Below are 56,105 nucleotides of genomic sequence, written 5' to 3' on the forward strand. Positions count from 1 at the left end.
ATGAGGACGTATATCAAGAACTGAAACTGGCGGCATAAAAATTTACTTTTAGGCGACAACTAGCTTGAAAAACTCCGCGTCCCATGCTGCGCGAAACCATTATGGATGAAGACGAGGTCGATCTGAGCAGCATCGTGCTCAGCCACTACCGCGTATCCAAAATCCGCCAGCAACACTTGATCATGCAAGAGTCAGATGAATACAAGCTGGAACCGGGCGACGCATTAGGTACGGCCAAGGCCAAAGACAAGAAAGTCGAATTTTTATCGCAGATCGTGTCTCGCCTTAACGAGCTGTTTATCACCGATCAACTGACCGAGAAAGACCTGGTCAATTACGCCTATACCATCAGCGACAAGGTACGCGAGAACGAACTGGTGATGCGCCAGTTACTGAGTAATAGTCGGGAACAAGCGATGCTGGGCGATTTTTCTAAGGCTGGGTACGACGCTATAATGGACAGTGGCGCAGCGCATCAGAATCAGATGATGCAGCTCTTGTCTGATCCTGTGAAAGGGAGCAAGTTCCTCAATGTGGTTTTTGATATTTTGACTGCCGGAGGCGCTGGTGGGCAGTGATTTTTTACTATCTGCACTGATGTTCGCGTCAGCGCGAAATTGACCCAGCCCGCCAGAAATCACTGACCTACTCGAATTCATCAAAAATACACACTAGACGCGTCCTCAAAATCGTTCAAAAACTGGCCTGTGCCGGAATTCTGCCGGAATGAATAAATCCAGACCAAGTAATCTTTTAATTTTCAGAGAACTTGAAACGACATACATCAAACAGCCAGGCGCATACTGGCCGGCAAAAGTTCGTCGTAAAGGCTATAAACCAAGCTGCCGCACCTTTGAGACGCAAAAGCAGGCGCAGCAATGGGCCAGCCACATTGAATCTGAAATGGACTCTGGTTTGAACATTGACCGTACGGAAGCAGAGCGTACGACCTTACGCCAGGGGCTGGAAGCTTATACGTGACGCTGCCAGATGCGCTGTAGCTCATGGTTTTCGCTGCCAGCGTGGTGCACTGTCAGGCTAAGCACACGGCGGAGATGATCACCGTGTTTTGTGATCTAGGTCAAGTTTCGCTATGTGTACAGGTATAGACTAGCTCCACGTTGGCAGTTGTGGGATGTCGTAGTGAGCGAGATTCCTTGGCTTTTGTTCGAACAACTTAATGCATTACCCCAGCCGGCCGTCACGTCGTTCCTGCGCGCTTTTGGCAGGAATCCAGCGACGTTTGTGGTTAACTGAAAATGCCAGAAATGATGGTGTTTTCAGTGTTAAAAACGACACTGGGTTCCCGCCAAAAGCATGCGGGAATGACGAGGCTGTGGCATGCGGGAATGACGAGGTATGCGGTGTTTCAGGTGTAAAAAAGCGTCCATCAGGCTTTTGCGACAGCCTCTCAAGGCCGGGGTTTCAAACCCCAGTCAGATTTTTGATGAAACAGCAATCCACATGCAGTGTGTGTGCAGTTGAATGGAAAAAGAAGCGATATGACATCTCTGACTTTGCTGTTGCTCATTACGCTGGCTATCGTATTGCAATTAACGATCTATCTCAGTTATAACTTCTGGCAGCATTGGCGCATTTTTCAGGTATTGCGCAGACAGGCAAATGAATCGGATCTTCCGATAGCGTACGATGCCGGTTTGGTGAGCGAACAGAAAAAAAGTCTTGCATGGAATGGTCTGCGTACCTTCCGGGTCAGCAGTAAAACGACGGAAGATGAGCTTGGCTTGATTTGTTCATTCTTTCTGGTTCCGGAGGACGGGCTAGCGTTGCCACCTTTCTATCCCGGACAATTTCTTACTTTTCAGATTGATCTGCTGGCTAGCGCCGGCGATGCGAATGGCGTTAGCGAAAGAATTATTCGTTGCTATTCCTTATCCGATGCGCCCGCTGCTGACGGCTACCGTATCTCGGTCAAACGTGCGCTGCCTCCTGCTCATTGTCAGGTGCCAGAGGGCCGGGGCGCCAGCTATTTCCATGATCAGGTAGAAGTCGGCAGACGCTTACAAGTAAGGGCACCCGCCGGACATTTTTATATTGATCGTAGTATGGCACCAGTGGTTCTCATCGCTGGCGGTATAGGCATTACTCCGATGATGAGTATGCTCAATTGTACGTTGCCGCAACAACCGGGGCGTGAAGTGTGGCTGTTTTATGGTGTTCGCCAACAGAATGAACTGGTCATGCGCGCGCACCTGGAACACTTGGCGGCTGACTATCCTCAGTTTCATTTACGTTTTTGTTTCAGCGACACCGAGGCGATTGCTGATGCGGCGGATCTGGGATGTCAGTATCGTGGACGCATAGACGTGACTTTATTGCGCAGGCAATTACCGCTCAAACCTTTTCACTACTATATTTGCGGACCAACCCCTATGCTAGAGAGTTTGGTGCCGGCACTGAAAGAGTGGGGAGTGCCGCAGAACCGCATTCATTTCGAGAGCTTCGGCCCAGCCTCCATCCCTAGAAATAACACCGCAGCATTAGCTGCAGAGCAAAGCGATACTGGTATCGTGGTGAGCTTTGCGCTCGCTGATAAACAGGTGCCGTGGCAGGCCGGTAGCGCCACGCTGCTCGATTTTGCCGAGGAAAACGGCATAGCTGTCAATTCTGGCTGCCGCACCGGTAGTTGCGGCAGCTGCCAAACCACCATACTCGCTGGTGAGGTGGCCTATCTTCAGTCACCGGATTATGACCCCGAGGTGGGTACTTGCCTGCTCTGTGTTTGTCGTCCAAAGACCAGTGTGAGTTTGGAGTTGTAAATGAAAATGTCACTGATGCGTGAACAAGTGCTGCCATTTAGCCTGTTGACAGGTGTGCTGGCAGTGATCACTTTAGCCGGCGACTATGTGTTACACAGACTGAACCTGGTTTGGGTCGGGCGTTATCTGGGAATTTTGGGAACCTTATTAATTATCGTTTCATTCGCCTATTCAATGCGAAAACGCAAATATATGCTGTCCGGAAATCCCGGATACCTGCTCAAGCTACATGAGTTCTCCGCATGGCTAGGCTCGGCGATGATATTGCTGCATGCGGGCATACATTTTAATGCGATCTTGCCATGGCTTGCCACCGTTGCTATGTCGATTAATGTCGTCAGTGGCATGATAGGCAAATTTTTACTGCTGCGTGCACGGCGACACGTACAGGGCGAACGCCAGCAATTTCAGTTACGTGGTATGTCGAAACCGGAAGTAGAGCAAGCGGTTTTCTGGGATGCGCTTACCGTTGGTGCCATGGCGCAGTGGCGCAAGGTGCACATTCCTATTTTCATCGTATTTCTGGTGCTTTCATTGGCTCACATCATGAGCATCTTCTTATTTTGGGGATGGGTATGAGCCGCAGCTTAAAAATCATCTTGCTTTGCAATTTAATCGCGGTGGCCATATTCGCCTTCGTTTATCCCCAACTGATCGTGGCGCCAGGTAAATTAATTCCTGGGCATCAGCAACTTGAAGGGGATTGTTTTGCCTGTCATGCGCCATTACGAGGTGCCAGCGCTGCACGCTGCATTAGTTGCCACAAGCCTGCCGAGATTGGTCGCCTCAATAGCAAAGGCCTGCCCATCGCTAAACCGACCAGCAGCACCGCATTTCATCAGGAGCTGAAAGACGTGAATTGCGTCGATTGCCATAGCGATCACGCGGGCGTAAAACGCTACCATCTGCAAGGTAATTTCAATCATGCACTGCTTAAAAAAGCGACGCTCGATCAATGTCAGACCTGTCATAAGTCGCCCAAAAATGCCTTGCATCAAAAAATTACCGCTAACTGCACTAGTTGCCACACTCCGGATAAATGGACACCGGCGAGTTTCGATCATGATAAATATTTTGTGCTTGATCGCGACCATAACGCCGGTTGTTCAAGCTGTCATGTCAACAATGATTACAGTCGATATAGTTGCTATGGTTGTCATGAGCACACACCGTCTAACATTCGCCGCAAGCACATCGAAGAAGGTATCCGTCAATTTGATCATTGCGTGGAATGCCATCGGAGCGCTGATGAAGATGACATCAGAGAGGGGAGTGGTGGCGGTGGGTAAGGGCTGCGCCACCTCGCCTTGTGTCTGAATTGAGATGAACCACTGGCCGCCAGATTGACGGACTGTGTCGCCGTCAAGTATTGGTCCTATCACCCATCTTCCCTAGGCACGTAAGGCACCAAGAAATTGTTTTAATTCCGGCGTCTTTGGATTGGCAAATAATTCTGCGGGTTCGCCAATCTAATGCACCAAACCCTGATGCATGAACACCACGCGGTCTGCCACTTTGCGGGCAAAATTCATTTCATGCGTCACCATGATCAGCGTCATCGCCTCATCGGCCAGACTTTCAACGACCCGCAATACTTCGCCCACCAATTCAGGATCGAGCGCACTGGTGATTTCATCGCACAATAACACGGCCGGTTCCATCGCCAGTGCGCGGGCAATAGCAACACGTTGCTGCTGCCCACCTGACAGTTGATCACTGTAAGCGTTGAATTTTTCACTCAGCCCGACGCGATCTAACAGCTTACGCGCGTGCGCTTCATTGGCGGCAGCATGTTTGTGTTTGACTAAGCCGGGCGCGAGCATGATATTTTTTCCTACACTCAAATGTGGGAATAAATTGAAGCTCTGAAAGACCATGCCTACATGTTGGCGCAATTCACGCATCGCGGCCACACTATCGTGTATCAAGGGCTTGCCGTCCACATGCAGGGTGCCGCTCTGGAATGCTTCGAGGCCATTGATACAGCGTAGCAGCGTACTTTTTCCCGAGCCGCTTTTACCGATGATCGCGATGACCTCGCCTTTGTTAACCTGCAAATCGATGCCCTTGAGGACTTCGTTCGTGCCAAAGGATTTGCGTAGACCGACAATTTCAACGATGGACATGCATCTTCCTTTCAAGGTGCTTGGCATACAAGCTGACGGGATAGCACAATAAAAAATATATCAGTGCTACACAACTAAAAACAAGAAATGGGTTAAATGTTGCATTGGCGATTGTCTTGCCGACTTTGGTCAGCTCCATGAACCCGATCACGGAAGCCAGTGCCGTTCCTTTGATCACTTGCACCAGAAAACCGACCGTCGGCGCCACGGCAATCTTCATCGCCTGAGGAAAAATAATGTAACGCATCTGTTCATAGAAGCTTAACGCTAAACTGGCAGAAGCTTCCCATTGCCCCTTAGGGATAGAAGCGATACATCCACGCCATATTTCACACAAAAAGGCACTGGTATAGAGTGTCAGCCCCATACTCGCAGCGACCCAAGGCGAGGCGTTAATACCGAACAAGCCTAATCCATAGTAGGCGAGAAATAATTGCACCAGCAATGGAATGCCTTGGAAAATCTGTACATATGTCGTCACCAAGAGGTTCGTGAGCGCCGATTTGCTTTGGCGTAGTAATACCAACAGCAAACCAACTACTCCGCCGCCAAGAAAGGCGATCATCGACAAAGCAATGGTCCAGCGCATCGCCATCAGGAGGTTGCGCACAATATCCCAGAATGAAAATTCCATCATGGCCTATCTCCTGCCAAATAAAAAAGTAGCACCGAGCCAATTGAGTGCATAGCGCATCATGACTGACAACAGCAAATACAGCGCACCAATCACAATAAACGCCTCAAAAGAGCGGAAGTTACGGCTTTGAATTAAGTCTGCGGCATAACTCAGTTCCTCGGTAGAAATCTGGCCACAGACGGAAGAACCGAGCATGACGATAATGATCTGACTCACCAAGCTCGGCCACATTTTTTGCAGCGCTGGTGGTAAGGCTACCCATATGAAAATTTGCCGCCTCGACAGCGCCAGACTTTGTGCTGCTTCGATCTGCCCCTTCGGTGTCGCTTCCAAGCCGGCCCGGATAATTTCAGTGGAATACGCACCGAGGTTTACCACCATGGCAATGAGCGACGCCATCTCTGCGGACAGTTTGAAGCCGGCCGCCGGCAGGCCGAAGAAGATAAAAAACAATTGCACGATGAAGGGCGTGTTGCGAATCAGTTCTACATAAGCCGTCACGATGGTCTGCAGCCAGGCAGCGGCCCTGTCCGCACCAAAACCGCGTGCTCGTACCCACGCGCCGCCTATGCCTAAGAGCATCCCTATACCAACCGACGCCATGGTGAGCCCCAGCGTCCACGCCACACCGGTCAGCAAGAGTGGCCATTCAGCGAGCACTGCTGCAAAATCAAGTTGTACATTCATTGCTGCTCTACCCTTTTGGAGGCCTTGAATCGGTATCAGAGAGGTAAGTCACCAGCCGGGCGTCCCAGCCACTTTTTCGATAAGGCATCGAGTTCACCGCTCTTCTTGGCTTCGTCGAGAACTTCATTTATTTTATTTTTCAGCTTGTCTTCGCCTTTGGCGACGCCGATGAAATTCGGACTCTCTTTAATTAACAGCTTGTACTCCGCGGCCAACTGCGGATTCTTCGTCATCATGCTGGCGGCCACCGAGGCGCCTAATGCGACGAACTGTACCTGACCAGCAGCGAAAGCAGCCACCGTTCCGTTATTGTCTTCAAAGCGTTTGATATCCGTGCCGACGGGGGCCAGTTTTGACAGTTCCTGATCCTCCATCGCCCCGCGCGTGACACCGACTTTCTTTCCAGTCAGGTCAGAAAAACTCTTGATACTCGCACTCTTAGGACCAAACACCGCCTGAAAAAAAGGTGAATACGCCGAGGTAAAATCAATGACCTTAGCGCGCTCTGGATTTTTACCCAAGGTAGCAATGACCAAATCGGCTTTTTTCGTCTGTAAGGCAGGAATCCGACTGGCGCTCACCACCGGCACTAATTCAACGGCCACCCCCAGTTTTTTAGCCAGATAGTTTGCCATATCGATGTCGAGCCCGATCGGCTTGAGATCGGTACCGACAAAACCGTACGGTGCGGAATCAGTCTGTACTGCCACTTTCAACACCTTAGATTTGAGAATATCGTCCAGCGCGGTTTGTGCGTGGACCGCAGTGCTTGCGAATAAGCAGCTGATTGCGAGTGCTGAAATCACACGGCGCTTGTTGAGTTGAAGCAGTTTCATAAGGATGCCCGGAAAGAGTTGAAAGAATCGGCGAAAGAGCTGAATACAGTTTTATTCAGCAAGGAGTGTGCCAAAGAATTTGTGGGCAGATTTGTGCCGGTTTTCGTTGAATCACGTCAGCGCAGCTGGGGTGCTGCTGTTGGATTCAGCATATGTCATAGTCAATTGCACCTAAGTGGGCATGTGGCACCTTGATGACGCGTTACTCCTCAATGTGGTGCAGTGCATAGTCAAATTTTAAGCGTCCCATAAACTTTTCTTTTCCCGATCAATGATGAGGAAAAGGCTAAATTGAAAGCAATTTTTCCCGTTGATGGATCTATGTCTAGTTTGGACGCGAAGCAGCGGCCTTTGATTAAACAGCTGATATTTTGGTATAGCTTGTTATCTCATCGGCGAGACCAGACATGGAAAGGTTTTTTGCAGCTCGAGCTCAATGGTAAGGATGACGCGAGCGTACTAAGCCTGCTAGGGAAGCGCAGATTTAATCCAAGCGGTTTGTCCGCCGCCACTGAGGCGCACTGCTGCGTTGCCTTTTGCTGTCAATAGCTCGCTATTGACAGCAAAAGACGCCTTGCATTGCATCCTCATTGGCAACGGACAATTCCACAGCGATTAAATCCGCGCTTCCCTAGACTTATTAGCGAAAAAAAATACGGAGATGGTAGATGAGGATTGAAGTATTTCAATCAATGTCATCGGAGATCGAAACACTTCAGGAACTTCTAGACGAGATTCCAGCAGAAGATGTGATTGATCGCCGAAGCATACTTGCTCGATTGGAGCAGGCTAAGGCGCGCCTGCCGACGTTGCCAGAAGTCGAGTCACGCGAGCGTGCGAAGGCGATTCTCAGCTTCAGAGGAAGGCCGGTGGTCGGTACTCACGGCATTCGTGCTGATTTTGGCACTAAGGCGACCAGTATGTTTGTTGATGCGGTAGCAGCGATCGCTGCGTCGTTCGATGCCCCACTTAAAGCAACAGGTCCAATCAGGGATCGTAATGAGAACCAATTGCTCATAACCGGCACGGCGATAGGGTCGTTCGGATTTGAGCTGGAGGCAAGTGCGCCTTCTAAACTCCTATTTGAAGATCGAACAAACGTTGAATTAGCTCTTGCGCGGACGATAACGCTGTTCGAAGCATGTGTGAACCATGATGATGAAGCTCTCGCAGACAATATTGATGACCTCGATAAGCGCGCTTTAGGAAAAGTGCGTGATTTTGTCATGACGCTTGTTGAGAATGAAGCAACTTGCGCACTTTCTTTTGAGAAGAATACATTTTTATTTCAAAATAATGAAGTTGTAAAACGTACTGCGAACCGCTTGAGCCACGACATTACAACGATGGAAAAAACGCTTGAGGGTGCAATGAGCGGCCTGATTTTGAGCAGACGGACGTTTGAATTCACCGGTTTTGACGGCGAGCTCATCGTCGGTAAAATTGGCTTGGAGATTAGCGAACCAGCCAGCTTAAAGGCCCTGATAGATCAACGTATTTCGGTCCAATTTACTGTAACTCAAGTGAGTGGAAGTAGGCCGCGTTATGTCCTCAAGCAAGTGTTTGAGCCAAGCTTGAGGCTTCTTGGCGGATCATAATACTTCCGACTCAAGTCCCTTCGCTCCGTGTTCGACGCACGGCAGGTCGAGCAGAATTTCAGTACTTGAATCAAGCCCTTACGAGAAATTGTCGGGGCTTTTTTCATGTGCGCCCAGCATGGGCAAACTCTTGCGGTTGACAGCATTGCAGTGCATCATTATTGGCAACGGCCAATTCCACTGCGATTAAATCTGCGCTTCTCCAGGGTTTTTGCCGGCGGCAAGGGCATGAGGTGTTGTCTGATGTCCTTTGGTGATGTTGAGTGGGAATGCGGATTTTTGTTGCAGATATACGAATAAATTCACATAAAAAAACTAAAAATCTGGCCGTGGTCTGGCTTGCTCACCATAGGAAAGTGCTTAAATCGACTGATCTGTTCAGGCCTAGGGTTAAATAATTATTTTTCATAATATGTTGTAGGATAACTGGTAACATAGATATTTCATGGTTTTCAACAAAATACGACCGACGCCAGGTTTTATCGGACGCGTCCCACATCGATCCTGCCAAGCGATTTGGTTTCAGAGCGGAGTCGTCGCTGCCTGTGCCTGGGTGGCGATATACAAACAGTCAAACACGAGGAGACAACATGCATTCGAATAAACCGCGGTTACAACCCATCATCCTGTTAGCCTTACTGGGCGCTGTCGCCGCCAGCGCAAGCGCCGCATCCGTTGTGTATGTATCGAATGCCGACAGTAAAGATATTTATGTCTTGTCGCTGAATGAAAAAAATGGCGATTTGACGCTGCTTGAAAAAGTCGATACCGGTGCAACGGTCATGCCGCTGGCGATCAGCCCGGATCACCGCCACTTGTATGCCTCACTGCGTTCCCAGCCGTATTCCGTGGTGACGTATGCGATCAACGCAGAAAACGGCAAACTCAGCCGTGTCTCAGTCGTAGCTTTGGCGGACAATATGGCCAATCTGGCGACAGATAAAAGCGGCCGCTATTTGTTTGCTGCGTCTTACGCTGGCCATAAAATTTCAGTCAACCGTATCAGCCCCGATGGCGAAGTCATGACACCGCCGGTCAGCGTTACCAACACCGGCAAGAATGCGCACGCCATCGCGACCGACCCGAGCAACGCCTATCTGTTCGCCTCCAATCTGGGCAGCGATGTGATCTTGCAATACAAGTTTGATGATGTGAGCGGCGCGATCACACCGAATACACCGGCAGCCGTTGCCACCAAACCCGGTGCCGGTCCGCGCCATTTTGTATTCCATCCGAGCAAGCGCTTTGTGTACTCGACCAATGAGCTCGACGGAACGGTGAATACCTATGCTTACAATGCAGAGCAGGGGGTGCTGACTTTGCAGTCGACTGACTCGGCGGTACCGCCGGCTTCAACGCTCGGTGTCAGCATGTCAGGAGCGGGTACGTTTGTGACACCGACAGGACCAAATCTCACCGCAGCGGCAGCGCCGGCAACCGCGGATATTCATCTGACGCCGGACGGACGTTTTTTGTACGCGTCCGAACGCAGCAGCAGCACTCTGGCGGCATATCGAGTCGATGCGAAGAGCGGGGCACTCACCGCCATTGGCAACTACGCGACAGAAACGCAGCCGCGTGGTTTCAATATCGATCCGCTGGGAAAATATTTGCTGGCGGTCGGTCAAAAATCGAATGGCCTGAGCAGTTACGCTATCAATCAAAAAACCGGCGTATTGAAACCCTTAGCACATGTCGACATGGGCAAAAACCCGAACTGGGTTGAAATCATTGCGCTGCCATCGAAATAATCGGTCTATGGAAGCGGTCTCTTGTGTCGCTGTTCCGGCCTGACAAATTTCAAGCTGCCTGTGCTTATCAATGGTAAGTGTGCACACGCTCTCAACTGCATTGACTTGCCCAAAAAAACGATTAGACTGCATGGTCATATTATTGTGGCCAACTGAGAAAAGGGCGCTGCATCATTCAAAACACTGAGTGAGAAACATTTTTTTCACATTGGCGAGGGGTGGTTGAGGTTTTACACTGAATCATTGATTGCGCAAAGGATGTGAATCATGTCACAAATCGATCTGCATCCACATGATCTGGCTGAGGTCGTTCGCATACTGCGATTGCATGTGCCTGAACTGGAAGTTTGGGCTTTTGGTTCACGTGCGAAACGGACCGCTAAAGCCTACTCAGATCTTGATCTTGCGCTGATCACTGAGGTTCCTCTTGCGCTGGATCGGTTTGCGGCACTTCAAGAAGCCTTTGATGAATCCCCATTGCCGATTCGAGTTGATCTCGTAGATACTGCTAAGACAAGTGGCTCATTTCGCGAAATAATTAAGCAGCACAAGATTGTCATTCAATTCGCGCTTCCCTAGGCTTTATGTTGCGTATAGCGTAACATCCTCCTCATCACTCAGTGGCATTGTTATTGGGTTTGCCTTTATATGGTGCAAATTTCTCGCTCAGGTGCGAATGACAAGGCGTGCTATGTTTAATGTGTAAAAAGAGGTCCGTCAAGCTTTTGTAACAGCCTTTGAAGGACGGGCAGGATTTCCATCGTTTGCCATTGCTCGGAAAATTATAACTGGGGTTTGCAGTGATCAATTTTTTTCAACAGCTGTTTACAAAGAAAACGCCAGCGCAAGCACCCACGGCATCCGTCATAGATGTCACAGTAGTAACAAATTCAGCTTTAACCAGTCTTTCAATAGTTGGCAGTGCCAAGGAAATCTGGCACACCAGTTCAGAATTTGATCAGCAATACCTGCGCTGGCTACTGGACTCGCAAGTTGGGGAGAGCAGCCCTTACGTAGAAAAAACGATCCTGCTGGCGCTCAATAAATTGCAGCAATCAGAATTGGGCGCATCCGAATTACTGCCACGCGTACCCACTGTTCTATTTGAGGTGTTGAAAAACCTGCGCGATAGCAAGGCCTCTTCAAGCAGCCTTGCAAAGGTGATTGCCAAAGACGCAGTGCTTGTCGCCGCACTGTTACAAGAAATAAATGCTTCGTATTACGACCTGAGCAGCCGAGTCAATAGTCTCGATAATGCAATACAGATACTCGGTATCAATGGTCTGCGTATGTTAATTGCCCGTACCGCCTTTCGACCAATGATGCAAACGCAGACAGGAAAGTTAACGAAAAAACTAGCACCACTGATATGGGAGCATTCAGAAAAAACTGCGCTGGCTTGTCAACTATTGGCGCAACAAAGAGGACTCGATCAGTTTGCTACTTTTCTGTCCGGTTTACTCCATAACATTGGCTTGATCGTCGCTTTCCGTCTGGTCGATCTGACCGGTGTCACGGATCACTTTCCGGTTTCAGCGGAATTTCAGATGGCTTTTTTTAAACAAGCGTCGCGGTTGTCTATTCAAGTCGGAAAACAATGGGAACTTCCAGCGCTAGTCTTACGTACCATGCAGGATAAAGACGATGATCCGAATCAACAGTCAGAGTTGGCCGCTTGCCTACGACAAGCCGAGCAACTTGCAAGACTGCAGCTTTTGCTGAAGTACGGAATAATTACGCTACCCGATGCCATCGCATTATTAGAGGGCAATGCCGGCTTGCAAGCCTGTTTTCAGAGACTGAACCGAGCCTAGGATCACTCGATACGCGTCCATATTTGTTCCCTGCCATTCGCCGGACTATCTTTGTAGGCGAGAATGCGCAGCTCGGTGGCGCTTGCCAGGCTGATCAGGCAATGATAGGTTTCACCGTTGGCGCGATTAAAGATGTGGCCTTTCCACTCTTGCGAAGAGACTTGGCTCAGGCCACTTAAGACCTGTAAGCCTAGGGCCGAGGTGGCGGTATTGTTGTTTTCATGTACCTTGACGACGGTGCCGCATAAATTCTGGCCGCAGGTGGCAAGCTCAATTTCCAATTGGCCGCTCTGGCTTAGCCAGTGGCCGAGTTGCGGTGCGTTTTGCAAGGCTAGCTGTTGCTTGGCCGCGCGGAACTTGCATTCCAGCTCGCGATCGCTGTCGTTGCAAAGATACGTGCCATCGGCTTGCGCCTGTTTCAATTCTTCTACTACCTGAGCGCGGCTCTTGCCTTCCACCGCCGGTGCGGCCGCCAGTGCGCTACCGATGACTGAGAACGAGGCGCAGAACAGCATTGCTGTTAACAAATTTTTTCCAGACATGACAAACTCCATACAATGAGAGGGGGATCGAAGTTCCGCACCAAGCTCAATGATGCAAAAGGTGGCGGGGTGGCGCTATTACAAACCGCGCGTGTATCTGCCATGTGTTTGGTAAGGGCAGATTTGCAAGCCCATGTATCTGGGCAGCGGGCAGATACATGGGGATACAAATACGCCGTCTTTGGCATGTTAAATCGGATATAAAGCAAGCTATGGAAGCACTGGATCACTTACTTATCGTCGATGACGATGCCGATATTCGCGAGCTGCTGTGTATTTACCTGCAAAAAAATGCGTATAAGGTGAGCACGGCGGCCAACGGCAAACAAATGCGCCAGGCCTTGATGCTGGGCGGCATAGACTTGATCGTACTCGACCTGATGCTGCCGCAAGAAGATGGTCTTAGCCTCTGTCGTGCGCTGCGCGCCAGTGAGCACCGGCATATCCCGATCTTGATGTTGACTGCCTTGGCGGAGGAAACCGATAGGATAGTCGGGCTGGAAATGGGTGCCGATGATTATCTCAGCAAACCTTTTGCCTCACGTGAGCTGTTGGCGCGCGTGCGTGCGGTACTGCGGCGCACGCGCATGCTGCCGCCGAATTTGCGTGCCAGCGCCGCGCCGCCCTTACTGGTCTTTGGCGATTGGCGGCTCGATACACAGGCGCGCCATCTCCTTGATAAAGACGGCACGCTGGTCAGCTTGAGCGGTGCCGAATACCGCTTGCTGCAAGTCTTGCTGGAACATCCGCATCGGGTATTGAGTCGCGATCAGTTACTCAATTTAACGCAAGGTCGGGATGCCGATATGTTTGAGCGCTCCATCGATTTATTGATCAGCCGCTTGCGTGTGCATTTGCAAGACGATGCGCGTGAGCCGCGTTACATCAAGACCATGCGCAGCGAAGGCTATGTGTTTGCCTGCACCGTCAGCGCCGCCAGCACTGGTGATACAGCATGCTGACCGGCATCAGGCACATCACCCGATATCTGTGGCCGCGCTCCTTGTTTGGCCGAATCAGTCTGATCTTATTATTTGGCTTATGCGTGGCGCATATACTGTCGTTTGGCATGATCGTGTACGAACGCGATCAGGCCAGCAAGGCTACCATGTCTTATTATCTCGGGCATGATGTGGCCGGCTCTATCGCCATGCTGGAACGCTTACCGGCAGAAGAAAGAGCCGTGTGGCTGCCGCGACTGGATCGTAACAATTACCGCTATTTTTTACGCGCAGGCGAACCCGCATCAGCACATGTAGCGGAGAAATCAGCCGATACCACCTTGGCAATCGAGGTGATGCAGTCCGTGCGTGCTGCCCTGGGGAGTGGCTATACGGTGATACCTGGTTTCTATCTGGATGCGCAAGCACGCAAACACATGAACCTCCATCTGAACTTGTATGACGGTACGCCAGTGAGTATCGACATGGTCTCGAGCGGCTTGACTTATTCAAGCTGGCTGCCGCTGATTCTGGTAGCACAATTATTGATATTAATCGCTTTCAGTTGGCTGGCAGTACGCCTGGCGACCCGCCCATTGGCGCAACTGGCCGCGGCAGCCGATCGTGTATCGCCCGACCGTAGCACGGATTTATTCCCTACCGATGGCCCACTGGAAGTGGCTAAAGCTGGCATTGCTTTTAATGCTATGCAGCAGCGTATCAGTACGTATTTGAGCGAGCGGATACAAATTTTAGCCGCGGTCACGCATGATTTACAAACACCGATCACGCGTATGCGCCTGCGGGTAGAAATGTCAGATGAGGAAGGGCATAAAGATAAACTCTTGCGCGATCTGCTCGCTATGCAGAGTTTGGTGGAGCAGGGCGTCGCGTATGCGCGCGCCCATCAACTCGGACAACAGCCCAAGGAAAAAACTTACAGCCTTGATCTCGACGCATTGCTGCGCAGTTTGGTCAACGATTATCAAGATGCTGGCCACAGCATCGCTTTGACTGCGCAATTGGGTCGACCGCTGCGCAGCGCACCGCATGCCTTGAAGCGGATACTCAGTAATCTTTTAGATAATGCTTTAAAGTTTGGCAGCGAGGTAGAGATCGTGGTGCAAAATTTGGCAGCAGATCACATTGCTATCGCGGTCTTGGATCGCGGCCCGGGCATTCCGGCAGCAGAGCTTGCCGCAGTATTGCAACCCTATTACCGGGTAGAAAATTCTCGCAACCGTGATACCGGTGGCAGCGGCTTAGGTCTGGCAATTGCACAGCAATTGAGCCTGGCATTGGGCGGCTCGCTACATCTAAGCAATCGTGAAGGTGGTGGCTTGCTTGCTGAGTTACGCTTGCCTGGCTGATTGCGAGCGAGTGACCGGTGGGTACTCCGCAGGATTGTATGTGGTTGCAGGGACCTTAGCTGTATCGGCGGTGCTTACCTTATTGTTGAGTAGGAAGGGAAGGCAAACGACGCTAGCTAGGCCAGTCACATCGCCTTAGCAATGACCAAGGCTTTACCAAGGCCCTGGTAGTTTTGTGAGATAGACTATCAACGACTGGCAGGGCCGACGTGATCCAAATTAATCTGCGAAGTGTTAGCCGTATCACGCATGAACCAGCAGACCAATAAAGTACAAGAAATCACTGCCGTCACATACCAATAAAAACCGCTTTCGAGTTCTACTTTTTTGAACCAGAGCGCGACGTATTCTGCCGTGCCACCAAAGATCGACACCGCGAAGGCATACGGGACGCCGACCCCGGTGGTGCGTATTTCTACTGGAAACATCTCGGCTTTGACCAGCGCATTAATCGAGGTGTAGCCAGAGACGATCATCCAGGCACAGGCAATGAGAAAGAACGCTTCCCACGGTCCTTGCGCATGACGAATCGCGCTCAGCAGTGGTACTGTCAGCAGCGTACCCAGTAGCGCAAAACCGAGTAGCAAAGGGCGTCGTCCGATCCGATCCGATAAGGCACCATAGAGCGGTTGCAAGCACATAGCAAAAATTAAGGAGGCAGCCGAGACCGCAGTGGTCTGGGCATCCGACAGACCGACCGACAGGCGTAAGAACTTTTGCATGTAAGTTGTGTACACATAGAAGGCCAGGGTGCCGCCCATAGTGAGACCAATCACGAGTAATACTTCGCGTGGGTATTGCGCTAATTGACGCAGGCCGCCCATTTTTTTGTTTCTATTGCGTGCCGCTTCAAACGATGGCGTTTCTGGTAAATCATGGCGCATTCTCAAGGCTAATAAGGCCAAGCCCGCTCCCACTACAAATGGAATCCGCCATCCCCAGGCACGCAATTGTTCGGTACTTAAAAAATAATGTTGCAGAACCAGAAGTAATAACAGGGCTAATAATTGTCCACCAATCAAGGTCACATATTGGAAGCTGGCATAGAATCCGCGATGCTTGGAATCTGCCATTTCAGACAAATACGTGGCACTGACACCGTATTCGCCCCCAAGACTTAAGCCCTGAATCATACGCGCAGCTAATAGCAGCAGTGGTGACCAGACCCCCACCATGGCATAGGTGGGGGCGCAAGCGATCAGTAAAGAACCAAAGCACATCAGCAGTACCGAAGCCATCAAGGCACTGCGCCGGCCAAAGCGGTCACCGACATAGCCGAACAGGACACCGCCAACAGGGCGAATGAAAAAGCCTAAAGCAAAAATGCCGGCCGTCGACATCATCTGCGCGGTGGCGTCTTGTGCCGGGAAAAACGAATTGGCAAAGTATAAAGAAAACGCTGCGTAGCAGTAAAAATCAAACCATTCGACTAAATTGCCGGCCGAGCCCACCAAGATAGCGCGTAGCCGGCTCATGCTGATCGCTTCTTTGTCGGTGTTACCCGGCCGTGGCATAGCCGGTTGATCTGGATGGGGCGTCTGCGCTTGGGCAGGCGCTGCGTCGATGTGGGTCGCGTTCATTGATGTCTCCGTTGCCGTGATAGGTATTTTATTTTTTTCTACCATCCTAGTATTCACAAAATTGTGCTCTGACGTATCCGCATGATGCACCCCTCAGGCCTCCGTAGTTTTACGGAGGGAGTAAATAAGTAAGCACTTTCAATGCAACAGCCGCTATGATCGCTGCACCTGTCCTTTTGCAACTCGCACGTATCATCATTCCAGCATGCGCTTTCATTTTCTCCTTTCTTGGCGTCGTCATTACCGGTGGTGCTTGTTTGCGCTGGCCAATGTGCTGCTCATTGTATTGGCCGGACAATGGATGGAGGCACGCGAGATCGCCAGCAAGACAGTATCGATTGAGCAATCGGCTAAAGCGCAGGTTTTAGGCTTGCGCGGCATCGTTGAAAAATACGACTACCTTCCGTTTGCTGCTGCACAACATCCGGATGTCATTCAGCTTTTGCATGAGCCGACTGATCCGGCCTTAACCGCGCAGGTCAATCAATACTTTTCTGCCCTGAAAGCGGAAGCTGGTGTTGCTGCACTCTATGTGATCAGTGTGTCAGGGGTTACGTTGGCGGCGAGTAACTGGAATACGCGTGAGAGTTTTGTTGGGCAGTCGTATCAGCAGCGTCCGTATTTTGAAGATGCGCTGTCCGGTCGCACCGGTCTGTTTTACGGGCTGGGGTTGACCACGGGGGCATCCGGCTTGTTTATTGCCAAGCCAGTGCGCTCCGGCTCGAAGGTCATTGGAATTATGGTAGCGAAGCTGAGTCTCGATGCCTTGGAACGGGTTTGGACAAAAAGTGTCGAACCCTTGGTGTTGCAGGATAGCCGAGGGATCGTTTTTCTCAGTTCTGTGCCGGCCTGGCTATATCAAAGCAGAAGCCCACTGGGCCAGACGGATCTGCGCTGGTTACAACTGCATAGTCAATATGGCAGCGCCCGACACGATGCGGTCTTGCCATGGCAAATAGAGAAGAATGCTCACACACCAGAGTTTGTATTGCGCGCCAGAGTTAACGGCCAGCGCCGTTCCTACCTCGCCTCCGAAACCTATCTGCCGGAACTAGGCTGGACCTTGATCGTTACCAGTGATTTGGAGGATGTCAGGCAGGCCAAGCTGGCAGCCATCCTCATTGCCAGCTTGCTGAGCATTGTGGTATTGCTGGGCATATTGTATTGGCACCTGCATCAACGCCGCTTAATCGAGCAGCAGCAAGCCAGAAGAGAATTGGAACAGCGGGTACTCGAGCGTACGCACGACCTGCAAGAAGCCCATGCGTTTCGTAAATCGATGGAGGATTCGCTGTTAGTCGGGATGATTGCCCGTGATCATTCGGGAAAAATCATTTATGTCAATAATGCCTTTTGTGACATGGTCGGCAGCGACCGCGATGCTTTGTTAAATTGCCAGCCGCCTTATCCGTATTGGCATCCGGACGAGCTGGAAAAACATTGGCGCAATAATGAACAACTCTTGAATGGCCACTCTGCGCCCCATGGTTTCGAGTCGAGAATTCGGAATCGTGCCGGCGAAGACAGGTACATTATGGTGTACACCGCAGCCTTAATTGATTCCAATGGTGTTCGGCAAGGCTGGATGAGTTCCATCGTCGATATCACGGTACAAAAGCGCATTAAAGATGGCCATCATGAGCAGGAACGAAAACTGCAACGCAGTGCCCGTCTGGCGAGTCTTGGTGAGATGGCGTCGACGCTGGCGCATGAACTCAATCAGCCCTTAATGGCGATTTCTAACTTCGCCTTGGCTGCTCGAGCGATGGCGCACGACAGCGTGCCACCAATGCTGGGCTCGGCGCTGCAGGAAATTGTCGCGCAGTCGAAACGGGCCAGCGACATTGTCAAGCGTGTGCGGGCATTGATCAACCCGCAGCGTGGTGCGTATGAAATTGTGTCTATACACGCCGTCATCAGCGATGCATTAGCGATGCTACAACATGAGATTCAGCAAACCCAGACGCTTGTGACAACGGAGATCGAGATTGCGCTGCCAGCTACCCGCGGCGACAAAGTATTATTGCAACAAGTGCTGATTAACTTATGCCAGAATGCCATGCAGGCGATGGAAGCTTTGCCGTTGACCCAACATCGTTTGACTGTTTCGGCAAAGCAGGTCGGGCGCACGATACAGGTGCGTGTCGCTGACCTTGGGCCGGGGATTGCTGCGCATTTAGTCGAGCAAGTATTTACCTCGTTTTTCACCACGAAGCCCGATGGCTTAGGCTTGGGCTTGAATATTTGCCGAACCGTTATTGAAGCGCATGGCGGCCGTATTTTTGTGGAAAACAAGGACGAGGGCGGTGCCGTTTTTTTATTTACTTTACCGATCAGCCAATGAATGAGACACCCTTGATGCTGTATGTGGTGGACGACGATGAGGCGCTGCGTCGTTCGTTGCATATGTTACTTTTTTCTCAGGGCTTGCCGGTTCAGAGCTTTGATACCGGCGAGTCTTTCTTGGCCACGGTTGATCACCGCAAGCCTGGTTGTGTGGTGCTTGATCTGCGCATGGCGGGGATCAGTGGCTTATCGGTATTGGCAGAATTAAAGCTGCGCCATAGCCCACTCGTGGCCTTGTTTTTGTCGGGACATGGCGATATTCCAACCGCGCTGGAAGCCGTTCGTTTAGGTGCCTACGATTGGATAGTCAAACCCGATGTTGAGCAGTTGTTAGAAAAACTGCCGAGTGCGATCAGCGAAGCCCACGCGCGCGCGCATGCCTTGCAGCGCTGGAGCGAGCTGACTGTGCGCGAACGCGAAGTCGCACGTCTGGTTTGCCTTGGGTACAGCAATAAAGACATCGCCCGACAATTGCTGCCTCCGGCCGGGCCGCGCACGGTAGAGACTCATCGTTCCAACATCTTTGATAAATTAAATTTGGCGAATGCGAATGAGCTCAGCCGTTGGCTGAGTTTGTACAACTGGTTAGATTGAGATTATGCCGCCACTGCAAGTGGCGTAATTGCCTTGGTGATTGCCTTATCGGCGATGCGTGTCTATCTTTTTTACACCTGAAACACCGTATACCTCGTCATTCCTGCATGTCACAGCCGCGTCATTCCCGCATGCTTTTGGCGGGAACCCAGTGTCGTTTTTAACACTGAAAACGTCATCATTTCTGACATTTTCAGTGAGCCACGAACGTCGCTGGATTCCTGCCAAAAGCGCGCAGGAACGACGTTACGGGCGGCTGGGTGGATGCGTAATCGACCTGGCCTGCTCTCGCCTCATCATTCCTGCGCAGGCAGGAATCCAGTGGCACGTCAGTGCCTTCAGGGTAGGAGGGTCGATCAAGGGCACTTTTTTTCTGTGAAATTTGCAGTTTGCTTAATTAAAACGAGTGCGAGATACCGCTGAAGAATGCGCTTGGGTTTGCACCGGCAGCAGCGGTATTCGGGTTGTTAAAGTCCATGTTGAAATTGCTCAGCGCGCTGTTATGAACGTTGGCTAAAGCCACATACAATAAAGTCCGTTTTGACAAGCTGTAATTGGCACCGACCACGATTTGGCTGGCGCTGCCTACGTGTTGATTGACCTTGGCATGGTAGGCGGCACCAATGAGTGTCAGTGCTGGGCTCAGGCGGTAGTTAAGGCCTAACCAATACTGGCTGGTTTTGTCCGGCTTGCTTTGGCTGACTGCCACGGTATCGGGGGCCGACAGTGATTGATAACCGACATAGAGTGTCAAGTCATCCAATTTGGCGGTACCACCGAGCGTCAATTCATTTGAGTATTGATACAGGGAGCTGGCGCGGCCTTTTGCATCTTTGGCAAAGTCATACATGGCGGTGACGGTGTAGTTATTGAACGCATAATTCAATGCGATGCCACCGGTGCTGTTGGCGCTGGTCGAGCCGGCCACTTCGCCTAAGCCGTAAGTAACTTGTACGGAAGCACCGCCAAATTGTGGTGAGATGTAGTTGATGCCATTGTTGTAGGTAGGCCAGTTGCGTCCCTTGACCAAGGTCGCTGTACCTGACCACATCTGGCCGGTCGGATCGAGGCCCCAAACCTGATCGCTGGGCAGGGTTAAATCGCGGCCCAGTTTCAGCGAACCGAAGGCACCACTCAAGCCAACCAAGGTGCGGCGCGAGAAGATGGTGCTCGAGCCACCGTTGTTGGCACCATTTGCGCCGGAAAAGCCATTTTCGAGTAAGAACATGGCTTTTAAACCATTTCCTAAGTCTTCTTCGCCTTTAAAACCTAACAGACTGGTACCCCAGACATTGCCGCCTATGCTGCTGGTGGTACCGAGTACGCCAGGCGTGGCGGTGGCCTGATTGGTGGTCAGCATGACGCCGTCAACCAGGCGCCCGTAGATAGTGACATTGCTTTGTTGTGCGTAGGCTTGCGTCGCCAACAGGGAGCTCATTGCCAGGGCAGTGCCCAGAGCGCGCGCCAATGGGAAGTGGGTGGATGGTGTTTTCATATTGTCTCCTGAGTGTATGAGGGTGTTAAGCCTGATTAAATTGGTCATTCCGCACAGCGTCATGCCAAATTTTTATAAGAAATGTTTTTCGTTTGAGCCTGTGAATGTATTCGACTCGGCCAAAAAACAGCTTCTTTAATTAATAAACCAAATTGATTTATTAATTAAATGTACCATTTATTTTTTTAATTGCTAAAAATTTTCGCGAAAAAAAAGCGGTATATAGTCTAAATGTCACATAGGTGCAACATTGCTGCTCGGTATGTAGGCTCCGGTAGCGAGCCAAAAAGATCAGTTTCAAGCTGCTGATTAGGCTTTTTACTACGCGCTGTGTCTTGTCAGGCAGGGTGTTGTTCGCGGAAACGGGAAGGCGGGGGAGTTTACTTGTCAGGCGGAGAAAATCAGTGCGATGATTTATTTATAATTAATAAAACTACTTGATTTAATAAATTGACCGAGCTATATTGCTGATCAGCGTAATGCTGACACGAATAAAATCAGAACACCTGTATCGTTCATCGCTTAGTTGCTGCGCTAAGACATATATAAAACTCAAGGAGACCTACATGAATTTGCAACATAGCATCTCATTAGCTGTATTGACCTGCGTCGCAGGAATCGCCTGCGCTGCAGAGCAACCTGTGATCGGTTTAATTACCAAAACAGAAACCAATCCTTTTTTTGTCAAAATGAAAGAGGGCGCGCAACTCCGCGCCACGGCCTTGGGCGCGAAATTGCTGACTGCTGCGGGTAAAAGTGATGGCGATAATGCCGGGCAAGTAACGGCGATTGAAAATATGGTGTCTGCCGGTGCGAAAACTATTTTGATTACACCGAGTGATGCCAAGGCAATTATTCCTGCCATTAAAAAAGCCCGTGATAAAGGCGTGATGGTGATTGCTTTGGATAGTCCGACTGCGCCGCAAACGGCCACCGATGGTTTGTTTGCCACTGATAATTATCAGGCCGGCATCTTGATCGGGCAGTATGCGAAAGCCAGTTTTGCTGGCAAGCCGGTAAAAATTGCCATGCTCGATTTATTTCCTGGTCATCCGGTTGGCATTACTCGTCATAATGGCTTTCTGAGTGGCTTTGGTGCCAGCGGTATCAGCGCTGCCACCACGGATTTGCTTAAAACGGCCGATGTTGTTTGCATGGCCGACACCTATGGTGACCAAGGCAAGGGGCAAACTGCGATGGAAAACTGTCTGCAGAAAAACCCTGAAATTAATTTGGTCTACACCATCAATGAACCTGCCGCGGCAGGTGCTTACAAGGCCTTGAAAGCCGCCGGTAAAGAGAAAACGGTCATGATTGTGTCGGTGGATGGCGGTTGTGCCGGCGTGCGTGATGTTAAAGCCGGTGTGATCGCCGCAACTTCGCAGCAGTATCCGATGAGAATGGCGGATTTAGCGGTGGAAGCCGGTGTGACTTACGCTAAAACAGGTAAAAAAGTCGCTGGTTATACCGATACCGGCGTGACCCTCATCAGCGACAAAGTAGTTGCTGGCGTGGAGAGTAAAGATACCGCTTTTGGTCTCGGTGCTTGCTGGGGTAAATAAGCTGGAATAGTAAGTAAAAGTGGCGCTGCAGGTGCAGCGCCACTTTTTAAGCAGTCGCTCGTTCGTTAAGGATAACGTGGTATGAAATTGAATCTCAAAGAACATCTTCCGCCGCTTTCGGCGCTCGGTCCGATTATTGCCTTGCTGGTAGCAAGTATTTTCTTTACTTGGCAGTCCGAGCATTTTTTCAGTGGCCAAAATTTTTCCCTGATCTTGCAGCAGGTGATGGTCGTCGGCGTGATTGCGATTGGCCAAACCTTGATCATTTTGACTGCCGGGATAGATTTGTCCTGCGGCATGATGATGGCGCTGGGCTCGATTGTGATGACGAAATTCGCTACCGATCTGGGCATGAATCCCTATCTGGCGATTCTATGCGGTATGTTGGCTTGCGTATTGATAGGTTTCCTCAATGGTGCTTTGGTGACGATGGTCAAGCTGCCACCATTTATTGTCACGCTCGGTACGATGAATATTGCATTCGCAGTGACGCAGCTGTACTCCCACGCGCAAACGATTACTGACATCCCTGAGATGATGTCGTTCTTCGGCAATACCTTCAGCATCGGTCAAACCACGGTCACCTACGGTACGGTTTTGATGCTCGCTTTGTATGGCTTGACTTGGTTATATTTACGCGATACCGCACCGGGTCGGCATATTTATGCCATCGGCAATAATCCTGAAGCTGCGCGTTTGACTGGTATTGCTACCGGTAAAATTATGCTCGGCATCTATATGATGGCGGGCTTGTTTTATGGCGTCGCAGCTTTGCTTTCTGTGGCACGTATGGGGGTCGGTGATCCGCAAGGCGGGCAGACCGATAATCTCGACAGTATTACGGCCGTTGTTCTCGGTGGTACCAGTTTGTTTGGTGGTCGTGGTTCGATTTTGGGCACCTTGATCGGTGTGCTCATCGTCGGGGTATTCAGGAATGGTCTGACCTTGATGGGTGTGCCTTCGGTGTATCAGGTATTGGTGACCGGCGTCTTGGTGATTTTGGCGGTTGCTACCGATCAACTCACACATAAAAAAGGTTGAAAATGAGCAAGCATAATTCTTCCGTTATTTTTCAGGCGAGCGGACTGACCAAGCGTTACGGCAGCGTCACGGCGCTCGATGGGACTGATTTTGAATTGCGGGCCGGTGAAATTTTAGCTGTCATTGGTGATAATGGGGCGGGCAAATCGTCCTTGATCAAAGCCTTGTCGGGTGCGCTGATTCCTGATTCTGGTCAGATGTTACTCGATGGCCAGACCGTGGCATTCAAGTCGCCTATTGATGCGCGCCGTCACGGTATCGAAACGGTCTACCAGGATTTGGCCGTGGCACCGGCAATGACGATTGCCGAAAACTTGTTTCTCGGCCGTGAATTGCTGCGTCCTGGCTTGTTGGGCAAGTGCTTTCGCATTATCGACAAAAAACGCATGTTGGCCGAAGCGGTTGGCCATATGAAGGATTTGAAGATCGGTATACGCTCGATGAAGCAGGCGGTCGGCACTTTGTCCGGCGGCCAACGTCAAGGAGTGGCGGTTGCTCGCAGTACGGCATTTGCCAAGCATGTGGTGATTCTCGATGAGCCCACCGCCGCCCTCGGGGTGAAGGAGGGGAATATGGTGCTGGAAATGATACGGCGTGTGCGTGACCGTGGCTTGCCGGTGATTTTGATCAGCCACAATATGCCGCATGTGTTTGAGATCGCTGACCGCATCCATATTCAGCGTTTAGGCAAACGCGTGGCGCTTGTCAATCCTAAAAAAATCAGTATGTCGGATGCGGTCGCGGTGATGACTGGCGCGAAAAACCCTCAAGACCTGCCTGAGGATGCGCATGCTTAAAGGAATCAACCCACTGTTGTCTGCCGATTTGCTGAAGATTTTATGCGAAATGGGGCATGGTGATGAAGTCGCCGTGGTCGATGCCAATTTCACCGCGCGTTCGCTGGGGCGGGGCAAACCTATCATTGAGTTGCCGGGCAGTGATTTACTCAGTGCCTGCGACGCCGTGCTGTCGGTGTTTCCACTCGATGCGGCGGTCGCACAACCGGTGGCGTATATGCAGGTGTGCGAGTCGCCGGACGGCTATTTGTCCGAGACGCAAGCGAACATCGTGAAGCTGTTAAGTCGCAGTGCATTAGCTCAAGCGGCACAATGTCAGGCCACCGAACGGTTTGCTTTTTATGAACGCGTGAAACAAGTGTATGCCATCGTGCAGACCGGTGAAATGCAGCCGTATGCGAATTTTATCTTTAAAAAAGGCGTCCTCACTACGCTGTCGCCGGTGTGATGAATTGTTTCCTCTTGCTTGTCAGACCGAGCTTTGGCTCAGGCTGGCAAGTTTGGCGACATGGCATGGTGTAGAATGCCCACTCACTGCAATGATGCATTTCGGATAAAAAACCACGCTTATGCAAGACGTCATGACCGACCCGACAGATGCTCAATCCGATGAAATAAAATGGTTGCGCCCACGAGGTTCCAACCAGGTCGGAATGAGTCAATTCAATGAACGCATTGTTCTTCAGGCGATTCGCACCCGCGGCAGTATGCCTAAGGCTGATTTGGCGCGCTTGACTAATCTGAGTACGCAAACCGTCTCGCTGATCATTAACCGTCTGCTCGACGAAGGTTTTGTGCTCAAGCAGACACCGATCCGTGGCAAAGTCGGCCAGCCTTCGGTTCCCATCGTGCTTAATCCCGATGGCGCGTTTTCTATTGGTATCAAGATAGGTCGGCGTGGTTTGGATTTGTTATTGGTTGATTTTGTCGGTCAAGCGCGCGAGCGTTCTTCGTGGTCGTACCCGTTTCCCGATCCCGATACCTTGTTTAAAGATATAGAAGTGCAACTCAATACCATGTGCGCGCGGCTGGGGCCAACGCAATTGCCGCGTCTTTCAGGCATAGGTATTGCCGCTCCGTTGGCGCTGGGAGGCTGGCAAAAATTGCTGGACATCACGCCGCAGCAAAATAATAAGTGGGACCAGATCGATATCTTGTCGCGCATTGAAGCCATGACCGAGTTGCCGGTAGAGTTTGCCAAAGACACGGCGGCCGCCTGCGTGGCAGAGTTGGTTTCCGGGCGTGGACGCAGTATCAAAAGTTTCTTTTACTTATTTGTCGATACCTTTATCGGTGGTGCGCTCGTGCTCAACAGTCATTTGCATGGCGGTTTGCATGGCAATGCCGGCGCGGTCGGTTCCTTACCGTTGGCGATTTCGCATGCCGATACGCGCACGGCACCGGAGCAGTTGCTCAGTGCTGCGTCGCTGTTTAATTTGGAACAATTATATGCCGCCTCCGGCTTGGACCAGAGTGCCTCGTATGATGAACGAGCATTACAGGAACCGTGGCTGACGCACACCGGTGCTTGGCTCGATGACGCCGCGCGTGCCATCGCGTTTGCCATCATCAGTTCGGTGTGTTTTTTGGATTTGGAAAGTATCGTGATCGATGGTTCGCTGGACCGTCTGTTATTGGAAAAGCTGCTTTGTGAAGTAGAAAAGTCTTTGGATTTGTACCGTTGGGAAGGAGTGTTACGTCCGCTTATTCTGGCCGGTACCATCGGGCCGGACGCCCATGCCATCGGTGCGGCCTTACTTCCTTTGTATGCCAATTTCGGACCTGACCGCGATTTGTTTTTAAAAAATACCCCTAATACTTAATCGTGCCACCTGTGCTCTGATGTTTTGATGCTCGCTTGCCTGTGCGGGCAAGCAGATCGACAGACCGGTGGCGGTACCATATCTGGAGAAGAAAATGATAGTCACTTTTGGTGAAGCACTGGTTGATATGATAGAACAAGAAGATGGCCGCTTTGCCGCTATCCTCGGTGGTTCGGTGTGTAATTTTACTTTGGCTGTGGCCCGTCAAGGCATGGCCGTCACCTATCTCAACCCTTTTTCCATCGATACCTTCGGCGATCGTTTTACCCATCATTTGCGTGGTGCCGGTGTCAGCTTGGCGAGCCCGACCCGTAGTCTGCAGCCGACCTCGATCGCGGTGGTCACGCTCAATGAGCAGAAACTACCGACCTATGCATTTCACCGCGCTGCCGTGGCTGACCGCGATATCACGGCAGAGCAAGCCTGTGCGGCCTTGCCGTCGGCGATGACACTGTTACACACCGGTGGTTTGACCTTGGTGCCGGACGAAATTGAAAAAACGCTGCAGATTGTCCGCGCTGCCGGCAAAGCCGGTGCGATTATCTCTATCGATGCCAATATGCGTCCTATGGTGTGCCCTGATCTGACTGCCTATGCTGCCGGAGTACGGAAAATGTTAGCGCTGGCGGATATGGTCAAGGTCAGCGATGAAGATTTGCGCCATCTGGGCTTGCAGCATGCCGAACCGATCGATGCTGCACGCACGCTGTTTCTTGATTCCAACATCAAATTGATTGCTCTGACCTTGGGTGAGCATGGCGGCATTCTGCTCTCGCGCACTGAGCATGTGGCGCAGGGAATACCGGCCGGTGTTAGCGTGGTCGATACGGTCGGTGCCGGCGACAGCTTTTGGGCTGGCTTGGCTGCGAGTTTGCAGGGTGCTGGGCACTTGTCGGTAGCGGGTTTGTCTACGCTCAATCAGACTGCGCTGGAAAATGCCTTGCGCTTTGCCATTGCCACTGCGAGTTTGAACGTCATGCGCGCTGGCTGTAATCCGCCTGACAGCGCGGAAGTGGCGGCGTTTTTAGCGCGCTGAAGTGTGATCGCCGGGCTATTCTTGAGATCTCAGTCGCACATTCCTTGACATGTAAAGACTGGTCTATATATTGGTTTATTATCATAAAAAATCTGACTAGGGTTTGAAGCCCCGGCCTTCAGAGGCTGTAGCAAAAGCCTGATGGACGCTTTTTTACACCTGAAACACCGTATACCTCGTCATTCCCGCGTGCTTTTGGCGGGAGCCTAGTGTCGTTTTTGCACTGAAAAAAGTTGTGAGGCAGGAGAAAGATCATGCATATCGAAATTGGGTCTTACGAAGCGAAAACAAAATTACCCGAATTATTGCGTGCCGTGCAGTTGGGTCAGCGGTATACGATCACACTGCGCGGCGAGGCAGTCGCTGACTTGATTCCAGTAGAAGCAGCGCAAAAAAATGAAGTCGCAGCGGGGGTTGCTCAAATGCAAAAATTAATGGCATCGTATCCGCCATTGTTAGGAATCGACACGAAAGCACTGATTGAGCAAGGCCGCGACTGATGCGTTTCGTTCTCGATAATTCGGTGACGATGCGCTGGTTGTTCGGTGATGGTTCAACTGGCGATCAAGTTTATGCCAATCAGGTATTGGCGGTGATCGCTAAGGCCAATGTGGTGGTGCCAAGCGCTTATTTGCTGCGTGAAACGATCGTGTACACGCTCGCAAGCAGGAGGCTGATCTTCAGCTTACCCGATGAGCGAATACATTTCTGAAGCACATTCTTCATAATTTACTAGACGACCGGTCTAATATTGGATATAGTATCAACGCTGACGCCGTGTACAACAGCATCTGCGTCGCCAATTCTTCACTGTTTCTTCACACGGAGTGGGAGACACAGCCAGTGTATTGGAGTATTCTTTTACGCATGCAGGTTAGACGACTGGTCTACTACTTGTTATGAACAATTTTATTCAGGAGCAAGAAAATGAAAAAAGTATTGATGGTATTGACTTCGCATAGTGAACTTGGCAACACCGGTCGTAAAACTGGTTTTTGGCTGGAAGAGTTGGCCGCACCGTATTACGTTTTTAAAGATGCCGGCGTGGAAGTCGTGTTGGCGTCACCGCTCGGTGGACAACCGCCGCTCGATCCTAAGAGCGATGAGCCAGACTTTCAAACCGAACAAACCAAGCGCTTCACTGCCGATTCACAGGCCAATGCGCAATTGGCGGCGACGGTGCGCTTGGACTCGTTGTCGCAAGCCGATTTCGATGCAGTCTTTTACCCAGGTGGTCACGGTCCTTTGTGGGATTTGGTGGCCGACCAGCATTCGATCGCACTGATTGAGTCTGTCATCGCCGCCAACAAGCCGGTAGCACTGGTTTGCCATGCACCTGGGGTACTGCGCGACGTCAAAACAGCGGCCGGTCGTCCTTTGGTTGAAGGTAAAAAAGTGACGGGCTTTACCAATACCGAAGAAGCGGCCGTCGAGCTGACCGACATCGTGCCGTTTCTGGTCGAAGATATGCTTAAGGCCAAGGGTGGCATCTATTCCCAAGGCCCGGATTGGGCTTCCTATGTCCTCATCGATGGCTTGTTGATCACCGGACAAAACCCGGGTTCCTCAGCGGCCGCGGCAGCCTTATTGTTGCAGCAACTGAGCTGAGTAGAGATGTCAGCACTCCCGTGCTTCTTTGCTTGAGAAGCGCGGGGCTGCGGTTGCAGCGATCAGCTCATCGATTTATGCAACTGCCGATTGTTTGTATATAATTGCCTCACCGATCCAAGCGTTGAGGCTTTTTCCTTCAGCTTGAGCGGCGATGGCCGCACGCGCGTGAACTGCCGGTTCTATGCGTACCAGAAATTTTCCAGAGTAGGTTTTTTGTGGCTTTCTGCCTAGTTTTTTGCATGTGGTAAGGTAGTCTTCGACTGCTACAGCCATGGCGGCGCGCAGTTCGCTCACAGATTGGCCGTGAAAACCGATGACGTCATCAATGCCTGCGAGTCGGCCGGTGAAGAGCGCATCCTCGTCCGAGTAGTCAATCTTGGCTAAATAGCCTTTGTGCATCATGATGTTCATATGCTCACTCCTGCCTTTATCGGATTTGCGCGTAAAACCCCGTCGTTCAGAGGCTGTCGCAAAAGCCTAATGGACGCTTTTTTACATCTGAAACACCGTACACCTCGTCATTCCCGCGTGCTTTTGGCGGGAACCTAGTGTCGTTTTTTACACTGAAAATGCCACAATTTCTGGCATTTTCAGTTAACCACGAACGTCGCTGGATTCCTGCCAAAAGCACGCAGGAACGACGCGGCCACCAGTCGGGGTAATGATACCGACTGAAAACCCTTTTGCGACAGCCTCTTTAGGGCGGGGAGGATGTCAAAAGAAATTCTCTGGCATCGCGTACTTGATAGCGTTTCGCCTCTTTTTCCGGGTGCGGGCGATGAAAAGTAGCGACAACGTCATTTAATTCAAACCGAACCCGTGAACCATTTCCTTCGACGGTGATTGCGCCACAAGCTATGAACAAGGCTTCAATCTTGCGCCATTCAAGTGCAGCGCTGACCGGATCGGTGAAAATATCAGCGAGGGTACTCAAGTGTTTGCTATTCATGACTGCTGAATGATACTATATAATGATACTGCTGATTGATTGCAGAATCAAGCCGTGATGCTGCCGACCGTATTCCAGCCTATTCCTCCCGTGCCCACCACTACCACGCTGCCGTAGCAAAGCGCTGAACCAGAAAATCAAGCAGCGCTCTGACGGCCGGCGATAAATGTTTGCGTGATGGATAGAGCGCATAGATACCCATGTCTGGCAAGTTCCAATCGGGCAGCACAACTTGCAAACTGCCATCAAGCAGGTGCGGATTGGCCAGGTAGGTCGGCTGCAGCGCGATACCACCGCCGGCCAAAGCCGCGCGTAACAAGGCGGTGGCTTCGTTGGCGCTGAAATTGCTGGCCACCGCGACTTCCATTTGTTCTTCGCCACGCTGCAGTTTCCACACGCTTTGACCGAAGTTGGCATAGCACAGGCAGCGGTGCGCCGGCAGATCGGCCGGCATCGCCGGGTGACCATGCTGTGCCAGATAGGCCGGTGCCGCAACTAACACCGAGGTGCATGGTGCCAGCAGCCGACCGATCAAGTTGGGGTCGGGCGTGGCGCTGATGCGGATGGCCAGATCGATACGCGCTTCGACCAGACTAAGCGCGCCTTCGCTGGCATTCAGATCAATTTTGAGTTGCGGATAGAGTTGCAGAAATTCTACGATTGCCGCCGCTATCTGGGCATAGGCCAAAGAAACACTGCAAGTGATGCGTAATTGTCCGCGCAAGGCGGCATCGCGACTACAGGTTTCCTCTTCGACGTGCTGCATCAAGGCTAACATTTGCTGGCTGCGGCGCAGACAGTTTTCACCGGCATCCGTGAGCGTGACGCTGCGCGTGGTGCGTTGTAACAAACGCGCATCGAGCCAGCGCTCGAGTTCGCCGACATAGCGTGTCACCATGGCACGCGACATGTCGAGTTTATCGGCGGTTGCGCTGAAGCTTCCACTTTGCGCAACTTCAGTAAATACTTGCATGGCTGTCAGTCTATCCATGATTTGCTCGATTTAAGAAACAGTGATCGGCAGATTATGCCATTTATCTGTTCGATTAAAGCAACTATAGTCTGATTCAACGCTGCAAGGCGTTCCCTTCTAACGAGCTGATAGGAATTGATCATATGCTACGCACCACACTTTTCGCGGCCTCGCTGGCCCTTGCTTCGCACGCCAGTCTGGCTGCTGCACCGTTGACTGTGCAAGTTTATACTGCCGATGCCGGTAGTTTCAACGTCAATGCCACGTTGGTGTATGGCGAAACCGAAGCCATCGTGATCGACAGCGGCTTCACGCGTGCCGATGCGCTACGTATTGCCGCCAAGGTGCTCGATAGCGGCAAGCAATTGCGCACCATCTACATCAGTCAGGCTGACCCCGACTATTACTTTGGGGCGGAAATCTTAAAAGTGATTTTCCCCCAGGCCGATGTGGTGACGACGCCGGCTGTATTGGAAAAGCTGGCCGCCAAGATGCAGGCTAAGCTGGCCTTTTGGGGGCCGAAAATGGCTACCAATGCACCGCATGCACCGGTGCTGCCACGTGCCTTGTCGGCGCCCTTTCTCCAGCTCGAGGGGCAAACCATAGAAATTCGCGGCACCAGCGGCATCTTGGCGCATCGCCCGTATGTTTGGATTCCCGCTATCAAAACCATCGCCGGTAATATCGCTGTGGTCGGCAATGCCCACGTATGGACGGCAGACACGCAAACTGTCGCCGAGCGCGCTGCTTGGATCGCGCAACTCGATGAGATGGCGGCCCTCAAGCCGGAGATCGTGGTGCCGGGTCACATGGCGGCCGGAACGAAAACCGATGCCAGTGCGATCACTTTCACCAAGGATTATCTGCAAAGCTTTGAAAAAAATCTCGCTGCGAATAAAGATAGCACCGGCTTGATCAAGGCCATGCAACAAGCTTATCCACAGCTCGGTACTGGTACCATGTCCTTGGAAATTGGTGCCAAGGTCAATACAGGCGAAATGAAATGGTAGTGCTTGCCGCCATCTATTTTGACGCAAAAAATTGGGAAATGACATGATGTTAAGCACGCTGACTTATTTGTTTGATCCCTTATGCGGCTGGTGTTACGGTGCCGCACCCGCCATTGAACGTTTGGCGCAACAAGCGGGTTTTCTCGTACAGTTGTCGCCTACCGGCTTATTCGCTGGGGCTGGCGGGCGCATTATGGATGCTGGCTTTGCCGAAATCGCTTGGTCGCATGACTTGCGCATTGCTGAGAAAACCGGCCAAGTTTTCAGTCAAGCATATCGCAGCCAAGTGCTGGGTCAACATGGCAGTCGTTTCGATTCGGCTTGCGCGACATTGGCACTGACGGCGGTTTCTCTGACGGCACCGCAGTATGAACTGGCAGCCTTGAAGCATTTTCAACTGGCGCGCTATGTCCGTGGATTGGACATCACGGACTTGCGAGTGGTGACGGTACTGTTGAACGAGATCGCTTGTGTTGCGGCGGCTGAACGTCTGGCACAAGCTGATGCAGAGCTGAATTCGGTCAATTATGCACGCATGCAACATTCACAAGCGTTGATACGTAGCTACGGTATGACTGGCGTCCCGCAAATCATCATCAGTGATCATACCGGCAGCCGTTTGGCCGATCCGGAAATCTTGTGGGGCCAGCGGGCCAAATGAACATTGGGCTGACATTGCTATCTGCCGGCAAAATACTGTTCTAAGGAGGCACAGACGGAACTTGCCACGGCTTCCTGCAAGTGTATCGAAAACGCCGCTTGATGGTCGCATTGTATCGACCAAGCGATGCAACCAGCTTTGGCGTCGAGCATCCGAAACGATGTTCTGATGAAATGGCCCTCGACGCGGATGCTGCCTTCCAGAAAGTGGCTGACCCCTGCTTGCAGGCCGGCGTCTGCCATGTCTCCTTCATGGATGTTGTACTGGCGGGCGAATGTGTGCGAGACGATTTTGTCGCCGAATTCGCGGAACAGTTGGTGCGACAATTCTTCGCTCAAGCCTTCGGTAAAGCAGACCCCGGCGCTGTTGTCGGAAAGGTATTTTAGGGGAAATGCCGCTAGTCGGTGGCGATGCTTGATCTCGGCGACTCTCACCGCGGAGCGTCGAATTACGGGCATGTAATGTCCTAAGGGAATGGTGATGTGCAGGTTGACGTTGTGGCCCATCGTGGCGTAAAACGCTTTGAGTTTTTCACGCAGTCGGCCGATTTGGACACGTACGATAGGATCTTCACCCGTATTGTAAGAGGCCGGATCGCGCTCAAACACTTCGATGCCTATGCTGTATTCGGTGATATCGCGGATTGCATTGGCAAGTTGCTTTTCGATTAAAAACCGCAGCAACAGGCACATCCGTCTCGATTTGACAAAGGGTGCACTGTCCAGCACTTGGGCCAAGGCGGCGCGAATTTCGAGTCCATCAATGCCGGCTGTTCCTTCGATGGCATGGTTGAGCGGGGCTTGGGGCAGGCTGGCTGCGAGCCCTGGCGTATACATCACTGATGAGTTAATGATTCTCTCCTGAGACCTTACATGGGTAAATTGCCAATCTTATTGGCGCTGAATATGTTTCTGTTTGGCAAATAATTGCTAGACGTATTTGCATGACACAAGATAAACTCTAGGCCGTCTCGCACAGATTGACCTTCCGCTTACCTTCCGGTTGATAAGTAATTGTTTATAAACAGTTTATTTTATGATCGTGAATTGACTATGCCGGTTTTGTCTGCTCTCAATAAGCGTAGTTACTTCGAGCAAGGTGCTTTTTACCTGGCGGATTGCTTGGTCAGTCCGTCAAGCAAGACGGTTTTACGCGAGGAAATCAGTCGCCAAATCGAGCCGCGTGCGATGGATGTGCTGGTGGTGTTGTGCGAGCGGGCCGCTATGGTGGTCAGTGCGGAAGAGTTATTGCAATTGTGTTGGGGCACAACTTTATTCGGTGACAATCCGGTGCACAAAGTGATCGCCCAATTGCGCCATGTCTTGGGTGATGATGCCAAGGCACCGGTTTATATAGAAACGATACGCAAACGCGGCTACCGCATCGTCGCTACGGTGCGAGCGGTCGCGGTCGGTCGGCAGGAAAATTGGGCAGGGAAATCACCGTTTCGTGGTTTGCAAGCATTCGTGGAAGAGTATGCGGAGGTTTTTTTTGGGCGTGATAATGCTATTGAGCAATTATTGCAAACAGTGAAAGCCAGTGTCAGACGCCCGCAAGCGCTTACCGTGGTGCTTGGCCCGAGCGGATCTGGTAAAACCTCGTTGATACGGGCCGGGCTGTTGCCCAAATTAATGCATGGGCAGGGGCCTCAAGCGTCGCTGCAATTGGTCTCGGTGACGATGCTTGATCTGGCTGATACCGGTGATCAGCCATTATTGACTGCTTTGGGCAGTGCCTTGATCGATTGGCAAATTGCCGGCACGGATGTGTTTGCCGGTGCCAGTAGTATTTCTCTAGGGCAGCGTTTGGCCGACGATGTCATGTCAGTTATTGCTCACTTGCAAAACACCTTGCTCACGCAAGCCCTAGCGCCGCCGTATCGACGCTTGGCATTATTTGTCGATCGTTACGAAGCGGTATTTACTTCTCCCCATGTGTCGGTGGCTGCACGCGGGGACTTCATTGCGGTGCTGGATGCTTTTGCGCGCAGCAATGCGGTGTTGTTGATTGTTGCTTGTAGGAATGATTTTTATCCGTACATCGCCGAGTGTCCGTTCTTAATGGCTGGCAAGGCACACGGCGCACATTTTGATCTGACTCCACCGACGAACGCAGATATCGCACAAATTATTCGCTTGCCGGCGCAAGCGGCCAATTTGCGTTTTGCCGTCGATGCGCACACCCAGGCTCGCCTTGATGATGTGCTGTGCGCGAGTGCGCTTGGACGGCCTGATGCACTGCCATTATTGCAATATACATTGCAAGAATTATATCGTTTACGGTCGGATCAGGACGAGCTGAGTTTTGCGGCGTTTCACCAACTCGGCGGAGTCGAAGGCGCGCTGGGCCGACGCGCCGATGAAGTGCTCAGCACGCTGAGTGAGCTGCAGCGAGGACTGTTGCCGCGGATTTTGTCCTTGCTGGTCGCCTTGAGTGAAAATGAAGAAATCGTGACGAGTGTGCGGGTGCCATGGTCTGCCTTGCATTCTGTCGCAGAACGCGAGCTCGTTACCGCCTTTGTTGAGGCCCGGCTGTTTGTCAGCGAACTGGTCGGCCAAGAGGCTGGCTTTGGTGTGGCGCATGAAGCCTTGCTGCGGCGCTGGGCACGGGTGACCGCGTGGATTGCTGAGCATCGAGAGGCGCTGCGGGTACGCAGCCGTGTCGCCTTATCGGCATCGCGATGGTTCAAAGAAAAGCACTCGCCCGATTTACTATTGCCGCACGGAAAGCAATTGCATGAGGCGCGGGCTTTGCTCAAGCTCGGCAGTTTTTCGCTCTCGCAGCTGGAGATCGGCTACATTCATGCTTCCAATGCCAAGGCCAGATGGCGCGAACGACGGCGCTTGCTGGTATTGATTGCCTTGTTGAGCTTGACGGTGTTGGCGATTGGTTTGGGACTCAGCGCCATTGCCGCGAAACAAACAGCGCAGCAGCGCCGCCATGAAGCGGAAGGATTGATGGAATTCATGCTCGGCGATTTCGCCGATAAGTTGCGCCCGCTGGGACGCTTGGATTTGCTCGACAGTATCAGTGCCAAAGCGCTCGAATATTTGTCGCTGTCTGACCAGGAAGTGTCGAATTCGATTTCACAGACCCAGCGCGCCAAGGCCTTGGAAGTGATTGCCGAAGTTAATATTGCGCGCGGCAATCCGCAGTTGGCTCTCCATGCCCTGAAAAATTCCCGAGCCATACTGCTGGCGCAGCTCGATGCTGCACACAATAATAAGACGATACTCAAACAACTCGGTGTCAATGCCTTCTGGCAGGGACAAATTTGTTTGGACCAAAGTGATTGGGTGGGTGCCGAAGGCTTTTTCAAACAATACCAAGTTTACAGCGATCGCTTGTCCAGCCTTGACCCCGGCAATGTCGCGGTGTGGATAGAGCAATCGTATGCACACAATAATCTCGGTACCTTGGCCTTGAAACGCGGCAATCCGCAGGCGGCGGCCAAAGAATTCTTGCTCTCGGTCGATTTGAAAACCCGCGCGTTGCTGCGTGAACCGGAGCAGCGCGTCGTGGCTGCCGAATTGGCTGATAGTTTATCGTGGTTGGGATCGAGCAAGGAGGCGATCGGGGAATTGAGCGAGGCGCTGCAAATGTATGAGCGCGAGTTGCACATCACTAAAAAACTTTCAGATGCCGCGCCCGGCGATGCCTTGTGGTCGAATCGGGTATCGCGAGCCTTGCAGCACCGGGCCGATTTGGCGCTGGCGCTCGGGCAGGAAAACAGTGCCTTGGCCGATTACCGTCAATCGCAGAAGATACTGACGGCGATTCTTGAGAGGGAACCGAGTAATCGGGTGTGGCAGTCGAATCGACTCTCTGCGCAATTGCGAGAGTTACAAATTCTCGGGTATCGAGGCGGCGCGTCCAAGCTCTTACCAGAGTTGGAGCACGTGACGCGAGAGCTCAGTTCTATGGCGCGTCTTGATCCCACGAAATCCTTATTATTACGCTTAGAGGCGACAGCACATAGGAATACTGCGGTGATCTTGTTAGATATTCATCATTTTGATGATGCAAAGCATCAAATTGACGTATCCTTACGTGTCCTTGAGATGCTTTATACAAAGAATCAATCCGATTTTCATGCTCGCGTGGCTTTCGTCAACGCGCTGTTGCTTGCGTCGGAAATTGCTGCTGCTGCAGGTGACACCGCTGCTGCGAGAGTGGCGTGTCAAAAGGTGGAAGCTTTGATTGGTGTGGATGCGCCCGGTAAGGCAGATTTCAGAATTCTTGATCCCTGGGTGCGAGCACAACTTTGTCTGGGGCAGAGCAAGGCCGTTCCAAATGCGATCGCTGAATTAGCCAGAATGGGCTATCACGAATTTGCATACATCCGTTCTATTTCACAACTGAAGATAAGGGAAAAACTATGAGACCAGCATTCGCCATACCCGATTTTATTAACATTCAAGTGACGGTGATACCTGTGCCTGAGGGGAAAGGAAATGCGGGTGATCATCGACAGTATCAAGTCACCTGCGTCCCTGCGTCGATTTCGGTTATTCATACCGATACGATCATCAATTATCAAATCATTCCTGAAACACCGGAAAATATTGTGTTTCATGGAATGAGCAAGAAAAAACCTTACCTTGCTCCACAATTTAGCCACCCAAGTATTTCGGTTGATCGCAAGATGATTACTTTCAGTGATAAAAATTCGGTGGTGGAACAGATACATGTGACCTTGGAATTCAAAGACAAAGATGAAGCCAGTATTCACTACGACCATCCGATGAATATCAATTTTGATCCGCAGGTCGGGAACGATCCGGATCTTCAAGGCGATAACACTACGCGTTAGTCGCACTGATCACTTGCACCTGCTGTCGTCACGACAGCAGCTTCACACGCCGAAGAGCTGCTTCATCATCCGCAGCCAAATTTTCCGCTCCGCCAGTCCGTTTTCGCCGCCATTGATGGCGCGTGTGACCTTATTGATATTGTCGTGGTCGGCATAGCCGTTGCACCCCTTGGCTTCCCATACTGCGGCGGCGACCGCCAAAGCCCAGTCTGGCTCGGTGACCGCATCGGGGTTCAGACACAGGTCGGGTGCCATCGGCTTGAGTTTTTGCAAAGCGCGTGTAGCAGCGGCGTAGTTGCTCTTGAAGGTGAGTTGTAGCAGGCCGCGACCGCGAAAGCGGTAACCGTCATCGGCTTCGGTATTGCCGTTCTTATTGCCGTAGACGTAGTCTGCCAGTGCTTGCGGCTGATGCGCGTAGTCGGCCGGGTTGAGCGGGCCGCGTGGTTGGAAACGGCTGGGCCAAACGGCGGCGAGGCGATTGGCCGAGTAGTTGAGATTTTCTTGCTCGGCTCTCAAGGCTTGAGATTCATACATGATTTGCGCGGTGAAGTGCGCCGCTCGCAGGGCATTGGCTGAGATGCCGTAGCGATCATACATTGCCTGGGCTTGGGCCAAGCTGCTGACATAGCTGGGCCTGGGCCGGTTGGCATAGCGGAGGATACGTTTGGGATCGATCACGATAGTCATGGTATGTTCTTTCATCACAAGTGCGGCGTGCATCAAGTCGGATGGTGCAAGCGGTTGGTGAAACGAATCACATAATGAACGGAAATGTTTTTAGGCCGGGTTTCGTGCGCACTGATGTGCACGCTATCGGCCGACGTGGTGCCACTGTCTACTGCTGCAGTCGGTGCAATCGGCGCGATCGCTGAGGCCAGCGGCGGGCCGGAGGTCGGCACCGGCACGCCGCCTGGCGCGGCCAGATGGACGTGGTTTTGCAATGCATCGCTTTGCAGCGAACCGACATCGCTTGGTTTCCCACTGCCCAGCGGCTGGCGATGCGCGGCATCTTGGTCGATTTTGGCGTCGGGGTCGGCACCGCGCAGGAAATAACCGCGCAAGTCGGGAATGAGAAACGCTTCGTCGCTACCACCATACTGAAAACCGAGGTAGGCGTATAACTCTTGGTACATCGAGATCGCCAGGCTGCGGCCATCGCACAGCATCCAACCGGAGGCTTCCAGATTGCTGTTGGCCGACGTGCCGAGTTGGCCGGCAAAGGCGATGATGGCACCTACCGGCAAAATGTTGCCAAATACTTGCGGCGTTGGCAGCGGGGTTGGCCAATGAGGGCGGTGGGATAATCCGCGCGGCATCATGTCCGGCTCGCCATGGGGGCCGGGCTGACGCTGAAATCGGTATCTTGAATTTGCATCGTGGTGGGAACGATAATTTCCCAGTCTGCGTGTGCCGGGTGTGTCGGCCCAGCTGCTTGCATGCGTTTCAGTTCCAACACTAGTGCGGCATTGACGCTATCCACCGGTGCCAGTTCCGCTTGGCCTTGCCAGCGCTGTCCGCTCGATAAGTAGTACAGCAGTACGGCTTCTTGTGCCGGCACGACCGGCAAGAGAATACGTGCCATATCGGCGTGTAAAAATTCGGCCCAGGCGCTGTCGTCGCAGCTGCTTAATTCTTGTAGGGTAACGGTATCGGAGACGGCATAAAAATGTGCACTCATTTGATGCCATTCGAACAGTTCAGCGATGAATTGTATTTCCCATGGATCGATCAGATTGGCGCTGGCGGGCGCGTCATTGGCGCCAGCGGCAGGTACGCAGAGCGCGGCAGCGCGTTGTGACAGCAAGCGTGTGCAAGCTTGACGCAACTGCTGGCGAATTTGTTTGCGCGTGTTGGGCGGTGCCACTTTGGGCGCGCGGCGCACTTGTTCGAGTTGCTGTTGATACCCGCGCAACAAGGTTTCATAGGTTTGAATGCGCCATGCATCGAACAGCGCCGGGCTGGGTTCGCATGCGATGATAACATTGGCCAGCACTTCGATTGGTGCACCCGGCATCTGCTCCGGCACTGCAACGGGCGCGAGCGCCGGATCATCGGCGCTCGGTGCCGGCACGGATGATGGCGCGACTGCCGGAGCGGCTGCTGGCGCTGGTGCCGGAACTGCTGGCGTGGCAGCATGAGCCAGCACGCATAAGGCGATCGTATCGTCTTCACCGAAGGTGCGGGTTTTGGTCGGGTCGTCACTCGCTTGGAATTTCTCACGACCTATCAAGATGGTCGGGCTGTTCGCGTCGGCCGCTTCGCTCACATAGGTCAAAAATACTTGATTGACACAATACCCGGCTGGCACGCGTAAAGATTTCCGTTCGCCATTACACAGGGTGGCAGACAGGTACTTTTGCGCCGCCGGCGGCGGCATAACATCCGTTGCGCCATATGCTGCGGCCAAGCGCGCATAGTTGTCCGGGCTTATTTGAGCAAAACTGTTGATGCCATTTCCGGCCAGAGAAACCGGCATGTCAAAGTTGTCGGTTTGATCGCGCAGCTGTCGTTGTCGTAAGCTTGCGGCCGGTTGTGTGAGCATGATTTCTATCATCAAACGATGGCCATGGCCGACCACGCTGGCACGGAATATTTTGTTCAGCCAGCGAAAGGCACAGAGTAATTTGTTGGTGCTCGTGCTGTTGTCTACCGTACTTGTCACGCTGTCTTCGGTGCGCACATAGCTGCCGCTGGCACGGACTTGGCGCACATTGCGAGTGACCCGTGAAACGCTTTTTTCCAGGATATTTCGGGCAAATTCGGTTTCTTCGTCGCTGCCGGGGTTTTTTCCTTGCTTACTCCATTCGGTCCAGGAGCCATTGAGTTTAACTTGCGTCGGTGGCCCGTAGCTGGTATCAAAATCGGTATATTTGTTGACCGAAATTTGCTCGGCGATGGCTTGCTGTGCTTGTTTGCTCAAACTGTTTCTAGCCTCTTCGGCCTGCTCATCATTGAGCTCGGTAGTGTGCTGTTGGCTCGTGTCGGAATGCTGCTGGCCGCTGGCGGAACTGCGTCGTGTTTCGCGCCGTTCGCCGGGCATGATGTTTTCCAGTTGTGCCAGTTCGCCGGCTTCGTAACGCAGCAATACCTGGCGCACCATTTTCAATTCGCCGATCGCACACACACGCATGGCGGCTTTGTCAGTGGGGCTGATCGGCGTGGCTGGCGGTAAGGGAAACAGTGCGCTGGGCAGTAAGATGGCAGCCTTGCGCAGGCTGAAAAAATCGGCTGTGCAGAGGGCCGCCGCCGGTGCAAACAAGGCGCGCAAGAGGTGATCGGTCAACAGTAACTGGGTATAGTTGAACAGCAGTTCGGTCTCGTCGCTATCGAGTATCAGTTGGGCGAAATAGCTTTGCCAAACTCTTTCGATATTGCTTAAGTAATCTGTGGCATTGAGTGCGCCGTTCATTTCGGATGCTTGCAGATAGAGCAGCGCGGGAATGCTGCCCATTAATTCCGTCGGCGTCGCATGAGCTGCGGCAATCGCCCGGGCCACGCTTGGCAGCCGTAAGATCATGCCGTGCAATTGGCTGCAATCGGCTACATAGAGTTCGCTGTATTGATCGCTGCCAGCACAAAATAATAAGGCTTCGCTGTGCATTTGTTCGCGCGTTAGCCCCGGCTGCGCGCTCAAGGCGGCGAAAAACACGGCTTTACTGCTGGCTGCGGGAAATTGTACAAAGGCCAGTGCCAATGCCGCCGCAGTCGGCTGCGACCATTTGCGTAAAAAAATATATGGGAATAAATCTTCGGTACGGCCTGTTGGTGTCGGTATGGTGGAATCCGAATTGGTCGGCGCGAGACTGGGTTCGTCGGACCATGGCGTGTCATCCTGCGGGACGGTGGTACCGGCTTCCTTATCTGGATCTAATACGGGTTCCGTGCTGGAAGGGGGGAACTGGTGTATGACTTTGCCATTGAGGTGCTGGATTTCATTGCTGTGGCCGTAGCGCAGCGTGGCGCGAATTTGCATGCCACCAAGCACTTCTTCGGAGGCTTCCAAGCTCAAACTGCCGTCTATATGATAACCGCGTTGGGAGACATACTGAATGCGCGTACTATCGAGACGCTCGCTGTCGTTCTGCAAGTGGAATTTGCAACTTAAATCTTTTTTGCTGGAAATGTGGATCCGGCGAATCGCGCTGCGTTCCTGATTGAGAGTGACGGCAATGCGTAAGCCATTGGCTGGAGCGTGAAATTCCTGCGTAAGTAAATCCATACTATACCGTCCCATCTTGAGCAACACTGATTTCTATGTAAACGGCGCAGCAAATCCGCTGCGCCGGATAGTCCGTCTATCAGTTGAATTTCTGTTTATCCAACGCAAACACGAAAGCGGTTGCGGTAGTCCCTGTGCCGCCGCCGGTCATTTTAATATCGGCAGTTTTGAGGCCCAAGAGATCAAGCTGAGTCAGGCAGCTTTGTACCGTATCCGAATCCATGACATCGCTTTCTTCGATATCGCTGCAAGTACCGATGAACAGTTTTGGCAAGAGTTCGAAGACCGATTCGTCACCAGGAGAAACGCCGGTTTTTTGCGCGATCTGACGGTCATCCTTGTAGACGACGATGTCGATGGAACCGGTGGTGAGGTCGTTGCGCACCGTGATCATGTTCAAGTCACCGGTTTCGCGGGTTTTACTCAGGATCGTGCCGGTTTTACCGTTGGCATTGGTGACGCTGAAGACATCGCCATTGTTGGCATCTTGCAGTGGCGAATAGTTGCCCCATGCATCGACGACGCTGACTTGCTGCGTCATTGGGTAATCGAAAGGATTGAAATCGCCTACGCCACAGTTTTTGATGACTTTCCAAGCGATCACATCGTCATTGACGGAGGCACCGGTATTTTTTTGGAACATGACGACATCGGTATTTTTAACGTCTTGCGAATTATTACGAAAGGTCAGTTTAATAGCACTCATGAAAGTTCCTTTTAGGGGTGGGGGAACAACGCAAAACGCGTTGGGTTTGCTGCGACTACAATGAAACGACAAGCTTTACACCAAAACAATATTTTCCAATTTGAGTGTCAGATTCGCCGGGCTGCCATACAAAATAAGATTGGCACTGGCAACGCCGGCCAAGGGAATCGGGATGGCGCTGTCGAGTAGGGCAATGGATACCGGATCGCCGGGCCGTATCGGACGTTTTTTCCCGGGCCAACGCGGGCCAACGGCTTCGCTGCTGGGGTCGCGATGGTCGATCACGGCCCAGAGGGTATTTTCGAGTAGAAATTCATCTTCTGCGCCGGGCGTGACCGCTGGTCGCATGGCTAATAATTGGCCTTGCACGAACAGGCAAGCCTTGAAACTGTTGGCGCTCATGTGGTTGAGCATGCTCACGCCGGCCGGGGTGTCGCTACTGCTCACGGCGTGCAACTGTGGTTTGCTGCCGCTGAGTGCGACTTTAAATTCTTTGCCATTGGCTACCGGAATGAGCGCTGAATAGTTACCGAAATCATCGCCGAGGCTGAGCTGGCGGTCGGTAGAAAATACCATGGGGTGAAAATGCGTATGCCGACAATGACGAATGACTTTCCATACCAAGGCGCTGTCTTGGTCGCCGGCGTTTTGCTTTTGGAAGATCAACAAGGTCGGCACATCTTGGCTCGCCATGTCTGCGCGATTGACGTAAGTGAGTTTGATGTTCATTCGGTTTCTCTCTGCGTTGGTATTTCCAGACACTCACTGTAATTGTTCGAGCTAAGGAGGTGAAGTATCGTTACCGTAACAAGAGGTTACATCCTGGCTATGTGTTGCGTGGAGTATGAATTTTTGTCTTGTTCAGACCGTCTGCCTTGCTCAAAAAAAAATCTGTGTGTACTGTTCGTGAAGGTTCGCCAGTCGAACGATGTCAACAAATAAAACATGGAGCGTAGCGCATGCTGAAAACAATCGTATTTTGTGCCGATGGCACCTGGAATGGCCCGGGCAAGGATATCGATGATGCGTCGGTCAAGTCGGCGCCGAGTAATGTACTCAAGTTGTACTGTTGGCTAGATGGAGTCGATAGCGCTGATACTCAGCCGTTTTCTTACGCGGGTGAAGCGGAGCGCGTGCTGCTCGATGTCGCGGGTCATCCACTGCAGCTTGCCAAATATCTCGATGGTGTCGGTTACGATGATAATTGGCTGGTCAAGTTTCTCGGTGGGACTTTCGGTGCCGGCTTGGTTACGCGGATTATCCGTGGCTATACGTTTATTTCGCGTCATTACCAGCCGGGAGACCGTATCGTCATCAATGGTTTCAGCCGCGGTGCTTACACTGCGCGCGCGCTGGCAGCCATGATTCTCGACCAAGGCTTGCTTGACGCTGGCAAGATCGATCTCAATGATAAGGAACATGCTTATCGCCTCGGCTGCGCGGTCTGGCATGCACACCGGAAAAAAGCAGCGCAAGGCAAACTCGGTTTGCTCACAAGATTAGAAGAATGCATGTATGACATGCCCGATTTCTTTACCCAAACACCGTCGCCACAGCAGTTGATCGGCGCGGTGCCGATTCAGTGTGTCGCTGTGTGGGATACGGTCGGCGCGATGGGGGTGCCACTCTACGATGGAGAAGATCGGCGGATCGATGCGTTTCGTTTTACTGATTGCGATTTTTCTGCGCGCGTCGCGCACGGTTTTCATGCCATTGCAGTCGATGAGCAACGCACCGACTTCACGCCAACCTTGTGGAACCCACGTCAAGGTATCAGCCAAGTGCTGTTTCCCGGCTCGCATTCCGACGTCGGCGGCGGGTATCCGCCCGGTTCTGAGAGTGGCTTGTCGGATGGTGCATTGCTATGGATGAAGCAACAGCTTGAGGCAGTGGTCGGCCTGCGCTTTGGCGCGCCACCTCAGCACATCAAGGCCGATGTCGCTGGTAGCGCGCATCAACCATGGCGCTTGCCACCCTATACCTTGATGCCGGCATCGCATGTCGAAGCACGACAATTTCCCAACAGCATAGGCTTGCAAGCGCATGCTTCGCTGAGCGCGCGCCGGAATTTGCCATCGGTACAACCGGACCCTTTATTACCAGCGGTGGCGTACGCACCCTTGAATATCCCGGCGGTTTGAGTGCTGATCGAGCGCTGACATCTTGCTTCAGGAGTAAGATTTCAGTGCTGTAGCGGCCGGTATTTTTTGTGTAGGTCGATGTATTGTGTGCAGCAGCCGTTTAACAACTAATAAACCCCAATGACGCTGGCGCGAGTCGGCACAGGAGAATGCGAATGAGCGCAGGTCAACCAACACCATTGTTCAACTGGCTGGTGCGGCATTACGTCGCCACCTATTTTCTGATGGTCTTGCTGTTTTTAGTGTTTGGCTTGCTCTCGCTCGATCTGGTTAAGTATGTCTCGTCCAATACCAGCTATTTGCTCAATTATGGTGTGGAAGCCTTGTTGGATGGTGGCTTGAGGCAATTTATTGAGCTGTGTCTGACTTCATTGCTGGCGGTGCTGGCCTACCTCGGTTTCAAACTTTGCGAGCACGCCCTGGTTGCGCGTGCCGCGCATACTCATTCATAGCGCAGGCAAGCGACCGGCAATAAGCGCGATGCGCGTCGCGCCGGGTAAAACCCGAAAAATATTCCGACCAAGCTGGCAAAGCTACAGGCCACCATGACGGCTTGCAAGCTGATGCGGATCTCGAATTGACTGTTCGCGGTAATGACGAGTGCAGCCGCGCCGGCCAGCAGAATGCCGAGCACACCGCCAACTAAGCAGATCACCACCGCTTCGGTCAAAAATTGCAGCAAGATATCGCGTGGTTTGGCACCAATGGCCATACGGATGCCGATTTCACGGGTTCGTTCAGTCACCGACACCAGCATGATATTCATGATGCCTATGCCACCGACGAGCAGAGAAATTGCCCCGATAAGGGCCAGTAGCGAGGCGATGCCGGCGCTGATCTTCCGGGCCGTTTGTGCGAACGACGCCAGATTGTCGATACGAAAATCATCGGGCTGCTCGAATTTGATGTGGTGCCGGTCGCGCAGCAATTCGCTGATATCGTCTATGCCATCGGCCAGATTGCTGCCGGATTTTCCCTGCGCAATAATGTAATGAACATTATTGGGGAAGGGCGTGCGCACTAAATTGGCGGCCACGGCGGTAATCGGGGCGATCACATACTGGCTGAGATCGCCGCCGTCAACCTGCTTACCTTCGCCAGCCAAAACGCCGACGATTTGGAAGGCGACATTGTCGATGCGTATCCACTTTCCCAAGGGATCGAGTTTATAAAAAAATTGGTCGGCGATCTTATGGCCGATCACCACGGTGCGGGCCGAAGCGCGCACTTCTGCCGGACTGAAACTGCTGCCCTTGTCGATTTTCCAGCCGCGCAGGGCGAACATCTCGGCGCTGACGCCATGCACGGTTTGGGTAGCGGTTTCGTTGCCAACGGTAAGGTGAAAACTGCCCTGTAGCACAGCTGCGGCACCGGCCAGTGAAGGCAATTGCGTGAGGGCATCGGCATCCTGACGCGTCAAGGCCGCCGTTTTTCCACTTTGCATGCGCTGTAGTTGCGCCCGATCTCCACCGGGTGAAATGAACAACATATTGGTACCGAGCTGTGCCAATTCTTTGGCAATGAAGCGTTTCATGCTATCGCCGACGGCCAACAGTAATACCACCGAGATGATGCCGATGACGATGCCCAACATCGTGAGCAAACTACGCAGGCGGTTGCCATTCATGGAACGGAAGGCCTCGGCGAGGATTTGTAAATAGTTCATTATGCGCCACCTTGTCCTTCGGCAAATATCTGGCCTTGCGCCATTTGCTGCAAACCCTCCGCACTGCCACCATCATAAATAATGCGGCCATCTTTGAGTCGTATCAAGCGCTGACTATAAGCAGCCACATCGGCTTCGTGCGTGACCAAGACCATGGTGATGCCACGTTCAACGTTGAGCTTTTGAAACGAGCGCATGATATCGATGCTGGTTTGCGTGTCGAGGTTACCGGTCGGTTCATCGGCTAAAATCAGCGGGGGATCACCGACCAGTGCGCGCGCGATCGCCACTCTTTGCTGCTGCCCGCCGGATAATTGATTGGGCGTGCGCGCTGCGAATTCTTTCAGTCCCACTCGTTCGAGTTCCTGTCGCGCCTTGCTGTGGGCGGCTTGGCGCGATACGCCGGCATAGATCAGCGGCAGAGCGACATTGTCGATCACACTCATACGCTTGATCAGGTTGAAACTTTGAAATACAAAGCCCAGTGTACGGTTGCGTACCGCAGCCAGTTGCGTACGCGACAGCGTCAGGGTATCGACACCATCAAGAAAATAATGGCCGGTATCGGCTTGATCGAGGCAGCCGAGTATATTCATCAAGGTCGATTTGCCGGACCCCGATTGTCCCATCACGGCGAGAAATTCACCGCGCTTGACGGCCAAGTCCAGCTCGAACAGCACTTGGGTGACGAGGTCGGCCGATTGATAGCTTTTCGAAATATGACGAATATCAATCAACCATGGCGCTGTAGTCACAGATCACCCGCGGCTTGGTCCTTGAGTGCGCGGACGATGACTTGATCGCCTACCTTCAGATTCTTGCTCAGCACTTCGGTATAGCGAAAATTCGACAAACCGATTGCAATGTCGATTGGCAGCGGCTGCTTGTCGGCGTCGAGAGTGTAAATTTTAAATACCCGCGTCAACTTGTTTTTCTTCGGCATGCTGGCGTCATCGTCGGGTGCCGTGTCGGTGGTTTTGCCAGCGTTGGCCTTGCCTGAGCGCATGGAGCGTTTTTGTTCTTCCTCGTCGCTTAAGTGAAAACGTAAAGCGGCCGTCGGTATGCGCAAGACATTCCGGTGCTGACCGACGATCAAACTCACCTGTGCCGTCATGCCGGGTTTGAGCAATTCATCGTGATTGTCGACATCCAGCACCACATTGTAGGTGACGACATTATCGAGGACATTCGCGGCCAAACGGAACTGATGCATGCGTGCATCGAATTCCTTATCCGGATAGGCATCGACCACAAAGCGTGCGGCTTGCCCGGTTTGGAGTGCGCCGACATCGGCTTCGGAAACATTGGTGTGGATTTGCATCTTGGTCAAATCTTGGGCGATCTGGAACAGGGTCGGGGTAGTAAATGAGGCGGCCACGGTTTGCCCCAGATCGACCGAGCGTTTGATGATGACGCCATCAATCGGCGAGCGAATTACGCTGTTATCGAGGTCGGCTTGGGCACGCGCAAATTGCGCCAAGGCAAGTTGCACATTGGCTTCGGCGACATCGACTTCGCGTTTTGATTGGTCTAAGGCCAGCGTGGAAATAAAGCTTTGCGCTACTAAGCTTTGATTACGCGCATGGCTCGCTTGTGCCAATTGTAGCGAGGCGCGCGCCGAAGCCAACTGTGCTTGGGCTTGATGCACTTGTGCATTAAAAATAGTTGGATCAAGCTTGAGCAAGACCGCGCCTTTTTTCACCTGATCGTTAAAATCTGCGCGTAGTTCAGTGACGGTTCCCGAAACTTGTGAACCGATATTGATCAAGGCCAGCGGATTGATGGTGCCGCTGGCCGTGACCATTTGCGTGATGTCACCGCGCTCGACTGGGGCAAGACGAAAGCGCAAGGGTTCCGGTGCCGCCGGTTTTGTTTGCAAATAATAGCCGGTGCCGGCAGCAGCGAGGAGAAACACGCCGAGTGCGATTGCGGTGGATTTTTTTTTGAACAATGTCATGGTCTAGCTGATGCCAGTCGAGAGTTGAGTAGACCGGTAGCGCGTGAAAACGTTCCTTCCATGGTGGGAAGTGCTTATTTATAAAATCAAATTGATGCGGCGCATGAGCGTGGTGTGGGCACGCGCCAGACGCAGGCTCAAGACCAGCGCGGTGAGTGCTCAAGTCTGTGTGCATTTTCATTGTTCAGCAACTGGCAATTCAAAATCAGGATGTGAGCGGTTCGGCAGTTTTGTTGCCCCATCGTCACAGACAAACCGGTATAGTTGATTTTTTCTGATCGCATCATGCTGCGTGATTCTGTGCAGAAAGTGTAAAGAAATATCAAATCCCTGCTGAAAGCTGAAACAAAACGGCATTGCTGTAATGCAAGAAGTACACTGGAGTTGCCGCACCTCATGTCGCCTGCGCCACGCTCACACCTAATCAGAAAGAACTGCCAGTTCAATCTGCTGCGCGCCATTCCCCACAAAGGCTACTATGATCAAAGTTGTGTTGGCAGACGATCACAAAGTGATACGTCAGGGCTTACAAAGAATTCTTGCGCTGGCACCGGACCTCGCCGTCGTCGGTGAAGCGGAGAATGCCCAAACTTTGTTGGCGCTTTTACCACAGGTGCAATGCGACGTGCTGATTTTGGATATGACTATGCCTGGCTTAAGTGGCATCGATCTCATCAAACGCGTCAAACAAGAGTTACGCGCGCCTTCGATACTGATTTTCAGCATGCATGACGAGTGCCAGATTGTCAGTCGAGCCTTCAAAGCGGGTGCGGCCGGCTATGCCATGAAGGGAACGAATCCTGAGCAATTGATCGGTGCCGTGAAGAAAATTGCCTGTGGCGGAAGATATATCGATCCCAGCTTGGTCGATGCCATGGTGTTTGATCTCGGACTCGATGAACGCTTGCCGCATGACCGCTTGACCGACCGCGAATATCAAATTTTTCAACTGCTCATCGGTGGAAAAAGTGTGACTGGCATCGCCCACAGCTTATCCCTGAGTTCTAAAACGATCAGTACGCATAAATTACGCTTGTTCCAAAAAATGGGCATCACCAGTATCGCTGGTTTAACCCGCTATGCGATTGATCATCATTTGCTGGGGCAGTTGGTGTAACGAGCTGCGCCGAGATTGGCTGCAAAAAACGCGCTTAAACTCTCGGCCAGATTGCGAAAATCCTGCGCTGCACGTGTGCTGCCGGCATAGTAGCGCAGCGGCTGGCCAGCACCGAAAGATTCGGCCAAGCGTATGTCATTACGAATTCCAGCTAACACCCGATGCGCGCCGAATTGATGCGCGATATCCTTGTTGATGCGACGATGCTCCAGAATATGCTGGGCTGCCGTCATGGGTAAGAAGCCGAGTATCTTTAACTGCGGGTTGTGGGCGGACATGACTTGAAACAGGATACGCATTAATTGACGGATGCCTTCGAACGACAAGGGATGCGGCAGATACGGTACCAACACCCAATTGGCAGCACACAGGGCGTTGAGGAGCAGGAAATCCAGCGATGGTGGGGTGTCGACGATCACCAGGTCGAAGCGCTCACGGATGGCGGCGTCGTTGAATGCGCGTGCCAAACACAGTTGATCGCGCCGACCGCTACCATGCTCAAATAATTGATTCGCCGGTGCCAAGGATAGATTGGGCCAGCGGCTGTCGATGACGGCATCGATCAAACGAGCCGCATCATCTAAAAAAATACTATGGGCGGTGACGGCCTCGGCCGGCACGGCGATGCCTAAGCCCAGCGCGCAGTGGCCTTGTGAATCCAAGTCGACCAATAACACACGCCAGCCAGCGGCCGCCATTTCGGCCGCGAGGTTAACCGCGGCCGTGGTTTTGCCGGCACCGCCTTTGCGGTTGCAGATCGCGATGACAGACAGCGTTTGGGCCTGCTTCACGCCAGGCTCTCGGCGATGGCCAAGCGTAAATCGGCGCGCGAAAATGGTTTCGCCAGCACGGCTTTGACACCCAGCAGTTTGGCCGAATCAAGATTGAATGCCGCGCTGATGGAACGTCGCCCGCCCGACATGGCGATGATCGGTACTTCACTGCCTTGTTGCGCTAATTGCATGATGGTTTCGACCCCATCCAAGTGGGGCATGAGGATGTCGGTCAGGATCAGGTCTGGCTTGATCGTCGGTAGCAGCTTCAGCGCCTCGGCACCATCGCTGGCCGTGACAATTTGATGGCCATCTTGCTGCAACATTTTTTCCAGCATATGTGAAAACTGGATATCGTCTTCGATCACTAAAATCTGTACCATGATAGGTCCTCGTTGTTGAATGAATAGGTCATGCGAGACTGCTGACTTCTGCGCGCGCGCTCTTGAGAGGTAACAGAACGTTGAAACTGGTGCCCATGCCGAGTTCGCTGTGTATCTGTATTTCTCCGCATAAATCGGTGACGATGCCATAAATGACGGATAGCCCGAGCCCGCTGCCTTTGCCCGGTTCTTTGGTGGTGAAGAAGGGATCGAAGGCGCGTTGTTGTATTTCCGGTGACATGCCGCAGCCATTGTCATCGACGACGATGCACACGCGATCGAGCGATGAACCGTCGGTTTTGATCAGCAGTGGTGCTTGTTTGATCGCGATATCAAGCCGGCCTTTGTTGTCCATGGCATCGGCGGCATTGATACACAGGTTCATCACGATTTGTTCGATTTGGCATGGTGCGGCCAGCACGTATGCTGCGCTGAAGTCAGTGCTGAAACTGATCTGCACACCTGGCGGCAGACTCACCTTGAGCAATTTGAGCAGGCTTTTGATCAAATCAACCGCATCGACTAAGACCGCGTCGACTGGGGCTTGGCGGGCGAAGGCTAGAATCCGCGCAATCAAATCGCGCGCGCGCGCGGTGGCGTCGATGATTTGCACGGTATAGTCTTGGCCATCGGTATTGCCATCGACAGCGCTGGCAGCGGGAAACAGGTCGCTTAACATTTCGGCATAGCCGTTGATGATGCCGAGTATGGTGTTGAAATCATGCGCGATCCCGGCGGCCATGGTGCCGATCGATTCCAAGCGACTCGCTTGGGCTTGCTGGCCGCGGGTCTCTTCCTTATGCTCGAGCTCCATACGAAACGCCAGACTGTAGGCCATGGAGACTTCCATGAGTGGTGCCATCAGGCGTTCCACCACATCAATGAATCGCAGTTCCGGATTTTCTTGCGCCAGACGTAATAAGGCAGACTGATGGATGTCGATATAGTCTTCCGGTAAGATCCCTTCTTTGAGGAAGCGTTTGCCAAGCTCTGCGGCAGCGCACAGCGCTTCTTCCGGATCCGGAAAAAAGACTGCTTGCGCGAGCAGGGCGTAGTAGGTTTCGTAGCGATTATTCATGGTCCTTGGCCGGTTAAGACTGCGTATGGCGATACACCAGCACGCTGGCATCGTCGCGCTCATCGCCCCAGCGCGCTAAGACTTCGTCAGCCAAATACTGCGCTGTCGGTTTTTGCAGTAACAGTTCTTGAGGCAGGTGCGCCGCTTCATTGACACCATCTGAAAACATCAATAAGCGGTCGCCCGGCAGCAGCGAAACTTGCATAGGGCTTAAAGATACCGGGCCGGCACCGACGATGCCGCGGCTGGCGCTGAAATGAAATTGCCGCTCTTCGGTTACCAGCAAAGTACGTATATTGCCCACCGAACCCAGGCTCATTTGCTGGGTGTGTAAGTCAATGATGGCAATGGCAAGTACGCAGCCGCGGGTTGAGATGAGCTTTTCATTGCAGATGGCAAAAATATCGAGACAATCTTTATGCAGATGATTCTCAATACAGCGCATTGCCGTTTGCGCCGCGTGGTGCGCACCCGGGCCATGGCCGAGGCCATCGGCTATAGCGATCACGCGCCGGTCCGGTAAATTCCAGAACTGGCCGAGATCGCCGCACAGCGATTCACCTGGATACGGTCGTGTGACATAGCCGATATTGTCACAGGCTAGAGCCATTTGCATGTCCATATCTTGCTGCCTTTCCCCGGTTGGCTCTCGATTGTCATCTCATCCATCAAACGCTTTACCGCAGGCAAGCCGCAGCCGAGACCGTGCTTACTGCTGTAACCATCTTGCATGGCCAGCGCGATATCGGCGATGCCCGGCCCGCTGTCACTGGCCACGAGTTGTAGGCCGGGGCGGGGCGCAAGCAGGCGAATTTCCAAGCTACCACCATGAGCATGCTCAAGCAGATTGCTGACTAATTCTGCCGCGGCAGTAGCAATTTGGTAGCTCGCCTGAGTAGAAAACCCAAGTGCGACGGCGAACTGCCGGGCACTGCGCACGGCTTCATCGGCATCGCTAGCCGAGTGAATGGCAAGGATGATGCAAGAATTAATCATAAGGTTTTGCGCATAGCGAGCGTGATGGTGATGCGTGTCATGCCCGGTTGCGACTCGATTTTAAAACTGTCGATCAGACGCCGGGTTCCCGGCAAGCCGGCCCCCAAACTTCCCCCTGTGCTGAAACCATCCTGCATGGCCGCTTCAATATCGGCAATACCCGGGCCATGATCTTCGACGATCACCTTGACGCATTTGAAGGTGCTGTCGGAGCTATCGAAAATTTGACACTCACCGTGGCCGGCATATTCGATGACGTTACGAGTCAGTTCCGATACGGCAGTAGCCAGTCGGGTTTGATCGGCTTTGCCAAAACTGAGGCTGGCGGCGAGCTCGCGTGCCAGCCGCCGGGCCAGCACGATATCTTTGGTTTCGCGTACTTGCACCACAGCGCAAGGATCAGATAATGAGCTCATTTGTTTCCTCGGCCAAGGTGTAGTCACCGCGTGATGCGATACGTCGCTGCAGAGATTTCAATCCTTGTTCGAGATTGAAGGTACAGTCGGCCCCGAGCAAACCACGGCCCATTTCAACTAAGGTCAGTGCGACGAAGGGTTGGATACCACAGACGATGACTTCGGCACCCAACAGTCGCGCCATGCTGGCGGTATCGTTGATGACGCGGGCCATGAAAGAATCGACGACATCGAGGGCAGAAATATCGACCACCACGCCCAATGCTTCGATTTCGGCAATCGTGCTCAGCAGGTTGGATTGGAATTCCAAGGCTTCATCGTCGCTCAAATCTTGTTGAATAGCGACCAGAAGAATGCGACCCAGACGTGGAATAGCGATCCTCATGATGGGCTCGAAGCGACGGTGACGATGCGGCGACCGATCAGTGCCAAGGCTTCCGCAACGCCTGAGCGTAAGGTGGCGCGGGTGATGACTTGTGGCAGGGTGATACCGAGCTTGGTCAAGGTCAACGCCCCTTCCGGATTAAGCCCGGTCATGACGACGCGGGTGCCGAGCAATTGCGCGGCATCGACGGTGCGCATCAAATGGCGCGCTACGGCGATATCGAACACCGGTACGCCGGTAACGTCGATGACGGTGACACTGGCTTCATAGCGGGTGATGGCTTCGAGTAAGTTACCGGTGAATTTACGCGCCCGCGCGGTATCAATCACCCCGACCAGCGGCAGGAGCAAGACTTGATCCCATAGTCGTATCACCGGTGTCGAGAGTTCCACTAAGGAAGCGCTTTGCTGCAGAATGATACGCTCGCGGGTTTCGACGAAGGCGGAAAAAGTGACTAAGGTGAGACGGCCGATGACGTCTTCGACGGCTGCCAGATTGAGTTCCATTTCGGTTGGTGATTCGATCAACTCGCGTATCAGTGCCAAGATCAGCACGCTTTTCAAGCACATTACATATTGCGCCGTCTCGGTCGGCGTGAAGCCGGCGATGGCGCGGCTGGCGCTGAACTCGCTCATGATTCTGACCAAGGGGTGAGTCTGGCCGAATTCCCATAAGCCCACGCCCGGATAGGCAGAAAAAATTTTGGCGATTTCTTCCAGCAAGTGCGAGGTGTGCTGGCGCATTTCGACGACATCGAAGGTATTGGGATGCAGCGTAGACCAACTGGTCAAGATTTCAGACACCCAATTCTCATGGATTTGTGTACGTTCTCTCGAGAGTAAGCGGTCGAGGGCGACTAAATGATGAATACTCATGGTGACATCCTTGAAAGTAAGTGCAGCAAAACGTGATGGTGCCGGAAGCGGCCAGATAGGACCCGTTTCAAAACAAAACGAGCATTAAAATAATTCTATTTTTAACTCAGTGCTGAGCGCATGTCGCGCCGAATGCTTATGTTTGTTTTCTTCTTCGAGATAGTCGAGGCGTATCATTTCCAATAAGTCCGGCAATTCCAACAAGGTGGCAGGTTGCTTATCGACATTGAGCTGGCCGACTGTGGTTTTAAGAAAATGATTGCGTTGGCCGATAACGTGACGGATGCGGTCGACACATTGCCGCACGACGTCTTGATATTGAATCGTTCCCAAGGCATCACCGATGCTCTTGGCTAAATCGACATTGTGCTTAGTGACGACCAGAAAACGAGTTTTATAGTATTGGCTGATGTCTTCAAAATTATCTTGAATTTTTCTGATCGATTCGACTGCATGGCCCACTTGCTCGAGTTCTTGTGCAGAGGAAGCGATGCTCGAAGCGATACCATGCTCAAGCACATGGCGAGCACGACTTAAGCCGCCATGAATTTTTTTGGCGACGTCTTCTGAGTTCGTTGCCAGTATCCGCATTTCATTGGCCACAGCGCGAAATGCAGCACCGGCAGCGCCGGCTCGGCTGGCTTCGATGGCGGCATTGACTGCCAATAAATGTGACTGCATGCTGATATCGTGCACGGCCTGCACCAAGCCGCTCATGGCCTTGATTTCGGTGGCGACGTTTTGCACATTCTCTAAATCACGCGCGATCTTGGCCGGCATTTGTTCGACGAAAGAACCGATTTCGACAATGAAGGCCACGCTGGAAACGATTTCCTTTTCCAAGCTGCTGCCTTTCATATTCGAGTGATCCAAATAATTGACCAAGGTGCTGGCAGTATCGTACAGTTGACGCACATTGTGGATGATTTCCAGCGCCGAAGTTTCGGTATCGGCGACCACCTCCATGAGCTTGTTGTCGATCTCGCCATCGAGCTGCAGATGGCGGTCGAGCACGTTGGCGACCGATGCGGCGATGGCTGGATCGGGCAGTGCTTGCGTCGGCAAATGTTCCGCTTGGTTGTGCGCGCGGTGAAGCGCGACGATGACCAGCAGCATGCAGAAAAATAGAAATAGTATGCAGTCACCCGGACGGCCCAACAGACGATCGGGTGCCGCCAGATAGCTGGCCGGTAGCAGCCGCAGTAGCAGCGCTAGCAACAATGCGGCCATTATCCGCAATTGCTTAGGCTCGAAGGCCTGTATTTTTTTGACGCTTGCGTGCCAGCAGGCCGAGGGCTGAAACGCCGCTGTAAAAAAACTCATGGTCATGCTCCTGGCAAAACCTGCTTAATAATTTTTTGTAAGTCGGTGCCGCTGACCGGTTTTACCAACCATCCGGTCGCGCCCAGCTGTTTCGCTTCATCGCGCTTGCTTTGCTGGCTTTCTGTGGTCAAGGCCAAGATGGGGATGAAACGAAAACCGGGCAGGGCACGGGCTTTGCCGATGAATTCTATGCCGCCCATATTGGGCATGTTGATATCGGTGATGATCAAGTCGGGCCGCTTACCGCTTTGCAATGATTCCAAGGCCAGTGCACCATCACTGGCGGTCAACACCGAGAAGCCGAAAATTTCCAAGCTGTTTTTCAAACTCATCAGCATGGTGATGGAATCGTCGATGATCATGATTGTTTTAGCCATCATTTTTCCTTGTTCAATTGTTGAGTGAGTGCTGCAGCCAGATGCTTAACTCGGCGTCGTCAGGCCAGGCTGCCAAGGGCAGGCGTGCCGCCATGAGTACTTGTAACACTGCGGCGTGCAAGTGCACGCAAGCCGCGAGGTCGATTTTTCCCTTAGGGTGCTGCTGCACCCATTGCAATAATTCTTCAGCGTCTTCGACCGTCACGATGTCGATCAAGCGTGCGCAGCTTTTGCTATAGGTGATAGGCATTACAGCATCTCCTTCAAATTCAGTACCATCAATACCGAACCGTCCCCGAGCAAGGCCGAACCGCTGTAGC

The 56,105-nt window shown here is 52.4% G+C and carries 58 protein-coding genes and 3 pseudogenes (1 of these 61 running past the window's edge); 29 read left to right on the plus strand and 32 right to left on the minus strand.

Annotation, left to right across the window (positions count from 1 at the left end):
* The first annotated feature begins 83 nt into the window (after positions 1-83).
* The 5 genes from QN359_RS09840 to QN359_RS09860 all read left to right on the plus strand — a co-directional run bounded on the left by QN359_RS09840 (position 84) and on the right by QN359_RS09860 (position 4,069).
* On the plus strand, positions 84-578 hold the full coding sequence (locus tag QN359_RS09840) for a hypothetical protein (protein ID WP_322249199.1): 495 nt from the start codon (positions 84-86) through the stop codon (positions 576-578).
* A gap of 148 nt (positions 579-726) precedes the next feature.
* Complete coding sequence (locus QN359_RS09845; protein ID WP_322249198.1) at positions 727-981, plus strand: hypothetical protein; 255 nt, start codon at positions 727-729, stop codon at positions 979-981.
* Positions 982-1,502: 521 nt separating this feature from the next.
* Positions 1,503-2,780: a 2Fe-2S iron-sulfur cluster-binding protein gene (locus QN359_RS09850; protein WP_322249197.1), complete on the plus strand. Its 1,278-nt coding sequence runs from the start codon at positions 1,503-1,505 to the stop codon at positions 2,778-2,780.
* Entirely contained in the window at positions 2,781-3,359 is a 579-nt protein-coding gene (locus QN359_RS09855) for a hypothetical protein (RefSeq protein ID WP_323493345.1), read from the plus strand.
* Positions 3,356-4,069: a cytochrome c3 family protein gene (locus tag QN359_RS09860; protein WP_322249195.1), complete on the plus strand. Its 714-nt coding sequence runs from the start codon at positions 3,356-3,358 to the stop codon at positions 4,067-4,069. The genes QN359_RS09855 and QN359_RS09860 overlap by 4 nt, the downstream gene beginning before the upstream one ends.
* A gap of 102 nt (positions 4,070-4,171) precedes the next feature.
* Here QN359_RS09860 and QN359_RS09865 read toward each other — a convergent pair.
* The 4 genes and pseudogenes from QN359_RS09865 to QN359_RS09880 all read right to left on the minus strand — a co-directional run bounded on the left by QN359_RS09865 (position 4,172) and on the right by QN359_RS09880 (position 7,066).
* Positions 4,172-4,906, minus strand: a pseudogene (locus QN359_RS09865) (amino acid ABC transporter ATP-binding protein).
* Positions 4,893-5,543, minus strand: a complete 651-nt coding sequence (locus QN359_RS09870) for an amino acid ABC transporter permease (protein WP_322249194.1) — start codon at positions 5,541-5,543, stop codon at positions 4,893-4,895. The pseudogene QN359_RS09865 and the gene QN359_RS09870 overlap by 14 nt, the downstream one beginning before the upstream one ends.
* A 3-nt stretch (positions 5,544-5,546) precedes the next feature.
* Positions 5,547-6,230, minus strand: coding sequence for an amino acid ABC transporter permease (locus QN359_RS09875; RefSeq protein WP_322249193.1), 684 nt, complete (start codon positions 6,228-6,230; stop codon positions 5,547-5,549).
* Positions 6,231-6,265: 35 nt separating this feature from the next.
* A complete protein-coding gene (locus QN359_RS09880) occupies positions 6,266-7,066 on the minus strand; it encodes a transporter substrate-binding domain-containing protein (protein WP_322249192.1) in 801 nt (266 codons plus the stop codon).
* 668 nt (positions 7,067-7,734) lie between these two features.
* On the opposite strand from QN359_RS09880, the gene QN359_RS09885 reads away from it, so the two are divergent.
* The 4 genes from QN359_RS09885 (at position 7,735) to QN359_RS09900 (ending at position 12,229) form a co-directional block, all read left to right on the plus strand.
* The gene (locus tag QN359_RS09885; protein ID WP_322249191.1) at positions 7,735-8,664 is read left to right on the plus strand and encodes a hypothetical protein; all 930 of its coding nucleotides are present in this window, start codon (positions 7,735-7,737) and stop codon (positions 8,662-8,664) included.
* 590 nt (positions 8,665-9,254) lie between these two features.
* Complete coding sequence (locus tag QN359_RS09890) at positions 9,255-10,415, plus strand: lactonase family protein (RefSeq protein WP_322249190.1); 1,161 nt, start codon at positions 9,255-9,257, stop codon at positions 10,413-10,415.
* A 267-nt stretch (positions 10,416-10,682) separates the two neighbouring features.
* Entirely contained in the window at positions 10,683-10,994 is a 312-nt protein-coding gene (locus QN359_RS09895) for a nucleotidyltransferase domain-containing protein (RefSeq protein ID WP_322249189.1), read from the plus strand.
* Positions 10,995-11,215: 221 nt separating this feature from the next.
* Entirely contained in the window at positions 11,216-12,229 is a 1,014-nt protein-coding gene (locus QN359_RS09900) for an HDOD domain-containing protein (RefSeq protein WP_322249188.1), read from the plus strand.
* Between the two features lie 2 nt (positions 12,230-12,231).
* On the opposite strand, the gene QN359_RS09905 is transcribed toward QN359_RS09900, so the two are convergent.
* Entirely contained in the window at positions 12,232-12,771 is a 540-nt protein-coding gene (locus QN359_RS09905; protein WP_322249187.1) for a DUF2147 domain-containing protein, read from the minus strand.
* Positions 12,772-12,983: 212 nt separating this feature from the next.
* Here QN359_RS09905 and QN359_RS09910 point away from each other — a divergent pair, with 212 nt between their 5' ends.
* A complete protein-coding gene (locus QN359_RS09910) occupies positions 12,984-13,733 on the plus strand; it encodes a response regulator (protein ID WP_322249186.1) in 750 nt (249 codons plus the stop codon).
* Positions 13,727-15,082 (plus strand): ATP-binding protein, encoded by a 1,356-nt coding sequence (locus QN359_RS09915; protein ID WP_322249185.1) that lies wholly within the window; start codon positions 13,727-13,729, stop codon positions 15,080-15,082. Before QN359_RS09910 ends, QN359_RS09915 begins: the two co-directional genes overlap by 7 nt.
* A gap of 188 nt (positions 15,083-15,270) precedes the next feature.
* Here QN359_RS09915 and QN359_RS09920 read toward each other — a convergent pair whose 3' ends face one another.
* Positions 15,271-16,596: an MFS transporter gene (locus QN359_RS09920; RefSeq protein WP_322251149.1), complete on the minus strand. Its 1,326-nt coding sequence runs from the start codon at positions 16,594-16,596 to the stop codon at positions 15,271-15,273.
* A gap of 271 nt (positions 16,597-16,867) precedes the next feature.
* Between QN359_RS09920 and QN359_RS09925 the strand changes: the two genes are divergently transcribed.
* Positions 16,868-19,006: an ATP-binding protein gene (locus tag QN359_RS09925; RefSeq protein WP_322249184.1), complete on the plus strand. Its 2,139-nt coding sequence runs from the start codon at positions 16,868-16,870 to the stop codon at positions 19,004-19,006.
* A complete protein-coding gene (locus tag QN359_RS09930) occupies positions 19,003-19,602 on the plus strand; it encodes a response regulator transcription factor (RefSeq protein WP_322249183.1) in 600 nt (199 codons plus the stop codon). The genes QN359_RS09925 and QN359_RS09930 overlap by 4 nt, the downstream gene beginning before the upstream one ends.
* A gap of 397 nt (positions 19,603-19,999) precedes the next feature.
* Here the strand turns inward: QN359_RS09930 and QN359_RS09935 are convergent, their stop codons facing one another.
* Positions 20,000-21,097 carry a porin gene (locus QN359_RS09935; RefSeq protein WP_322249182.1) on the minus strand — a complete coding sequence of 366 codons (1,098 nt, stop codon included), beginning with the start codon at positions 21,095-21,097 and terminating at the stop codon, positions 20,000-20,002.
* A 566-nt stretch (positions 21,098-21,663) separates the two neighbouring features.
* On the opposite strand from QN359_RS09935, the gene QN359_RS09940 reads away from it, so the two are divergent.
* The 9 genes from QN359_RS09940 to QN359_RS09980 all read left to right on the plus strand — a co-directional run bounded on the left by QN359_RS09940 (position 21,664) and on the right by QN359_RS09980 (position 28,964).
* Entirely contained in the window at positions 21,664-22,659 is a 996-nt protein-coding gene (locus QN359_RS09940; protein WP_322249181.1) for a sugar ABC transporter substrate-binding protein, read from the plus strand.
* An 81-nt stretch (positions 22,660-22,740) separates the two neighbouring features.
* Positions 22,741-23,700 (plus strand): ABC transporter permease, encoded by a 960-nt coding sequence (locus tag QN359_RS09945; protein WP_322249180.1) that lies wholly within the window; start codon positions 22,741-22,743, stop codon positions 23,698-23,700.
* A 2-nt stretch (positions 23,701-23,702) separates the two neighbouring features.
* A complete protein-coding gene (locus QN359_RS09950; RefSeq protein ID WP_322249179.1) occupies positions 23,703-24,497 on the plus strand; it encodes an ATP-binding cassette domain-containing protein in 795 nt (264 codons plus the stop codon).
* A complete protein-coding gene (locus tag QN359_RS09955) occupies positions 24,490-24,945 on the plus strand; it encodes an RbsD/FucU family protein (protein ID WP_322249178.1) in 456 nt (151 codons plus the stop codon). Before QN359_RS09950 ends, QN359_RS09955 begins: the two co-directional genes overlap by 8 nt.
* A 205-nt stretch (positions 24,946-25,150) precedes the next feature.
* Positions 25,151-26,320 (plus strand): ROK family transcriptional regulator, encoded by a 1,170-nt coding sequence (locus tag QN359_RS09960; RefSeq protein ID WP_322249177.1) that lies wholly within the window; start codon positions 25,151-25,153, stop codon positions 26,318-26,320.
* 94 nt (positions 26,321-26,414) lie between these two features.
* Complete coding sequence (locus tag QN359_RS09965; RefSeq protein WP_322249176.1) at positions 26,415-27,356, plus strand: PfkB family carbohydrate kinase; 942 nt, start codon at positions 26,415-26,417, stop codon at positions 27,354-27,356.
* A gap of 254 nt (positions 27,357-27,610) precedes the next feature.
* Positions 27,611-27,856: a type II toxin-antitoxin system prevent-host-death family antitoxin gene (locus QN359_RS09970; RefSeq protein WP_322249175.1), complete on the plus strand. Its 246-nt coding sequence runs from the start codon at positions 27,611-27,613 to the stop codon at positions 27,854-27,856.
* Complete coding sequence (locus tag QN359_RS09975) at positions 27,856-28,068, plus strand: hypothetical protein (RefSeq protein WP_322249174.1); 213 nt, start codon at positions 27,856-27,858, stop codon at positions 28,066-28,068. The genes QN359_RS09970 and QN359_RS09975 overlap by 1 nt, the downstream gene beginning before the upstream one ends.
* Positions 28,069-28,283: 215 nt before the next feature.
* The gene (locus QN359_RS09980; protein ID WP_322249173.1) at positions 28,284-28,964 is read left to right on the plus strand and encodes a type 1 glutamine amidotransferase domain-containing protein; all 681 of its coding nucleotides are present in this window, start codon (positions 28,284-28,286) and stop codon (positions 28,962-28,964) included.
* Positions 28,965-29,039: 75 nt separating this feature from the next.
* On the opposite strand, the gene QN359_RS09985 is transcribed toward QN359_RS09980, so the two are convergent.
* The 3 genes from QN359_RS09985 to QN359_RS09995 all read right to left on the minus strand — a co-directional run bounded on the left by QN359_RS09985 (position 29,040) and on the right by QN359_RS09995 (position 30,907).
* Entirely contained in the window at positions 29,040-29,378 is a 339-nt protein-coding gene (locus QN359_RS09985; protein ID WP_322249172.1) for a type II toxin-antitoxin system HicB family antitoxin, read from the minus strand.
* A gap of 286 nt (positions 29,379-29,664) precedes the next feature.
* Complete coding sequence (locus QN359_RS09990) at positions 29,665-29,916, minus strand: type II toxin-antitoxin system HicA family toxin (protein ID WP_322249171.1); 252 nt, start codon at positions 29,914-29,916, stop codon at positions 29,665-29,667.
* 100 nt (positions 29,917-30,016) lie between these two features.
* The gene (locus tag QN359_RS09995) at positions 30,017-30,907 is read right to left on the minus strand and encodes a LysR family transcriptional regulator (RefSeq protein ID WP_322249170.1); all 891 of its coding nucleotides are present in this window, start codon (positions 30,905-30,907) and stop codon (positions 30,017-30,019) included.
* A 125-nt stretch (positions 30,908-31,032) separates the two neighbouring features.
* Between QN359_RS09995 and QN359_RS10000 the strand changes: the two genes are divergently transcribed.
* The gene (locus QN359_RS10000; protein ID WP_322249169.1) at positions 31,033-31,899 is read left to right on the plus strand and encodes an MBL fold metallo-hydrolase; all 867 of its coding nucleotides are present in this window, start codon (positions 31,033-31,035) and stop codon (positions 31,897-31,899) included.
* A 43-nt stretch (positions 31,900-31,942) separates the two neighbouring features.
* Complete coding sequence (locus QN359_RS10005) at positions 31,943-32,560, plus strand: DsbA family protein (RefSeq protein WP_322249168.1); 618 nt, start codon at positions 31,943-31,945, stop codon at positions 32,558-32,560.
* 17 nt (positions 32,561-32,577) lie between these two features.
* Here the strand turns inward: QN359_RS10005 and QN359_RS10010 are convergent, their stop codons facing one another.
* Complete coding sequence (locus QN359_RS10010; RefSeq protein ID WP_322249167.1) at positions 32,578-33,396, minus strand: hypothetical protein; 819 nt, start codon at positions 33,394-33,396, stop codon at positions 32,578-32,580.
* A 216-nt stretch (positions 33,397-33,612) separates the two neighbouring features.
* Between QN359_RS10010 and QN359_RS10015 the strand changes: the two genes are divergently transcribed.
* The gene (locus QN359_RS10015) at positions 33,613-36,942 is read left to right on the plus strand and encodes a winged helix-turn-helix domain-containing protein (protein WP_322249166.1); all 3,330 of its coding nucleotides are present in this window, start codon (positions 33,613-33,615) and stop codon (positions 36,940-36,942) included.
* Positions 36,939-37,373, plus strand: a complete 435-nt coding sequence (locus QN359_RS10020; RefSeq protein WP_322249165.1) for a hypothetical protein — start codon at positions 36,939-36,941, stop codon at positions 37,371-37,373. Before QN359_RS10015 ends, QN359_RS10020 begins: the two co-directional genes overlap by 4 nt.
* 42 nt (positions 37,374-37,415) lie before the next feature.
* Here QN359_RS10020 and QN359_RS10025 read toward each other — a convergent pair whose 3' ends face one another.
* The 5 genes from QN359_RS10025 to QN359_RS10045 all read right to left on the minus strand — a co-directional run bounded on the left by QN359_RS10025 (position 37,416) and on the right by QN359_RS10045 (position 43,027).
* The gene (locus QN359_RS10025; RefSeq protein ID WP_322249164.1) at positions 37,416-38,093 is read right to left on the minus strand and encodes a lytic enzyme; all 678 of its coding nucleotides are present in this window, start codon (positions 38,091-38,093) and stop codon (positions 37,416-37,418) included.
* Complete coding sequence (locus QN359_RS10030; RefSeq protein WP_323493577.1) at positions 38,093-38,692, minus strand: phage tail protein; 600 nt, start codon at positions 38,690-38,692, stop codon at positions 38,093-38,095. The genes QN359_RS10025 and QN359_RS10030 overlap by 1 nt, the downstream gene beginning before the upstream one ends.
* Positions 38,689-41,592 (minus strand): hypothetical protein, encoded by a 2,904-nt coding sequence (locus tag QN359_RS10035; RefSeq protein ID WP_322249162.1) that lies wholly within the window; start codon positions 41,590-41,592, stop codon positions 38,689-38,691. The genes QN359_RS10030 and QN359_RS10035 overlap by 4 nt, the downstream gene beginning before the upstream one ends.
* A 79-nt stretch (positions 41,593-41,671) precedes the next feature.
* Complete coding sequence (locus QN359_RS10040; protein ID WP_322249161.1) at positions 41,672-42,298, minus strand: hypothetical protein; 627 nt, start codon at positions 42,296-42,298, stop codon at positions 41,672-41,674.
* Positions 42,299-42,373: 75 nt separating this feature from the next.
* On the minus strand, positions 42,374-43,027 hold the full coding sequence (locus QN359_RS10045; protein ID WP_322249160.1) for a hypothetical protein: 654 nt from the start codon (positions 43,025-43,027) through the stop codon (positions 42,374-42,376).
* Positions 43,028-43,257: 230 nt separating this feature from the next.
* On the opposite strand from QN359_RS10045, the gene QN359_RS10050 reads away from it, so the two are divergent.
* On the plus strand, positions 43,258-44,439 hold the full coding sequence (locus QN359_RS10050; protein WP_322249159.1) for a DUF2235 domain-containing protein: 1,182 nt from the start codon (positions 43,258-43,260) through the stop codon (positions 44,437-44,439).
* 155 nt (positions 44,440-44,594) lie between these two features.
* The gene (locus QN359_RS10055) at positions 44,595-44,891 is read left to right on the plus strand and encodes a hypothetical protein (RefSeq protein ID WP_322249158.1); all 297 of its coding nucleotides are present in this window, start codon (positions 44,595-44,597) and stop codon (positions 44,889-44,891) included.
* Here QN359_RS10055 and QN359_RS20070 read toward each other — a convergent pair.
* The 4 genes and pseudogenes from QN359_RS20070 to QN359_RS10070 all read right to left on the minus strand — a co-directional run.
* Positions 44,882-45,256 (minus strand): annotated as a pseudogene (locus QN359_RS20070) (ABC transporter permease); the annotation flags it as partial. The gene QN359_RS10055 and the pseudogene QN359_RS20070 overlap by 10 nt on opposite strands.
* 126 nt (positions 45,257-45,382) lie before the next feature.
* Positions 45,383-46,105: pseudogene (locus tag QN359_RS20075) on the minus strand (ABC transporter permease); the annotation flags it as partial.
* Complete coding sequence (locus tag QN359_RS10065; protein ID WP_322249156.1) at positions 46,105-46,860, minus strand: ABC transporter ATP-binding protein; 756 nt, start codon at positions 46,858-46,860, stop codon at positions 46,105-46,107. The pseudogene QN359_RS20075 and the gene QN359_RS10065, both read right to left, overlap by 1 nt.
* Positions 46,857-48,062: an efflux RND transporter periplasmic adaptor subunit gene (locus QN359_RS10070; RefSeq protein WP_322249155.1), complete on the minus strand. Its 1,206-nt coding sequence runs from the start codon at positions 48,060-48,062 to the stop codon at positions 46,857-46,859. The genes QN359_RS10065 and QN359_RS10070 overlap by 4 nt, the downstream gene beginning before the upstream one ends.
* 478 nt (positions 48,063-48,540) lie before the next feature.
* On the opposite strand from QN359_RS10070, the gene QN359_RS10075 reads away from it, so the two are divergent.
* Positions 48,541-49,179 carry a response regulator transcription factor gene (locus tag QN359_RS10075; protein ID WP_322249154.1) on the plus strand — a complete coding sequence of 213 codons (639 nt, stop codon included), beginning with the start codon at positions 48,541-48,543 and terminating at the stop codon, positions 49,177-49,179.
* On the opposite strand, the gene QN359_RS10080 is transcribed toward QN359_RS10075, so the two are convergent.
* The 12 genes from QN359_RS10080 to QN359_RS10135 all read right to left on the minus strand — a co-directional run.
* Positions 49,155-49,970: a ParA family protein gene (locus tag QN359_RS10080; protein ID WP_322249153.1), complete on the minus strand. Its 816-nt coding sequence runs from the start codon at positions 49,968-49,970 to the stop codon at positions 49,155-49,157. The genes QN359_RS10075 and QN359_RS10080 overlap by 25 nt on opposite strands.
* Complete coding sequence (locus QN359_RS10085) at positions 49,967-50,335, minus strand: response regulator (protein WP_322249152.1); 369 nt, start codon at positions 50,333-50,335, stop codon at positions 49,967-49,969. The genes QN359_RS10080 and QN359_RS10085 overlap by 4 nt, the downstream gene beginning before the upstream one ends.
* Before the next feature lie 28 nt (positions 50,336-50,363).
* Positions 50,364-51,413: a sensor histidine kinase gene (locus QN359_RS10090; RefSeq protein WP_322249151.1), complete on the minus strand. Its 1,050-nt coding sequence runs from the start codon at positions 51,411-51,413 to the stop codon at positions 50,364-50,366.
* Between the two features lie 13 nt (positions 51,414-51,426).
* Positions 51,427-52,029, minus strand: a complete 603-nt coding sequence (locus QN359_RS10095) for a SpoIIE family protein phosphatase (protein ID WP_322249150.1) — start codon at positions 52,027-52,029, stop codon at positions 51,427-51,429.
* Positions 52,014-52,409 (minus strand): anti-sigma regulatory factor, encoded by a 396-nt coding sequence (locus QN359_RS10100; RefSeq protein ID WP_322249149.1) that lies wholly within the window; start codon positions 52,407-52,409, stop codon positions 52,014-52,016. Before QN359_RS10100 ends, QN359_RS10095 begins: the two co-directional genes overlap by 16 nt.
* Entirely contained in the window at positions 52,406-52,825 is a 420-nt protein-coding gene (locus tag QN359_RS10105; protein WP_322249148.1) for an anti-sigma regulatory factor, read from the minus strand. The genes QN359_RS10100 and QN359_RS10105 overlap by 4 nt, the downstream gene beginning before the upstream one ends.
* Positions 52,809-53,210, minus strand: coding sequence for an STAS domain-containing protein (locus QN359_RS10110; protein WP_322249147.1), 402 nt, complete (start codon positions 53,208-53,210; stop codon positions 52,809-52,811). The genes QN359_RS10105 and QN359_RS10110 overlap by 17 nt, the downstream gene beginning before the upstream one ends.
* Positions 53,207-54,085 (minus strand): STAS domain-containing protein, encoded by an 879-nt coding sequence (locus QN359_RS10115; protein ID WP_322249146.1) that lies wholly within the window; start codon positions 54,083-54,085, stop codon positions 53,207-53,209. Before QN359_RS10115 ends, QN359_RS10110 begins: the two co-directional genes overlap by 4 nt.
* 84 nt (positions 54,086-54,169) lie before the next feature.
* Entirely contained in the window at positions 54,170-55,408 is a 1,239-nt protein-coding gene (locus QN359_RS10120; protein WP_322249145.1) for a methyl-accepting chemotaxis protein, read from the minus strand.
* A 2-nt stretch (positions 55,409-55,410) separates the two neighbouring features.
* A complete protein-coding gene (locus tag QN359_RS10125) occupies positions 55,411-55,785 on the minus strand; it encodes a response regulator (protein ID WP_322249144.1) in 375 nt (124 codons plus the stop codon).
* 13 nt (positions 55,786-55,798) lie between these two features.
* Positions 55,799-56,035: a hypothetical protein gene (locus QN359_RS10130; RefSeq protein ID WP_322249143.1), complete on the minus strand. Its 237-nt coding sequence runs from the start codon at positions 56,033-56,035 to the stop codon at positions 55,799-55,801.
* A protein-coding gene (locus QN359_RS10135) for a chemotaxis protein CheA (RefSeq protein ID WP_322249142.1) crosses the window boundary here: on the minus strand, positions 56,035-56,105 show its final stretch. 2,623 nt of this gene lie beyond the right edge of the window; 71 of the gene's 2,694 nt are visible here — the last part of the coding sequence; its start codon lies beyond the right edge, outside the window — the gene reads right to left on this strand; it ends in the stop codon at positions 56,035-56,037. Before QN359_RS10135 ends, QN359_RS10130 begins: the two co-directional genes overlap by 1 nt.

Origin of the sequence: Undibacterium sp. 5I2, from assembly GCF_035019605.1 — a bacterium.
GTDB lineage: Bacteria > Pseudomonadota > Gammaproteobacteria > Burkholderiales > Burkholderiaceae_D > Undibacterium.

What these genes read in the sequence shown, in the direction of transcription:
- QN359_RS10025 (WP_322249164.1), bottom strand. Translation starts at nt 38,093, where the DNA reads ATGCACGCCGCACTTGTGATGAAAGAACATACCATGACTATCGTGATC.
- QN359_RS10020 (WP_322249165.1), top strand. Translation starts at nt 36,939, where the DNA reads ATGAGACCAGCATTCGCCATACCCGATTTTATTAACATTCAAGTGACG.
- QN359_RS10115 (WP_322249146.1), bottom strand. Translation starts at nt 54,085, where the DNA reads ATGAGTATTCATCATTTAGTCGCCCTCGACCGCTTACTCTCGAGAGAA.
- QN359_RS09890 (WP_322249190.1), top strand. Translation starts at nt 9,255, where the DNA reads ATGCATTCGAATAAACCGCGGTTACAACCCATCATCCTGTTAGCCTTA.
- QN359_RS09920 (WP_322251149.1), bottom strand. Translation starts at nt 16,596, where the DNA reads ATGCCACGGCCGGGTAACACCGACAAAGAAGCGATCAGCATGAGCCGG.
- QN359_RS09885 (WP_322249191.1), top strand. Translation starts at nt 7,735, where the DNA reads ATGAGGATTGAAGTATTTCAATCAATGTCATCGGAGATCGAAACACTT.
- QN359_RS09950 (WP_322249179.1), top strand. Translation starts at nt 23,703, where the DNA reads ATGAGCAAGCATAATTCTTCCGTTATTTTTCAGGCGAGCGGACTGACC.
- QN359_RS09925 (WP_322249184.1), top strand. Translation starts at nt 16,868, where the DNA reads ATGCGCTTTCATTTTCTCCTTTCTTGGCGTCGTCATTACCGGTGGTGC.
- QN359_RS10085 (WP_322249152.1), bottom strand. Translation starts at nt 50,335, where the DNA reads ATGGTACAGATTTTAGTGATCGAAGACGATATCCAGTTTTCACATATG.
- QN359_RS09955 (WP_322249178.1), top strand. Translation starts at nt 24,490, where the DNA reads ATGCTTAAAGGAATCAACCCACTGTTGTCTGCCGATTTGCTGAAGATT.
- QN359_RS10000 (WP_322249169.1), top strand. Translation starts at nt 31,033, where the DNA reads ATGCTACGCACCACACTTTTCGCGGCCTCGCTGGCCCTTGCTTCGCAC.
- QN359_RS09880 (WP_322249192.1), bottom strand. Translation starts at nt 7,066, where the DNA reads ATGAAACTGCTTCAACTCAACAAGCGCCGTGTGATTTCAGCACTCGCA.
- QN359_RS09935 (WP_322249182.1), bottom strand. Translation starts at nt 21,097, where the DNA reads ATGAAAACACCATCCACCCACTTCCCATTGGCGCGCGCTCTGGGCACT.
- QN359_RS10015 (WP_322249166.1), top strand. Translation starts at nt 33,613, where the DNA reads ATGCCGGTTTTGTCTGCTCTCAATAAGCGTAGTTACTTCGAGCAAGGT.
- QN359_RS10045 (WP_322249160.1), bottom strand. Translation starts at nt 43,027, where the DNA reads ATGAACATCAAACTCACTTACGTCAATCGCGCAGACATGGCGAGCCAA.
- QN359_RS09855 (WP_323493345.1), top strand. Translation starts at nt 2,781, where the DNA reads ATGAAAATGTCACTGATGCGTGAACAAGTGCTGCCATTTAGCCTGTTG.
- QN359_RS10055 (WP_322249158.1), top strand. Translation starts at nt 44,595, where the DNA reads ATGAGCGCAGGTCAACCAACACCATTGTTCAACTGGCTGGTGCGGCAT.
- QN359_RS09980 (WP_322249173.1), top strand. Translation starts at nt 28,284, where the DNA reads ATGAAAAAAGTATTGATGGTATTGACTTCGCATAGTGAACTTGGCAAC.
- QN359_RS09910 (WP_322249186.1), top strand. Translation starts at nt 12,984, where the DNA reads ATGGAAGCACTGGATCACTTACTTATCGTCGATGACGATGCCGATATT.
- QN359_RS10035 (WP_322249162.1), bottom strand. Translation starts at nt 41,592, where the DNA reads ATGGATTTACTTACGCAGGAATTTCACGCTCCAGCCAATGGCTTACGC.
- QN359_RS10125 (WP_322249144.1), bottom strand. Translation starts at nt 55,785, where the DNA reads ATGGCTAAAACAATCATGATCATCGACGATTCCATCACCATGCTGATG.
- QN359_RS09985 (WP_322249172.1), bottom strand. Translation starts at nt 29,378, where the DNA reads ATGAACATCATGATGCACAAAGGCTATTTAGCCAAGATTGACTACTCG.
- QN359_RS10095 (WP_322249150.1), bottom strand. Translation starts at nt 52,029, where the DNA reads ATGCAAATGGCTCTAGCCTGTGACAATATCGGCTATGTCACACGACCG.
- QN359_RS09995 (WP_322249170.1), bottom strand. Translation starts at nt 30,907, where the DNA reads ATGGATAGACTGACAGCCATGCAAGTATTTACTGAAGTTGCGCAAAGT.
- QN359_RS09930 (WP_322249183.1), top strand. Translation starts at nt 19,003, where the DNA reads ATGAATGAGACACCCTTGATGCTGTATGTGGTGGACGACGATGAGGCG.
- QN359_RS09860 (WP_322249195.1), top strand. Translation starts at nt 3,356, where the DNA reads ATGAGCCGCAGCTTAAAAATCATCTTGCTTTGCAATTTAATCGCGGTG.
- QN359_RS09895 (WP_322249189.1), top strand. Translation starts at nt 10,683, where the DNA reads ATGTCACAAATCGATCTGCATCCACATGATCTGGCTGAGGTCGTTCGC.
- QN359_RS09870 (WP_322249194.1), bottom strand. Translation starts at nt 5,543, where the DNA reads ATGATGGAATTTTCATTCTGGGATATTGTGCGCAACCTCCTGATGGCG.
- QN359_RS10110 (WP_322249147.1), bottom strand. Translation starts at nt 53,210, where the DNA reads ATGAGGATCGCTATTCCACGTCTGGGTCGCATTCTTCTGGTCGCTATT.
- QN359_RS10070 (WP_322249155.1), bottom strand. Translation starts at nt 48,062, where the DNA reads ATGACATTGTTCAAAAAAAAATCCACCGCAATCGCACTCGGCGTGTTT.
- QN359_RS09845 (WP_322249198.1), top strand. Translation starts at nt 727, where the DNA reads ATGAATAAATCCAGACCAAGTAATCTTTTAATTTTCAGAGAACTTGAA.
- QN359_RS10105 (WP_322249148.1), bottom strand. Translation starts at nt 52,825, where the DNA reads ATGAGCTCATTATCTGATCCTTGCGCTGTGGTGCAAGTACGCGAAACC.
- QN359_RS09940 (WP_322249181.1), top strand. Translation starts at nt 21,664, where the DNA reads ATGAATTTGCAACATAGCATCTCATTAGCTGTATTGACCTGCGTCGCA.
- QN359_RS09975 (WP_322249174.1), top strand. Translation starts at nt 27,856, where the DNA reads ATGCGTTTCGTTCTCGATAATTCGGTGACGATGCGCTGGTTGTTCGGT.
- QN359_RS10075 (WP_322249154.1), top strand. Translation starts at nt 48,541, where the DNA reads ATGATCAAAGTTGTGTTGGCAGACGATCACAAAGTGATACGTCAGGGC.
- QN359_RS09960 (WP_322249177.1), top strand. Translation starts at nt 25,151, where the DNA reads ATGAGTCAATTCAATGAACGCATTGTTCTTCAGGCGATTCGCACCCGC.
- QN359_RS09965 (WP_322249176.1), top strand. Translation starts at nt 26,415, where the DNA reads ATGATAGTCACTTTTGGTGAAGCACTGGTTGATATGATAGAACAAGAA.
- QN359_RS09850 (WP_322249197.1), top strand. Translation starts at nt 1,503, where the DNA reads ATGACATCTCTGACTTTGCTGTTGCTCATTACGCTGGCTATCGTATTG.
- QN359_RS10090 (WP_322249151.1), bottom strand. Translation starts at nt 51,413, where the DNA reads ATGAATAATCGCTACGAAACCTACTACGCCCTGCTCGCGCAAGCAGTC.
- QN359_RS09945 (WP_322249180.1), top strand. Translation starts at nt 22,741, where the DNA reads ATGAAATTGAATCTCAAAGAACATCTTCCGCCGCTTTCGGCGCTCGGT.
- QN359_RS09840 (WP_322249199.1), top strand. Translation starts at nt 84, where the DNA reads ATGCTGCGCGAAACCATTATGGATGAAGACGAGGTCGATCTGAGCAGC.
- QN359_RS10120 (WP_322249145.1), bottom strand. Translation starts at nt 55,408, where the DNA reads ATGAGTTTTTTTACAGCGGCGTTTCAGCCCTCGGCCTGCTGGCACGCA.
- QN359_RS09990 (WP_322249171.1), bottom strand. Translation starts at nt 29,916, where the DNA reads ATGAATAGCAAACACTTGAGTACCCTCGCTGATATTTTCACCGATCCG.
- QN359_RS10010 (WP_322249167.1), bottom strand. Translation starts at nt 33,396, where the DNA reads ATGTATACGCCAGGGCTCGCAGCCAGCCTGCCCCAAGCCCCGCTCAAC.
- QN359_RS09915 (WP_322249185.1), top strand. Translation starts at nt 13,727, where the DNA reads ATGCTGACCGGCATCAGGCACATCACCCGATATCTGTGGCCGCGCTCC.
- QN359_RS09970 (WP_322249175.1), top strand. Translation starts at nt 27,611, where the DNA reads ATGCATATCGAAATTGGGTCTTACGAAGCGAAAACAAAATTACCCGAA.
- QN359_RS10030 (WP_323493577.1), bottom strand. Translation starts at nt 38,692, where the DNA reads ATGATGCCGCGCGGATTATCCCACCGCCCTCATTGGCCAACCCCGCTG.
- QN359_RS09875 (WP_322249193.1), bottom strand. Translation starts at nt 6,230, where the DNA reads ATGAATGTACAACTTGATTTTGCAGCAGTGCTCGCTGAATGGCCACTC.
- QN359_RS10005 (WP_322249168.1), top strand. Translation starts at nt 31,943, where the DNA reads ATGATGTTAAGCACGCTGACTTATTTGTTTGATCCCTTATGCGGCTGG.
- QN359_RS09905 (WP_322249187.1), bottom strand. Translation starts at nt 12,771, where the DNA reads ATGTCTGGAAAAAATTTGTTAACAGCAATGCTGTTCTGCGCCTCGTTC.
- QN359_RS10040 (WP_322249161.1), bottom strand. Translation starts at nt 42,298, where the DNA reads ATGAGTGCTATTAAACTGACCTTTCGTAATAATTCGCAAGACGTTAAA.
- QN359_RS10050 (WP_322249159.1), top strand. Translation starts at nt 43,258, where the DNA reads ATGCTGAAAACAATCGTATTTTGTGCCGATGGCACCTGGAATGGCCCG.
- QN359_RS10130 (WP_322249143.1), bottom strand. Translation starts at nt 56,035, where the DNA reads ATGCCTATCACCTATAGCAAAAGCTGCGCACGCTTGATCGACATCGTG.
- QN359_RS10100 (WP_322249149.1), bottom strand. Translation starts at nt 52,409, where the DNA reads ATGATTAATTCTTGCATCATCCTTGCCATTCACTCGGCTAGCGATGCC.